The 57,671-nt window shown below is 73.0% G+C and carries 11 protein-coding genes (1 of these 11 running past the window's edge); 1 reads left to right on the top strand and 10 read right to left on the bottom strand.

Annotated elements, in window-relative coordinates:
* On the bottom strand, positions 1-4,628 hold part of the coding region annotated (locus ABZ822_RS31365) for an SDR family NAD(P)-dependent oxidoreductase (protein ID WP_360861641.1) (this coding region is incomplete at its 3' end). The annotated region extends 7,895 nt beyond the left edge of the window; 4,628 of 12,523 annotated nt are visible.
* Between the two features lie 211 nt (positions 4,629-4,839).
* Positions 4,840-6,267, bottom strand: a complete 1,428-nt coding sequence (locus tag ABZ822_RS31360; protein WP_360861639.1) for a cytochrome P450 — start codon at positions 6,265-6,267, stop codon at positions 4,840-4,842.
* 344 nt (positions 6,268-6,611) lie between these two features.
* On the opposite strand from ABZ822_RS31360, the gene ABZ822_RS31355 reads away from it, so the two are divergent.
* Entirely contained in the window at positions 6,612-7,409 is a 798-nt protein-coding gene (locus ABZ822_RS31355) for a VC0807 family protein (RefSeq protein ID WP_360861637.1), read from the top strand.
* A gap of 36 nt (positions 7,410-7,445) precedes the next feature.
* Here ABZ822_RS31355 and ABZ822_RS31350 read toward each other — a convergent pair whose 3' ends face one another.
* The 8 genes from ABZ822_RS31350 to ABZ822_RS31315 form a co-directional block, all read right to left on the bottom strand.
* Positions 7,446-8,675, bottom strand: a complete 1,230-nt coding sequence (locus ABZ822_RS31350) for an FAD-dependent oxidoreductase (RefSeq protein WP_360861635.1) — start codon at positions 8,673-8,675, stop codon at positions 7,446-7,448.
* Positions 8,672-9,685 carry a dTDP-glucose 4,6-dehydratase gene (gene rfbB, locus ABZ822_RS31345; protein WP_360861633.1) on the bottom strand — a complete coding sequence of 338 codons (1,014 nt, stop codon included), beginning with the start codon at positions 9,683-9,685 and terminating at the stop codon, positions 8,672-8,674. The genes ABZ822_RS31350 and rfbB overlap by 4 nt, the downstream gene beginning before the upstream one ends.
* Entirely contained in the window at positions 9,682-10,749 is a 1,068-nt protein-coding gene (locus ABZ822_RS31340; protein WP_360861631.1) for a glucose-1-phosphate thymidylyltransferase, read from the bottom strand. The genes rfbB and ABZ822_RS31340 overlap by 4 nt, the downstream gene beginning before the upstream one ends.
* 42 nt (positions 10,750-10,791) lie before the next feature.
* Positions 10,792-10,986 (bottom strand): ferredoxin, encoded by a 195-nt coding sequence (locus ABZ822_RS31335; protein ID WP_360861629.1) that lies wholly within the window; start codon positions 10,984-10,986, stop codon positions 10,792-10,794.
* A gap of 103 nt (positions 10,987-11,089) precedes the next feature.
* The gene (locus ABZ822_RS31330; protein ID WP_360861627.1) at positions 11,090-12,340 is read right to left on the bottom strand and encodes an activator-dependent family glycosyltransferase; all 1,251 of its coding nucleotides are present in this window, start codon (positions 12,338-12,340) and stop codon (positions 11,090-11,092) included.
* Positions 12,337-23,361 (bottom strand): type I polyketide synthase, encoded by an 11,025-nt coding sequence (locus ABZ822_RS31325; protein ID WP_360861625.1) that lies wholly within the window; start codon positions 23,359-23,361, stop codon positions 12,337-12,339. Before ABZ822_RS31325 ends, ABZ822_RS31330 begins: the two co-directional genes overlap by 4 nt.
* Positions 23,362-23,581: 220 nt before the next feature.
* A complete protein-coding gene (locus ABZ822_RS31320) occupies positions 23,582-39,562 on the bottom strand; it encodes a type I polyketide synthase (protein WP_360861623.1) in 15,981 nt (5,326 codons plus the stop codon).
* A gap of 45 nt (positions 39,563-39,607) precedes the next feature.
* The gene (locus ABZ822_RS31315; protein WP_360861621.1) at positions 39,608-57,646 is read right to left on the bottom strand and encodes a type I polyketide synthase; all 18,039 of its coding nucleotides are present in this window, start codon (positions 57,644-57,646) and stop codon (positions 39,608-39,610) included.
* Positions 57,647-57,671 lie beyond the last annotated feature (25 nt).

The following is a 57,671-nucleotide window of genomic DNA, read 5'->3' as shown; positions in this document are numbered from 1 at the left end:
GCGCTCAGGGACGCGGGGTCCGCGGCGGAGAGCGGCAGCGGTACGGTCCGGCCGTCCGCGCGTACGGAGTCGTCCTCGTCGTCGCGAGCCTCGGGTGGCGGGGCGGGTTCGGTCGCCTGCTGAAGGATGACGTGGGCGTTGGTGCCGCTGATGCCGAACGACGACACACCCGCGCGGCGCGGGCGCCCCGTCTCGGGCCACGTACGCTCCTCGGTCAGCAGCCCGATGTCACCGGCCGACCAGTCGACGTGCGAGGACGGCTCATCGATGTGCAGGGTGCGCGGCAGGATCCCCTGCCGCATCGCCATCACCATCTTGATCACACCGCCGACACCCGCAGCAGCCTGCGTATGACCGACATTCGACTTCAACGAGCCCAACCACAAAGGCTGTTCACGATCCTGGCCGTAGGTGGCCAACAACGCCTGCGCCTCGATCGGATCACCCAGCGGCGTACCCGTACCGTGCGCCTCCACCGCATCCACATCCGCAGGCTTGAGCCCGGCACCGGCCAGGGCCTGGCGGATCACCCGCTGCTGCGACGGACCGTTCGGCGCCGTCAGACCGTTCGACGCACCGTCCTGATTCACCGCCGACCCGGCGACGACCGCCAGCACCCGATGCCCATGACGACGCGCGTCCGACAAACGCTCCACCAGCAGCAGACCCACACCCTCGGCCCACGCCGTACCGTCCGCACCGTCCGAGAACGCCTTGCACCGACCGTCCGACGCCAACCCCCGCTGCCGCGAGAACTCCACGAACATCTCCGGACCCGCCATGACCGTCACACCACCGGCCAACGCCAGATCACACTCACCCGCCCGCAACGCCTGCGCAGCCAGATGCAACGCCACCAACGACGACGAACACGCCGTGTCCACCGTCACAGCAGGACCCTCGAAACCGAACGTGTACGCAATACGACCCGACGCCACGCTCGACGTCGTGCCGGTCAGGACGTAGCCGTCGGACTCTTCGACGCCCTCCCGCAGGCGGGCCCCGTAGCCCTGCTCCACGAGGCCGGCGAAGACGCCGGTACGGCTGCCACGCAGGACCGACAGGTCGATACCCGACCGCTCGAAGACCTCCCACGACGTCTCCAGCAGCAACCGCTGCTGCGGATCCATCGCCAACGCCTCACGCGGCGAGATCCCGAACAACCCCGCGTCGAACAACGCGGCTTCGTGAAGAAAGCCGCCCTCACGCACGTACGTACGGCCGGCCCGGCCGGGCTCCGGGTCGTAGAGCCCCTCCAGGTCCCAGCCACGGTCGGCCGGGAACCCGCCGATCGCATCACCCCCCTCGCTCACCAACCGCCACAGGTCCTCGGGCGACCCGACCCCACCCGGGAACCGGCACGCCATCCCCACGATCACCACCGGATCGTCGGCCTGCCTCGCTCCTGCGGGCAGAGCGGGCGCGGTGTCGGCCTCGGTGCCGAAGAGCCGGGAGGCCAGACAGCCGGCGACGGCGTCGGACGTCGGGTAGTCGAACAGCAGGGAGGACGGCAGGGGCAGTCCGGTCGCGGCCTTGATGCGGTTACGGAGGTCGACGGAGGTGAAGGAGTCGAAGCCGAGGTCCTTGAAGGTGCGCCGGGGCTCGACCTGGTCCCCGGAGTCGTGGTCGAGGATGGCTGCCGCTTGGGTGCGGACCAGGTCCAGCAGTGCGGTGTGCCGTTCGCGGGGTGCGAGGCGGGTGAGGCGGTCGCGCAGGGGTGACGTCGTGTCGCCGTCGTCCTCGGCGTCGGCGCCCGGCCCGTCGTCGGTGGGCGGAGAGGCCGGGGAGGCCACGGCATCGCGGACAGCGATGGGCGACGGGACGCGCCCGGCGGGTTCGGGCAGCCAGTAGCGGCGGCGCTGGAAGGCGTACGTCGGCAGTTCCGTGCGCCGCGCGCGGTGGGCGGCGAACACGGGGGTCCAGTCGACGGGGAGTCCCCGTGTGTGCAGGGCGGCAAGGGCCGTGAGGAACGCGAGCGCCTCGGGGCGGTCCTTGCTGAGGGTGGGGACAGCGAGTCCGTCGTCGGCGCTCAGGCTCTCCTCGGCCAGGACCGTCAGCGTGGCGTCCGGGCCCAGTTCCAGGAAGTGCCGGGCACCCTGCTCCTGAAGTGTCCGGATGCCGTCGGCGAACCGCACGGGGCGACGGACGTGCTGCGTCCAGTAGTCGGGGGACGTCAGTTGTTCCGCCGTTGCGGTACTGCCGGTGACGTCGGAGACGACGGGGATGGTGGGCTGGCTGTAGGTGACGGAGTCGAGTACCGCGCGGAACTCGTCCAGCATCGGCTCCATCAGCGGTGAGTGGAACGCGTGGCTGACGCGCAGAGCCGTGGCCTTGCGGTCCTGGGCACGGAAGTGGGCTGCCACCTCCTCGACGGCCTCGGCCGCACCGGAGACCACGACCGAACGGGGGCCGTTGACGGCGGCGATACCGACCCGGTCGTTCAGCAGGGGCAGCACCTCGTCCTCGGACGCCTGGACCGCGACCATCGCGCCACCCCCGGGCAGCGCCTGCATCAACCGCCCGCGGGCGAGGACCACGCGGCACGCCTCGGCCAGGGACCACACACCGGCGACATGGGCGGCCGCGATCTCGCCCACGGAGTGACCGAAGAGCACGTCGGGGCGTGCACCGAAGGACTCGGCGAGGCGGAAGAGGGCGACTTCCAGGGCGAACAGGGCGGGCTGCGCGTACTCGGTCCGGTTCAGACGCTCCGCGTCGTCACCGAAGACGATCTCCCGCAGGCTGAACGGCAGTTCCGCGTCCACCGCGTCGAAGGCCTCGGTGAAGACCCGGGACGTCCCGTACAACTCGCGTCCCATGCCGAGCCGTTGCGACCCCTGCCCCGCGAAGAGGAACGCGGTGGGGCCCTGTCCGGCCGCGTCCGCGGCGCCGGCCGAGTCGGCCGGGACCTGGTTCACGGAGGGTTCGAAGACTCCGGTGACGACGTCCGGCGAGGGGGTCCCCTCCGCCAGGGCGGTCAGGCCGCGCACCAGGTCCTCGTGGTGGGTGCCGAGCACGACGGCGCGGTGTTCGAAGCGTGTCCTCGTCCGGGCCAGGGAGAAGGCCGTGTCGGCCGGGTCGGGCGCGGAGCCGTTCTGCAGACGGGTGAGCAGCCTGCGGGCCTGGCCCCGAAGGGCCGTGTCGGTACGGGCGGACAGGATCCATGGCAGCGGGACGCGGGAGGCACCGGGCGGAGCGGTGTCCGACACGGTCGTGTGGGGCCATTCCTCCAGCACCACATGGCAGTTGGTGCCGCCCATCCCGAAGGAGCTGACGCCTGCCCGACGCGGCCGGTCCTCGTGCGGCCAGGGCCGGGACTCGGCCGCGACCGCCACATTGAGGTCGTCCAGGGGGATGGCGGGGTTGGGGGTCTCGAAGTTCAGGCTGGCCGGGATCTTCCCGTGGCTGAGGGAGAGAACGGTCTTGAGAAGCCCGGCGACGCCGGCCGCGCCCTCGAGGTGGCCGATGTTGGTCTTGACCGAGCCGACGAGCAGGGGCGTGCCGTTGGTGCGTGCGCGGCCGCAGACCGCTCCGAGGGCTGCCGCCTCGATGGGGTCGCCGAGCCGGGTTCCGGTGCCGTGCAGCTCGACGTACTGGACGTCGGCCGGGTGGACCCGGGCCTGGCGGTACGCGAGGTGGAGCACCTCCTCCTGGGCCTCGCGCAGAGGTGCGGTCAGGCCGTCGCCGCCGCCGTCGTTGTTGGTGGCACTGCCGCGGATCACGCAATGGATGCGGTCGCCGTCGGCGATCGCGCGGGCGAGCGGCTTGAGGAGGACGAGGGCGCCGCCCTCGCCGCGTACGTAGCCGTTGGCGCGCGCGTCGAAGGTGTAGCAGTGGCCGTCGGGGGAGAGCGCGCCGAAGCCGACCGAGGCGAGGGCGCTGTCGGGGGCGAGGGTGAGGTTCACGCCGCCTGCCAGGGCGAGCCGGCTCTCACCGCGCCGCAGGCTCTCGCAGGCCAGGTGCACGGCGACCAGGGAGGAGGACTGTCCGGCGTCGACGGTGAGGCTGGGGCCGCGCAGGCCGAGGACGTAGGAGAGACGGTTGGCGATGATGCCGCGGTTGAGTCCGCTGAGTGTGTGCCGGCCGGCGTCGGTGCCGAGCCGGCGGGCGAGGGCGGCGTAGTCGTCCCAGATGGCGCCGACGAAGACGCCGGTGCGGCTGCCGCGCAGCCCGGCGGGGAGGACGGCTCCTTCTTCCAGCGCCTCCCAGCCGAGTTCGAGGATGAGGCGCTGCTGGGGGTCCATGGCCGCGGCCTCGCGCGGGGAGATCCCGAAGAATCCGGGGTCGAAGCGGTCGACACCGTCGACGTAGCCGCCGCGGCGGACGGTGCCGGGGGCGGCGGGGTCGGCGTCGGGAAGGGATTCCCAGCGGTCCTCGGGGGTTTTGGTGACGGCGCTTTCGCCCTCGATCAGCAGGCGCCAGAATGCAGCCGGATCGGGTGCCTGCGGAAAACGGCAGGAAATTCCGACGACCGCTATCGCATTGTCGGCCGCCGTCGCGCCCTTTTCCCCGGACGGGATACGGGCCGTGTCCCCGGGAAGGGGATGCGGCTGCCCGGGGGATTCCGGTCCCCGAAGGGATGCCGACGCGTTTTCCCGCGCCTGTGCGTCTTCTGGCAACACGGCCACTGCCTCCGCCCTACGGATCCAGCACATTCCCTGGCCGCGCATTCCGGCCGGATCCGACTGCCGCGCGACCGGCGAGACGATCGATGGGTTGCGATGCGATGCGATCGATGGTTACGCCGGTTTTCATACTGGCTGCTGCCTGCTGGCCAGTCGCGCAGGCACCCTGTGATCTAGGGAGACTTCTAAGGTCTTCGGCCCTGGTCAGGGGCCATCAGCGCCTGCGGTGGGCGACCATCTCGAGGCCGCCGCGGGGCTGCAGCGTGAAGTCGCTCGTGACACGGTTGGGCGGTTCGCCGACCGGCTCGAACTCCCAGTGCCGGCTGAGGGTCGCCAGTGCCATGACGCCTTCCATCTGTGCGAAGACATTGCCGATGCACTGCCGTGGTCCGGCACCGAAGGGCAGGTACGCCAACTTGGGGCGGCCGGGAGCCTTGGCCTGGCCGCTGAAGGAGTCGAAGGGATCCTCGAACGACAGGAACCGGGAGGGGATGAACCGTTCCGGCTCGGGCCACCAGGTGGTGTCACGGTGCAGGACGTACGGGCTGACCATGATCACGCTGTTGCGGGGGATGTGGTAGCCGTTCGCCCGGTAGTCCTCCAGCGAGCGCCGGACGAGGACCCAGGCCGGCGGGTACAGGCGCAGCGCCTCGGAGTACACGGCGTCGGTGAACATCAGACGCGGCAGGTCCTCGACCGTGGGCAGCCGGTCCCCGAGAACCCAGTCGATCTCCTTGTGCATCCGCTCGCGGATCTCGGGGTGGGTGCCGAGCAGGTAGTACGCCCAGGTCAGGGAGCCGGAGGAGGTTTCGTGCCCGGCCATCAGCAGAGTGATGGCCTCGTCCCGCAGCTCCAGGTCGGTGAGGTACTCGCCGGTGTCGGCGTCCGTGACCTGGAGCAGCAGCGAGAGCAGGTCCTGACCGTCGCCCTTACCCCTCCGGCGGTCCTCGATCATGCCGTACACGATCTCGTCGACGGCCTGCAGTCCCTGCTTGAACTGACGGTTCGCCGGCAGCGGAAGATGCAGAAGGATCTTCCCGAAGGGGCTCAACTCCCAGCGCAGCGGGCCGCCTTCGCGAGGAAAGGCGGTCCGGATACGGGCGGCGGCCTCGCTCTCCAGGGAGACGTCGAACAGCGTGCGGGTGACCATGCCGAGGGCGAGCTCGTACATCTCCTCGTGGAAGTTGAACCGCTCGCCCTCGGTGAAGTTCGCCGACGCCTCGGCGGCGATGGAGGCGAACGCGGAGCCGTAGCCGGCGATGCGCTGGCGGTGGAAGACGGGCTGGATGAGCCTGCGCTGTCTGCGGTGGTAGGTGCCGACACTGGTCACCAGGCCCTTGCCCAGAACTCGTTCGAGGCTGGAGCCCCAGTCGTCGGGGCCCGGACCGGTCTTCTGGGCGTCCTTGTCGAAGCGGCGGCTGGACGCGATGATGACGTCCTGCACGACGTCGAAGTCGCTGACGAGGAAAGCGTCGGTCTTTCCCATCGGGACGCGCACCACCGGACCGTACTGATCCCGCAGGCCGGACAGATAGCGCGGGACGTTCTTGATGACCTCGCGCATCTCCTTCAGCCCCATGACCTCCGGTGACGGTATGGAATCGGTATGCGCGGACCACTCGCTCGTGTCAACGTCGGTCACAGATTTCTCCAAGGTCAGCGGAGGGTGACAAGCTCGATACGCCGAGACAGCTGTGCAGAGAAATTTCGGTTCCTGCCACCGCGGCGGGAATCGAACCTGTGCAGGGAGGCCCTGGCGGCCGACGCTAGCACCGGGGGTTCGCGGGTCAATGAATCCTCGGGGAGGTCTAGGGAATTCCAAAGGATTGCCCCGATGAGGTGCATCGCCGCGCTCCCGGGGCCGGGGGCGCACGTACGCTGTGCGCGTGGCGGCCGGCCCGGACGCCGACCGGCCCGGGTGCCGAGCGGATGACGTGAGGGCGACCGGGCAACCGTTCCGTACGGCCCCATTCGGACGGAGAACGCATGACCAGCAGCGGCAGCGCCCTACCGGATCAGCCCTCCGACGGGCGTGCCCGTGGCCGGGCGGGCCGCGGACGGGCCGCCCGTGAAGCACCGCCCTCCGATTCCGGGCCGCCCCTGCTGCTGACCGTGGTCGTGGACCTCGGTATCCCGATCGGCCTGTACTACGGGCTGACGGCGGCCGGGGTGAGCGATGTCGTCGCGCTGACGGCGGGTGCGGTGGTCCCCGCGGTCGCCACGCTCGTACGGTTCGCCAGGACACGGCGGCTGGACGTCCTGGGCGTGTTCGTGACGGCCATGCTGGTGCTCAGCATCGTCGTGTCGGTGACCGGCGGCAGTCCGCGGACGCTGCTCGTCCGGGACGGCTGGCTGACCGGTGTGGCCGGGCTGGGGTTCCTGGTGTCGCTGCGCGGCAGGCGGCCCCTGGCCTTCGGGTTCTCGCGGCGGCTGCTGGAACGGAGGACCACGGACAGCCGGACCTGGGACGAGTTGTGGGAACAGGTCCCGCGCTTCCGGCGGATCTGGCGGGTCACCACGGTGATCTGGGGCATCGGACTGCTGGTGGACTCGGGAATCCGCACGCTGATGGCGTACGCGCTTCCGGTGCACGTGGTGCCCGCACTGAACGGCGCCCAGTACGGCGTCTTCACGCTGCTGATGCTGGTGATCGTCAACATCTACCACGCCCGTGCGGGTCTCTGGCCGATCCTGATGCCGGACGTGAACGACCGGGTCCCCGGCCGTTACGACGGCCGGTACGACGCGGGCCCCGGGTACCGCTCCGGCCGCGATCACGGCTGACCGCCCGGCGCGAGCAGGGCGCCGCGGCCTACGTGCTCACGCCCCTGGCGCGCTGCCCGCTGTCGCCTCCGGCGTCTCGGCCGGCCGGCCCGTCCACGGCGCCCCGCTCTCCACCAGCGGGCGGAGTTGCTGGACGGCACGGGGCAGGTTGACGGCGACTGCGCCGCGGACACGGCCACCGGCGCAGTGGACCGCGGCGAACTTCCGCTCGGCTGGGCTGCCTTCGACGATGTGGCACTCCTGGGCACCGCCCAGGTCCCCGAACACCTGGACCTTCAGGTCGTGCTGGTCGGTCCAGAAGTACGGCAGGGGCGCGAAGGGTACGGCTCGGGTGCCGGCGAGGATGTTGCGGGCGACCGTGACGGCCTGTTCCGCGGCGTGCGTGCGGTGTTCCGAACGCCGTAGCCGTCCCGTGCGCGCATCGGGCCTGCGGGCCACGTCTCCCGCGGCCCACACGCCCGGCTCGGCCGCGCCCAGCACGTCGCAGACGACACCGTCGTCGACGCGGACGCCGCTGCCGCGCAGCCATGCGGTGTTGGTGAGCGAACCGGCGGCGACGAGCACCGCGTCCGCGGGCAGTCGTGTTCCGTCGGCAAGCCGTACGCCGGTCACCGCGCTGCCCGCGCCCTCCACGCCTGCCACCTGTCCCTGCTGTACGCGCAGACCGAGTTCACGGTGCACGGCCGAGACCAGTCCGGCCGCCTGCGGGCCCAGGAGGCCGAGGAGCGGTACGGGTCCGGTGCCGACCAGCGTGACGTCGACGCCCAGTCCGCGGGCCGCGACGGCCGCCTCGGTTCCGAGGAGACCGGCCCCGGCCACCACCAGGCGTGGTCCCGCGGCCAGGGCTTCGCGGAGGGCGAGCGCATCGTCGAGGGTGCGCAGCACGTGCACACCGGTCAGACCTTCGGCGCCGGGCAGCCGCCGGGGGCGTACCCCGGTGGCGACGACGACGGCGTCGGCGTGCAGCCGGGTGCCGTCGGCCAGTTCGACCGCGCGGCCCATGCGGTCCAGCCGGGCGGCTGCCGTCCCCAGCCGCAGGTCGATGGCGAGGCGTTCATAGGTGTCGGGCCGGCGCAGCCGGATGCGGTCCGGCTCCCACCGGCCGGAGAGGATCTGCTTGGACAGGGGCGGCCGGTCGTACGGCTGGTGGCGTTCGGCTCCGACGAGCGTGAGGCGGCCGTCGTAGCCCTGGCGCCGCAAGGTCTCGGCCGTGGTGACGCCGGCGGCGCCCGCGCCGACGACGACGATCTCGTCCAGGCCGGTCAACGGGGCTCTCCTGCGGTCTGCTTGAGCGGCTCCCACCAGGCCCGGTTGGCCCGGTACCAGGCGACGGTCTCGGCCAGGCCGGTGGCGAAGTCCTTGCGCGGCCGGTAGCCGAGCTCGTCGCGGATCTTGGTCCAGTCGACGCAGTAGCGGCGGTCGTGGCCCTTGCGGTCCTGGACGTACTCGATGCGGTCAGGGCCGGCGCCGCATGCTTCGAGCAGGAGATCGGTGAGCTCGCGGTTGGTGAGCTCCGTGCCGCCGCCGATGTTGTAGACCTCCCCGGCCCGGCCGCGGGTGCGGACCAACTCGACGCCCTGCACGTGGTCGTCGATGTGCAGCCAGTCGCGGACGTTGCCGCCGTCCCCGTACAGCGGGACCTTCCGGCCGTCGAGGAGGTTGCTCACGAACAGTGGGATGACCTTCTCCGGGTACTGGTGGTGACCGTAGTTGTTGGAGCACCGGGTGACCCGCACGTCCAGACCGTGGGTGCGGTGGTAGGCGAGGGCGAGCAGGTCGGAGGACGCCTTGGAGGCGGAGTAGGGGGAGTTGGGCTGTGGGGGGCAGTCCTCGGTCCAGGCTCCGGAGTCGATGGAGCCGTACACCTCGTCGGTGGAGACCTGCACGAAGGTGCGGATGCCGTGGCGCAGCGCCCCGTCGAGCAGGGTCTGGCTGCCCATGACGTTGGTGCGGACGAACTCGGAGGAGCTGAGGATCGAACGGTCCACGTGCGACTCGGCGGCGAAGTGCACGACGTCGTCGTGGTCGGCCATGAGTGCGTCGACGAGCTCCTGGTCGCAGATGTCGCCCTTGACGAAGGTGAACGCGGGGTGGTCGCGGACCGCGTCCAGATTGGCCGGGTTGCCGGCGTACGTGAGGCTGTCCAGGACGGTGACGGTGACCCCGGCCGGGCCGTCGGGGCCGAGCAGGGTCCTGACGTGGTGGGAGCCGATGAAGCCGGCGCCACCGGTCACCAGGACGCGGGCGGGGGGCGGGGCGGGGTGTCGGCCGTTCATGACGAGATCTGCACCCGGCCGTGGTCGCCGATCACCAGCCGGTGGGTGGCGGGCACCCGGTGGGCGAGGGAGACGTGCACGTTGCGGCCGACGAGCGAGCCCTCCACGCGGCGGATGCTGTCGAAGCCGGACTCCCGCAGAATGATGGAGAATTCGATCTCGCTGTTGCGGATGACGCAGTCCTCGGCGATGGCGGTGGACGGCCCGATGTAGGAGTTCTCGACCACGGTGCCGGGACCGATGATCGCCGGCCCGACGATGCGGGAGCCGCGGATGACGGCTCCGGCGTCGATCTGCACCCGGCCGACGATCTCGCTGTTCTCGTCGACGTCCCCTTCGACGCGGTACTCCAGCAGGTCCAGCAGTCTTCGGTTGACGTCGAGGATGTCCGCGGCGTTCCCGGTGTCCTTCCAGTAACCGGTGATCACCGTGGTGCGCACGTCCCGGTCCCGCTCCAGCAGCCACTGGATGGCGTCGGTGATCTCCAGCTCACCGCGCGCGGAGGGGCCGATGGCGCGCACCGCCTCGTGGATCGACGGGCCGAAGAGATAGACGCCGACCAGGGCCAGGTCGCTCCTGGGATGCTCGGGTTTCTCCTCCAGCCGCAACAGCCGTCCCGCGTCGTCGAGTTCGGCGACACCGAAGGCGGACGGGTTCGGCACCCGGGTCAGCAGGAGCTGGGCGTCCGGGCCCTCCTTGCGGAACTCCTCGACGGTGTCGGTGATGCCGCCGAAGACGAAGTTGTCCCCGAGGAACATCACGAAGTCGTCGTCGCCGAGGAAGTCCCGGGCGATGAGCACGGCGTGGGACAGGCCGCGGGGGGCCTCCTGCCGGAGATAGGTGACGGTGAGACCGAAGTCGGAGCCGTCGCCGACGGCCTGCCGGATCTCGTTCTCGGTGTCGCCGACCACGATCGCCACGTCCGTGATCCCGGCGTCGGCGATCGCCTCCAGCCCGTAGAAGAGGATGGGCTTGTTGGCGACCGGCACCAACTGCTTCGCGGAGGTGTGGGTGATCGGCCGCAGCCGGGTCCCCGCGCCTCCGGAGAGGACAAGAGCCTTCACGGTTCCACCCGCCTAACTGATGTCGTCGGTAAGGGCCGGCCGTCAGGACTGCAGCTCGATGGCGCCGGAGGGGCAGATCATCTCCGCCTCCTCGACGCCGGCCTGAAGGTCCTGGGGCGGCTCGGCCTGGAGCAGTTGTACGAGCCCGTCGTCCAGGCTCTGGTCGAAGACGCCGGCGGCGGCCAGCACGCACTGGCCGGCTCCGACACAGCGGTCGCGGTCCACGGTGATCTTCATGGTGATCTCCTGTTCCTGTGATGGGCTGGTTCGCAGGGTCGGGGGTTCGCGTCCGCCGGCGGATCGTTTCCCGCAGCGGGACGCGGTGGGGGGCGGCGGGTGGTCATCTGACCTCCGCCAGTCGTTCCAGGGCCGGCACCACGTCGTGGGCGCTCGGCATCGCTTCGCAGGCGGCCCGCAGACGCCGGGCCTCCTCGCCGTACTCGGGCTGACCGGTGAGCTGCCGGATGTGGTCGCGCACGGTGTCCGCGGTGGCCTCCCGGTGGTGCAGATGGATGCCGGCGCCCGCCTGCTGGAGCGCCCGGCCGCGCAGTTCATGGTCGGAGACCAGGGTGGAGAGGACCAGTTGGGGCACGCCGTCGGCCATGGCGGTGGCGAAGCTGCCGTAGCCGCCGTGGTGGATGACGGCCGAGCAGCTCGGCAGCAGCGTGTGCAGCGCCACCGAGTCGACGGCCCTGGCGTTGTCGGGGACGGCGGTCAGCTTCTCCCGCTGGGCGGGCAGCAGCGCGGCCACCACCTCCAGGTCCTCGTCGGCGAGGGCGTCCAGGATCTCCTGCACCGAGACGTAGTCGCCGCCGTAGTCCTCGGTGTTGGAGGCCCCCAGGCTGAGACAGACACGCGGCCGCTTGGGTGCCTCGCGCAGCCAGTCCCACACCACCGCGCGACCGTTGTACGGGACGTGGCGCATCGGCAGTTCGGGCGATGCCGTCGGGACCGACAGCGCCGCGGGCAGGGTGCTGATGGTGGCCTGGCCGTGCAGCATCTCCTCGTCGCAGGAGAAGCCGAACGGTTCCGACCGGGCGGCCAGCCACGCGGCGAGCGGATCGACCCGCTCGCTCTCGGGCTGCTCGCGCATCAGCTCCAGGTACGTCCGACGGGTGCGGCCCCACACGTCGGCGCACCACATCAGGCGGGCGTGCGCCGCGCCGCTGATGCGGGCGGCGACCGCCCCCGCGTACGCCAGGGGGTCCCGGACGACCAGGTCGGGCCGCCAGCTCTGCGCGAGGGCCGCCAGGTCCTCGATCATGGAGTCGTTGTAGACGGCGAACGCATAGGGGACGCTCAGCTCGTAGCGCTCCTTCAGCTCCGCCCAGTCCACGTCGGGGCGCTCGCAGCGGCTCCAGTTCGCGGTCCGGTAGTCCTGCGACTCCCGGTAGGCGGCCATGTCGCGGTGGATGCCGTGGTCGCTGCCGACGGGGACGGCGGTGAGCCCGGCGCGGGTGATGGTCTCGGTCGCCATGGGCTGGCTCGCCACCCGGACGTCGTGGCCGGCGGCGGTGAGTGCCCACGCCAGGGGAGCCATGAGGTACACATGGGATTTCTCGGACAGGGTGACGAACAGGACCCGCATCATGCTCCCTCGTTTCGGTCGGCCGGCGGACGATCGGCGGCATGGGGCGGCAGATCTGTGCCGATCCAGGTGGCGAGGGCGCTCGCGGTGGTGGCTGCGTGCGACTCCATCATCGTGAAGTGATTGCCGGGGACGTCGACCACGCTGCCGGCGCCGTCCCAGGAGCTCTGCCAGTCCCCCGGTTCCAGCGGCCCCTCCTGGGCGGCGGTGACCGGTGGTTCGCTGGGGCGCATCAGCACCACGGGCGTGGCCAGTTCACCCGGATCCCACTCGCCGATCATGCTGATGTACCAGCTCATCGCGGACAGCCGGTCGGCGTCCATGTGCGCGAACATCGACTCCCGGTCGAACATCCCGCCCAGCATCTCGGCCGAGAAACGGGTGAACGGCGAGTCGGTGCGCGGCATGTAGGTGTCGAGCAGTGCCACACCCAGGGCGGGCCGGCCGGTCTCCTCCAGATGGCGGGCGGCGGCCAGCGCCAGGATGCCGCCCGAGGAGGAGCCGGTGAGGACGAACGGCCTGTCACCGGCACACCGCAGCACCCACTCGGCCTGCGTCCTGGCCACCACGTCGAGCGAGGCGGGCAGGGGTTCGCCGCGTCCGAAGCCGGGCGTGGGAAGGGCCCATACGTCCCGCCGGCCGCGGAACGCGGAGGCGAACCGCGCGTACTGGTGCACCCCGGCCAGCGCCACGTACGAGCTGAAGCAGATCAGCGCGGCGCCCTCGTCCCCTGCGGCCAGCCGCAGCCCGGAGGCCGGGCCGGTCAGGTCGGCCGGCGACTCGACGACAGGCCGCAGCTCGGCGACCGCCTGGAGCAGGGCGAACCCCTCGTCGATACGGCCCTGTTCGCAGGCCGCGCGGAACAGCGCGCCCACGGTGTCCTCGGACCGGCCGGCGCCCTGTGCCGCCCCGTCGCCGGGCCTGGCCCCCTCCGGGGCGCCGTGTGCGGTGGACGTCGCCGCCGCGAACCGCTCCGCGAGATCGGCGGCGAGTGCCTTTGGCGTGTCGAGGTCGAAGACGAGCGTCGGGGGCAGCCGGAAACCGGTCATGGCCCCGAGCCGGTTGCGCAGTTCCACCGCGGTCAGCGAGTCGAAACCCAGCTCCGCGAAGTGCCGGTCGGGCAGCACCTCGTCGGTCGAGTCGTGGCCGAGTACGGTTGCGACCTGTTCCCGGACGGCATCGAGCAGCACCGCGAGGCGTTCCGCCTCCTCGCGCCCGGCCAGCCGTGCGGCCAGCGACCTCCCGCCGTCGTCCGGTGCACCCGCGGCGACCGCACGGCGTGTACGCGATGCGGGCCGCGCGTCCCGGGCCACGGCGACCACGGCCGCGTCGGGTGCGGCGAGGGCCGTGTCGAACAGCGCGAGGCCCGTGTCGGCCGTCAGCGGCAGCATGCCGCCGCGGGCCATCCGTTCCCGGTCGGTGGCGTCGAGTCCGGCGGTCATGCCGCTCTCGGCCGCCCAGAGCCCCCAGGCGATCGACGTGACCGGCAGTCCTCGCGCCCGGCGGCGCCCGGCCAGTCCGTCGAGGAAGGCGTTGGCCGCGGCGTACGCGCCCTGGCCGGCCGCACCGAACGTGCCCGCCGCCGAGGAGAACAGCACGAAGAACGACAGGTCCTGACCTTCCGTCAACCGGTGCAGATGCCAGGCCGCATCCGCCTTCGGGCGCAGCACGCGGTCGACCTGGGCCTCGGTCAGCGAGGTCAGCGTCGCGTCGTCGACGACTCCGGCGACATGCACGACGCCCGTCAGCGGGTACTGCTCGGGGACGCGGGCAAGGAGGTCCTCGAGGCCGGCGGGATCGCCGACATCGCACGCGACGAGGGTCGTCTCGGCACCATGTGCGGCCAGTTCGGCGATCAGGGCGTCGGCCCCCGGTGCGTCCGCGCCGCGCCGGGAGGCCAGCAGCAGCCGGCGCGCACCGTGTTGGGTGACCAGATGCCGTGCCACCAGGGAGCCGAGAGCACCGGTGGCGCCGGTGACGAGGACGGTCCGGTCGGGATCGACGGGTGAAGCGGGCCCGGAGCCGGACGCCGGCTCCGCGGCCCGTGCGGTGAGGTCCGGCAGCAGCAGCACTCCGTCGCGCACGGCGGACTGCGGCCGTGCGGCGGCGACCGCGGCCGGGACGGCGCGCCGCGCGTCCTCGCCCCCGGCACCGTCCGCCGCGTCGAGGTCGAGGAGGTGCAACCGGTCGGGGTGTTCGAGCTGGACGGACCGGATGAGTCCCCACAGGGCGGCGCCCGCGAGGTCGCTCACGTCCTCCCCTTCACCGGCGGCGACAGCCCCGCGGGTGACGAGGACCAGACGCGAACCGGAGAACCGGTCGTCGACGATCCAGTTCCGTACCAGATCGACGGCTGCGGCCAGCACCTCTCTGGCGGCCACGGGCGCGGGCGCATCGGGAGCCGTGCAGGCGGTGAGGACGACCTCGGGCGCGGCGGTCCCGGTGTCGACGGCCGCAGCGAGCGAGGCGAGGTCGGCGTAGCACTCCAGGTGCACTCCGGAGGCGTCCAGCGCCTCGGCGAGACCGGCGTCGCCCTGTCCGAGGAGTGCCCAGCGCACGGTCTCGGGTGCCGGGGCGGTGGGCTGGGGCTCTGCGGACCGCCAGCGCTGGACGAGGAGGGGCGGCGGGGAGTCCGGCGTGCCGGGCTCGGGGGCTTCGGGGATCTGGCCGGCGGTGACCCGGCGCAGCGCCAGGCTGTCCGCATGCGCCACGGGCCGCCCGTCCGGGGAGGCGACGGACACGGTGTACTCGTCCGGTCGTCCCGTCGGAGCCAGGTGGACGCGCAGCGCGCTCGCTCCCGTGGCGTGCAGAGAGACGCCGCTCCACGCGAACGGCAGGGTCGCCTCGGCTCCCCCGTCGCCTTCGGCCTCCAACGCTTCGACGAGCAGGGTCTGTACGGCGGCGTCCAGCAGGGCGGGGTGCAGTCCGTAGCGGGCGGCCTCGGCGCGATGGCTCTCCGGCAGCGCCACTTCGGCGTACACGTCCTCGTCCCGCCGCCACACGCGGCCCAGTCCCCGGAACGCCGGCCCGTAGGTGAACCCTCCGGCGGCGAACCGCTCGTACCAGCCGTCCTCCCCCGCCATATCGGGCTCGACCGGTTCGGCATCCGGCGGCGGCCAGACCCCGCTCTCCGGCGGCACCGCTCCGGTTTCCTCGGCGAGGAGTCCCTGCGCGTGGCGGGTCCAGGGACGGTCGGCGGCGTCGTCCACGCTCCGCGAGTGCACGCCGAACGGCCGCCGCCCGTCCTTGTCCTGGCCGCCGAGGGTGAGTTGGAGCTGCACGGCGTCGCGTTCGGGGAGCACCAGGGGGGTTTCCAGGGTCAGTTCGGCGACCTGGCCGAGGCCGACCAGATCACCGGCGTGCAGGGCCAGTTCCAGATAGGCGGTCGCAGGGAGGATGGTGCGGCCCAGCACCTGGTGATCGGCGAGCCAGGAATGGCCCCGGGCGGACAGGCGTCCGCTGAGGAGCAGCCCTCCGGTGTCGGCGACGCTCACCGCGGCTGACAGCAGCGGATGCTCGGCCCGTTCCAGCCCGGCGGCGGTCACATCGCCCGGCTGTGCGGAGGCCTCCAGCCAGTAGCGTCGCCGCTGGAAGGCGTAGGTCGGCAGCAACACCGGCGCGGTGTCCGGCAGATGGGGTGTCCAGTCGACGCTCAGGCCGTCGGCGTGCAGCAGGCCCACGGCTCCGAGCAGCGAGGACGGCTCGGCCCTGTCCTTGCGGAGTACGGGGGCGAGGACGGCCGGTCCGTGGTCGTCGAGGACCGTCCGGGCGAGGGCGGTGAGGGTGCCGTCCGGCCCGAGTTCGAGGTAGCGGCCGGTTCCCTGCTCGGCGAGGGTCCCGAGGGCATCGGCGTACCGCACGGTCCTGCGGACGTGCTGCACCCAGTAGTCGGGGGACGTCAGCGCGTCGGCGGGTGCGGTCTCCCCGGTCACGGTGGAGACGAACGGAAGCGTCGGGGGCTCGTACGTCAGACTCTCCGCGACCTTGCGGAAGTCGGCGATCATCGGCTCCATGAGCGGCGAGTGGAACGCATGGCTGACACGGAGGGTCGTGGTCCTGCGGTCCTGGGAACGGAACTGCGCCGCGATCTTCTCGACGGCCCCGGCGTCACCGGCGACGACCACGGCGCGCGGGCCGTTGACGGCGGCGAGCCCGACCCGGTCGCCGAGGAGGGGCCGCACCTCCCCCTCGGACGCCTGGAGTGCCACCATCGCGCCGCCCTCGGGCAGCGCCTGCATCAACCGGCCGCGAGCGGCGACCAGTCGGCAGGCGTCCTCCAAGGACCACACTCCGGCCACGTGGGCGGCGGCGATCTCACCGATCGAATGACCGGCCAGAACGTCCGGCCGCACACCCCACGACTCCAGGAGCCGGAACAACGCCACTTCGAGGGCGAAGAGGGCGGGCTGCGCGAACTCCGTCCGGTTCAGCGGCTCCTCGTCATCGCCGAAGACGATCTCTCGCAGGGAGTACGGCAGTTCGGTGTCCACGGCGTCGAACGCCGCGGCGAAGACGGGGTACGTCTCGTACAACTCCCGGCCCATGTGCAGGCGTTGTGCGCCCTGTCCGGCGAAGAGGAAGGCCGTGCGCGCATCGCGACGGGCCGTGCCGGTCGCTGCGTTGACCGCCTCCGCGCCGGAAGCGACCGCCTCCAGCCCCCGCAGCAACGCGTCGCGGTCGGCGCCCCAGACCACGGCCCGGTGCTCGAACAACGACCGCGACCGCACCAAGGCCCCGCCGACACCGGCGACACCGAGCGCGTCGTCAGCTGCCACGTACTCCGCCAGGCGACCCGCCTGTGCCCGCAGCGCGCCCGCCGTACGCCCCGACACCACCCACGGCACCATGCCGTCGACGGCCGGCACCACCACCGCCCGGGACTCCTCCACCGCGGCCGGCGCCTCCTCCAGCACCACATGCGCGTTGGTCCCGCTGATACCGAACGACGAGACTCCGGCCCGGCGCGTATGCCCTTCGGCCTCCGGCCATGCGGCGCTCTCGCTCAACAGCGCCACGGAGCCGGCCGACCAGTCGACGTGGGAGGAGGGCTGGTCCACGTGCAGGGTGCGGGGCAGTTCTCCCTGGCGCAGGGCGAGCACCATCTTGATGACTCCGGCGATGCCCGCGGCGGCCTGCGTGTGGCCGATGTTCGACTTCACCGACCCCAGCCACAGCGGCCGTTCACGGTCCTGACCATAGGTCGCCAGCAGCGCCTGCGCCTCGATCGGATCACCCAGCGACGTACCCGTCCCGTGCGCCTCCACCGCGTCCACATCGCCCGGCTTCAACCCGGCCGAAGACAACGCCGCACGGATCACCCGCTGCTGCGAAGGACCGTTCGGCGCCGTCAGACCATTGCTCGCACCGTCCTGATTGACCGCACTACCGCGTACGACCGCCAGAACCGGACGCCCGGACGCCTCCGCGTCCGACAGCCGCTCCACCAGTACCAGACCCGCACCCTCGGAGAACCCGGCACCATCCGCCCCGTCCGAGAACGCCTTGCACCGACCGTCCGACGCCAACCCCCGCTGACGACTGAAGTCCAGGAACAACCCCGGCGTCGACATCACCGTCACACCACCGGCCAACGCCCGATCACACTCACCCGCACGCAACGCCTGCACCGCCAGATGCAACGCCACCAGAGCCGACGAACAGGCGGTGTCCACCGTCACCGCGGGCCCCTCCAGACCCAGGGTGTACGACACGCGGCCCGACATCACGCTCGCGGAGTTGCCGGTGCCGAGGTGGCCCGCGACCTCGTCGGCCGTGGCCGGGTCGAGGGGACGGGAGGCGTAGTCCTGGTAGTTGGTGCCGGCGAAAACGCCCGTACGTGAGCCGCGCAGCGACAGCGGGTCGATCCCGGCCCGCTCGAACGCCTCCCACGCCAGCTCCAGCAGCAACCGCTGCTGCGGGTCCATCGCCAAAGCCTCACGCGGGGAGACACCGAAGAAGCCGGGGTCGAACTCGGCCGCGTGGTCGAGGAACCCGCCGCCGCGGCTGCTGGCCCGTCCGGGCACGCCCGGCTCGGGGTCGTAGAGGGCGTCGATGTCCCAGCCGCGGTCGTCGGGCCAGTCGGTGATGGCGTCCTTGCCGTCCGCGAGGAGCTGCCAGAACTCTTCGGGTGTGCTCACCCCGCCGGGGAAGCGGCAGCTCATCGCGGTGATGACGATCGGGTCGCCGTCGGTGGCGCGGGGCGCGGGAAGCAGGGCGGCCGGGGCGGCGGCGCCGGCCGGAGCGAGGGTGCCGCGGAGGTGTTCGGCGAGGTCGGCCGGGGTGGGGTAGTCGAAGACGAGCGTGGCGGGCAGGGGGCGCCCCAGGACCCCGCTGAGTGCGTTGCGGAGTTCCACGGCGATGAGGGAGTCGAAGCCGAGTTCGCGGAAGGAGCGGGTGGGTTCGACGTCCTGCGGTCCGTTGTGGTTGAGGACGACGGCGACATGGGCGCGGACGAGTTCCTCGAGGGCTGCTCGCTGTTCGGGTTCGTCGAGCGCCGCCAACTGCCCGGTGAGGTCACCGCTGTCGGGGGTCTCGGCGTCGGCATGACGGGAGTCGCCATGAGGCGTACGGGCGGCGGCCAGTGCACGCCGCGCCTCGGGCAGGTCGTCGAGGAAGGGGCGGGGGCGCGCCGTGGTGTAGGCGTGGGCGAACAGGTCCCAGTCGATGTCGGTGACGGCGAGGGTGGTGTCGTCGTGGTCGAGGGCCTGCTGCAGGGCACCGAGAGCGAGTTCGGGGTCCATGGGGCGCACGCCGTGCCGCCGGAGGCGTTCGCCGACCGAGCCCTCGGCCATGCCGCCGTCCGCCCAGGGGCCCCAGGCGACGGAGGTGGCGCGCAGGCCCAGGGAGCGCCGCTGCTGGGCGAGGACGTCCAGGAAGGCGTTGCCGGGCGCGTAGTTGGCGTGGCCGGGGGCGCCGATCGTCCCGGCGGTGGAGGAGAAGAGCACGAACGCGGACAGGTCGAGGCCGCGCGTGAGGGCGTCGAGGTTGCGGGCGCCACCGGCCTTGACGCGCAGGACCTCGGCGAGTTGGTCGGGGGTGAGGGTCGTGATGGTCCCGTCGTGCAGGACGGCGGCGGTGTGGAAGACAGCGGTGAGCGGTCGTTCGGCGGGGACGGCGGCCAGCAGCGCGGCGAGTTCGTCGCGGTCGGCGATGTCGCAGGCGGCGATCTCCACGTGTCCGGCGCCGAGTTCGGTGAGTTCGTCGCGGAGTTCGGCCGCGCCGGATGCGTCGGGGCCGGTGCGGCTGACCAGGAGGAGGCCGGGGACGCCCAGGCTCGCGAGCCTGCGGGCGACCTTTCTGCCGAGGGCGCCGGTGCCGCCGGTGACGAGGACGGTGCCGGTGGGGGTCCAGTCGCGGCGTGCGCCCAGGCCGCCCGTTGCCGCACGGGTGAGCCGGCGGGCGAGGAGGCCGGTGTCCCGGAGGGCGAGCTGGTCCTCCTGGCCGACGCCGGCCAGAGCGGCGGCGAGGCGCTCGGCAGCCGTCCGGTCGAGGGTCGCGGGCAGGTCGAGCAAACCGCCCCAGCGCTGGGGTTGTTCGAGGGCGACGACCCGGCCGAAGCCCCAGACGAGGGCCTGATGCGGAGCGTCGACGGTCTCGGCCGCCCCTGTGGCGACGGCGCCACGGGTGGCGAACCATACGGGTGCCTCCTGGCCGAGGTCGTCGAGCGCCTGGACGAGCGCGACGGTCGCGGCGAAGCCGCGGGGGAGGCCGGGCAGGTCGTCGTGGTCCTCCTCGTCGAGGGCGAGCAGGGACAGGACCCCCTGGGGCCGGTCCTGTCCGGTGGCGTCGAGGAGTTCGGCGATGCGGTCGCGGTCGTCGTGCGGGGCGATCTCGACGGTGACCGGGTCGGCGCCTGCGCGGGCGAGGGCGTCCACGACGGCGGTGGCCAGGACGTGGCGGGGGTGAGCCGGGTCCTGGTGTGCGGAGGGCAGCGCGACGAGCCAACTGCCGCGCAGCACGGGGGCCGTGGTGGCGGGCAGGGCCTTCCAGCCGACGCGGTAGCGCCATGCGTCGGCCGTCGCGTTCTCACGGCTGCGCCTGCGGTAGTCGCCCAGGGCAGGCAGGACCGTGGCGAGAGTGTCCTGGTCGAGGTGGAGGGCGGTGGCCAGCGGACCGGCGTCGCCGTTCTCGACGGACTCCCAGAAGCGGGCGTCGAGGTCCGTGCCATCGGCCGCCGCGAGCCCGGTGAGAGGGGAAGGCGAGGGCCAGTAGGTACGGCGCTGGAAGGCGTACGTGGGCAGATCGACGCGGGTGCCTGCTCCGACGAGGGCCGGCCAGTCGACGGTCGAGCCGCCGCGCACGCTCAGTTCGGCAAGGGACGTGAGGAAGCGGCGCGGCCCGCCTTCGCCGCGGCGCAGCGTTCCCGTGACGACCGTGCCCGTGCGGCGGTCCTCGTCGAGGGTGTCGCGGACGGCGGCGGTCAGCACGGGGTGCGGGCTGGACTCGACGAAGGCGCGGAAGTCCTGTGCGGCCAGGGCGCGTACGGCGTCGGCGAAGCGGACGGTGCGGCGCAGATTGTCGAACCAGTAGGAGGCGTCGAGGCGTTCGGTGTCCAGCCAGTCGCAGGTGACGGTGGAGAAGAACGGCACCTCCGCGGTGCGCGGCTCCACGGGGGCGAGGTCGGTGAGGAGGCGTTCCCGTATCTGCTCGACCTGGGAGGAGTGGGAGGCGTAGTCGACGGGGATCTGCCGGGCCTGTGCGCCGGCGGCCGTGAGGTCGGCGACCACCTCGCGTACGGCGTCTGCGTCGCCGGAGACGACCACGGAGGCCGGTCCGTTGACGGCGGCGACGAAGACCCGCCCCTCCCAGCGGGCCAGCCGCTCTTCGACCTCCGCCGCGGGCAGCAGCACGGACGCCATGCCGCCGCTGCCGGCGAGCGCGGTGATGGCCCTGCTGCGCAGCACCACCACGCGGGCCGCGTCGTCCAGGGTGAGGCCCCCGGCCACGCAGGCGGCGGCGATCTCGCCCTGGCTGTGGCCGACGACGGCGTCGGGGCGCACACCGCGGGACTCCCAGAGGCGGGCCAGCGAGACCATCGTCACGAACAGCAGGGGCTGGACGACGTCCACACGGTCGAGCGTGGGGGCGCCGTCCTCACCGCGCAGGACCGCTTCGACGGACCAGTCGACGTACCCCTCGACGGCCGCCGCACAGGTGGTGAAGTGTTCGCGGAACTCCGGGTCGGAGTCGAGGAGTTCGGTGGCCATCCCGGACCACTGGGGGCCCTGGCCGGGGAAGACGAAGACGGTCCGGCCGTCCACGTCGGCCACGCCCTGCACGAGCCCGGCCGCCGGTGCGCCCGCCGCCAGCGACTCCAGTCCGCGCAGGAGTTCCGTACTGTCGTCGGCCGGTGCGAGCAGCACGGCGCGGTGCTCGAAGGCCGAGCGGGTGGCGGCCAGCGACCAGGCGACGTCGTGCGGAGCCGGCGCGTCGTCGGCGCGCAACCGGGCGTGCAGAGCGGCGGCCTGGGAGCGCAGCGCCGCGGCGCTGCGCCCGGAGACGACGTAGGGCAGCGCGACGCGGGCCGGGGGCGAGCCGGGCTGTCCCGCGGACCGGGCTGCGTCGGGGCCGGGCTGTTCGGCGGACTCGGGCCCTACGGAGGTGGGCTGTCCTGCGGACTCGGATGCGGCGGGCTCCGGCCCTTCGGGGGCTGGCTGTTCGAGGATGACGTGAGCGTTGGTTCCGCTGACGCCGAACGAGGAGACACCTGCCACGCGCGGCCGGTCGTCGGCCGTCCAGGGCCGGGCCTCGTCGAGCAGTTCCACACGGCCCGCGGTCCAGTCGACGTGGGTGGTGGGCCGGTCGACGTGGAGGGTGCGGGGCAGCAGGCCGTGCCGCATGGCGAGCACCATCTTCATGACGCCGGCGACGCCGGCGGCGGCCTGGGTGTGCCCGATGTTGGACTTGATCGAGCCGAGCCACAGCGGCCGTTCGCGGTCCTGGCCGTATGTGGCGAGCAGCGCCTGCGCCTCGATGGGATCGCCCAGGGTCGTCCCCGTGCCGTGCGCCTCCACGGCGTCGACGTCGGCGGTGGACAGTTGGGCGTCGGCGAGGGCCTGCCAGATGACGCGCTGCTGGGAGGGACCGTTCGGGGCGGTCAGGCCGTTGGAGGCACCGTCCTGGTTGACCGCGCTGCCACGGACCACAGCGAGCACCGGATGTCCAAGGCGCCGGGCGTCCGCCAGCCGCTCCACCAGCAGCATTCCGGCCCCTTCGGACCAGCCCGTGCCGTCCGCGGCCTCGGCGAACGCCTTGCAGCGGCCGTCGGGGGCGAGTCCCCGCTGCCGGCTGAACTCCAGGAACAGGCCGGGGGTGGACATCACGGTGACGCCGCCGGCGAGCGCCAGGTCGCATTCCCGTGCGCGCAGCGCCCGTACGGCCAGGTGCAGGGCGACCAAGGAGGAGGAACAGGCGGTGTCGATGGTGGCGGCCGGACCCTCCAGACCGAGGGTGTAGGAGATGCGGCCGGAGACGACGCTGGCGGCGTTTCCGGTGCCGACGTGCCCCTCCAGACTCTCCTGCGAGGCCAGCAGGAGCGCCGGATAGTCCTGGCCGTTGGTGCCGGCGAAGACACCGGTCCGGGAGCCGCGCAGCGCCATCGGGTCGATGCCCGCCCGCTCGAACGCCTCCCAGGAGATCTCCAGCAGCAGCCGCTGCTGCGGGTCCATCGCCAGCGCCTCGCGCGGCGAAATCCCGAAGAAGGAGGCGTCGAAGTCGCCGGCGCCGGGGAGGGCGCCGCCGGTGGTGCAGTACGTCCTGCCGGGGCGGCCGGGCTCGGGGTCGTAGTGGTCGGCGAGGTTCCAGCCCCGGTCGGTGGGCCACTCGGTCATGGCGTCGCCACCGGAGCCGAGGAGACGCCACAGCTCCTCGGGCGTGTCGGCGCCGCCGGGGAAACGGCAGCTCATCGCGACGATGGCGACCGGCTCCCGGGAAGCGGACTCCGCCTCGCGCAGCCGCTTGCGGGTCTCGTGGAGATCGCCGGTGACCTTCTTGAGGTAACTGAGGAGCTTCTCCTGCTCGTTCACGCGTACTCACCCGCCCTGAAGGTCGTGCCGGTCACGGCGGTGGTCGTGGGAGTACCGGCCGGCGAGCCCCGGAAGCCGGCGCCGGTCGTGGCCGCGGCGGCACCGGTGGTGGACGCGGCGCGGATGGTGGCCGTGGCGCCGGGGGGCGCGGCCGTTGCGCCGGGGGCCGTCGGGCCGGTCGTCCCCCCGGTCCGGCGTCCCGTGCCCGTCGTCCCGCCGGTCATGACAGATCGAGGTCGTTGTCGATGAGGGCGAAGATCTCCTCCGCGCCGGCGGAGTCGATCCGGTCCTGGAGATCTCCTTCGCCGTCTTCCTTGCCTCGGTCCTGCGGCTCGCTCCGCCCGGACCAGCGGGAGGCGAGCGCCGTCAGCCGGGAGGCGATCCGGGCGCGCTGCGCGTCGTCCTCGCCGAGCCCGGCAAGGGCCGCCTCCAGCCGGTCGAGCGCGTCCAGGGCGGGCGCACCGCCGCCTTCGGTGTCGGTCAACGACCGAAGATGGCGGGCCAGGGCGCGTGGCGTGGGCTGATCGAACAGGAGGGTGGCGGGCAGCTGGAGTCCGGCCGCCACCCCGAGCCGGTTGCGCAGTTCGACCGCCATCAGCGAGTCGAAGCCGAGTTCGGTGAAGGCCCGGTCGGCGTCGACCGCGTCGGCGGAGCCGTGCCCGAGCACGGTGGCGACGTGGCCGCGTACCAGCTGGATCAGCAGCCGTTCCTGCTCGGCCTCGGCGAGCCCGGCCAGCCGGGTCCGCAGCGCACCGCCCTCCGCCTCGGAGCCGCCGTCCCGCTCCGCGGCCTGCCTCAACAGGGCCTGCGCCTCAGGCAGTTCGGCGAGCAGGGGGGCGGGCCGCACTGCGGTGAAGCCCGGCACGAAGCGTTCCCAGGCCATCTCGGCGACGACGATCGCGGCGTCCCCTCCGGCCACCGCCCGCTCCAGCGCGGCGAGTGCCGCGTCCGGTTCGAGCGGGACGACCCCGCCTGCCCGGAGCCGGGCTTCGGCCTCGGGGCCGCCGGCCGCCATGCCGCCGCCGGCCCACGGGCCCCAGGCCACAGCCGTGGCGGGGAGTCCTTCGGCGCGGCGCCGTGCGGCGAGCGCGTCGAGGTAGGCGTTGGCGGCGGCGTAGTTGCCCTGGCCCGCCGAGCCGACGGTGCCGGCGACGGAGGAGAACAGGACGAACGCCGACAGTTCGCGGTCGCGGGTGAGCCGGTCGAGGTTGCGGGCGGCGGCCAGCTTCGGCCGCATGACCGCTTCCAGGCGTTCCGGGGTCAGTGATTCCAGCAGACCGTCGTCCAGGACACCGGCGGCGTGCACCACGGCGTCGACCGGGTGTTCGGCCAGCAGTGCGGCCAGGGCGTCGGGTTCGGCGGCGTCGCAGGCGGCCAGCGTCACCTCGGCACCTGCCGCGACAAGTTCGGCCCGCAGGGCCTCCGCGCCGTCGGCGTCCGGGCCGCGGCGGCCGGCCAGCACCAGGTGCCGTGCGCCGCGCTCGGCGAGCCGGAGGGCGACAACGGCACCGAGCGCACCGGTGCCGCCGGTGATGAGCACCGTCTCGCCCGCGCAGTTCCACTCGGGATCGGTGGCCGGCGCGAACGACCGGGCGTGCACCAGGCGCCGGGCGAAGACCCCGGCAGCCCGTACGGCGACCTGGTCCTCCCCCGTCGTACCGGACAGCAGTCCCGCGAGCCGTTCGGCGGTCCGCCCGTCGAGATCGGCCGGGAGGTCGACGAGGCCGCCCCAGCGCTGCGGTTGCTCGAGCGCGGCGACCCGGCCGACGCCCCAGGCGGCGGCCTGCACCGGCGAGGTCACGCGCTCGCGGTCGGTGGCGGCGACCGCGCCGACCGTGGCGCACCACAGCGGGGCGCCGACCTCCAGGTCCCCGAGCGCCTGCGTCAGGGCGAGCAGGGCGGCGAGACCGGCGGGAGTGGCGGTGCGGTCGGCGGGAACGGCGCTGCGGTCGGCGGGAGTGGCGGTGCGGTCGGCGTCGGCGGTTGCGGGCAGGCCGACGGCCGCGGGCTCCTCGTCCAGCGACAGCAGCGACAGCACGCCTTGCAGGGCGTCCCGTTCGGGCAGCTTGCCCAGGTGCTCCACGAGTCCGTCACGGTCGGCGAGGGAGCAGTCCACCGAGATCGGTACGACGTGCGCACCGTGGGCGGTCAAGCCCTCGGTGAGCGCGTCCGTCCAGGATTCCGCGGCGCGGGACGCGGGCAGTGCCAGCAGCCAGGTGCCGGACAGGAGCGGCGGCGGGCCGTCCGGCACCGGGCGCCAGGCCACTGCGTAGGCGCTTGCGTCGAGCGCGGCGCGCTCGTGGCGACGGCGCCTCCAGGACGACAGGGCCGGCAGGAGTTCGCTGAGCGGGGTGTCGTCGCCGAGGTCGGTGCGCTCGGTCAGCTCGCCGAGGTCGCCGCGCTCGACCGCGGCCCAGAACTCCTCGTCGAGGTCGTCGCCGTCGCTCCGCACATCGGCGGGCTCGGCGGCCTCCAGCCAGTAGCGGCTGCGCTGGAACGCGTACGTCGGCAGCTCCACCGTACGGGCCGGGGCGGTCAGGGCCGTGGGGGTTCCGGCGAGCCCGCGCACGTGCAGGGCCGCGGCGGCCAGGAGTGCTGCGACCGGCTCCGCCCGGCCCCGGCGCAGCAGGGGGACGGCTACGGCCTGATCCGCGGCCTGCTCCGGGCCGTGCTGCCCGGACTGCCCGGGCCGCCCGGACCCGTCAAGGGTGTCGAGCGCCATGGCGGTCAGCGATGCGTCCGGGCCGAGTTCGACGAAGGTGCCGACGCCGTCCTCCCGGAGGCGGCGCACACCGTCGGCGAAGCGCACGGTCTGCCGTACGTGCCGCACCCAGTGCTCGGGCGACGTCAGTTCGGCCTCCGTGGCCCTGCTCCCCGTCACGTTCGAGACGATCGGGATCGCCGGCACGTCGTACCGGACGCCGCGCGCGACCTCTTCGAACTCCGCAAGCATCGCGTCCATATGCGCCGAGTGAAACGCATGGCTGACCCGCAAACGCCTAGTCTTTCGACCCAAGGCAGCGAAATGATCCCTTATGTCCGACACCGCGTCCTCGTTGCCGGAGACCACCACCGAGGCCGGACCGTTGACGGCCGCGAGGGACACCTGCTCCTCGCGCTCCGCCACCAGCGGCGCCACCTCCTCCTCGGACGCCTGCACGGCCGCCATCGCACCGCCCTCGGGCAGCGCCTCCATCAGACGCCCCCGGGCCGCGACCAGCGTGCAGGCGTCCGGCAGCGACAGCACCCCGGAGACGTACGCGGCGGACAGTTCACCGATGGAGTGCCCCATCAGCGCATCGGGTGCCACGCCCCAGGAGCGCACCAGTTCGTACAGCGCGACGTGTACGGCGAACAGCGCGGGCTGGGTGTAGGCGGTACGGTCCAGCAGCCAGGCCCGTTCCGTACCCTCCTCGGCCAGCACCACGTCGGCCAGCGGCACATCCAGGTGCGCGTCGAACGCGTCGCAGACCCGGCGGAAGGCGTCGGCGTACACCGGGAACCGTTCAAGGAGTTCGCTGCCCATGCCGGGGCGCTGCGAGCCCTGGCCGCTGAACAGGAGCGCCGTACGGCCCCGAGGCCCCGACCGGCCCCGCACCACGCAGGCGGTGTCCTCGTCACGTCCGAGGGCGGCCAGTCCGGCGAGGAGGTCGTCCCGGTCCTCGGCGACCACGACGGCCCGGTGCTCGAACACGGCGCGGCCCGCCGCCAGCGAGTGCGCGACATCGCCCGGGGCCGCCTCGGGGCACGCGGTCAGGTGGGCGCGCAGCCTCTCCGCCTGCGCGCGCAGCGCCGCGGCCGACCGTCCGCTGAGGGGCCAGGCGACCGGACCCGCGGTCTCCGGCCCGGTCGCGGCCGGCTCCTCGGCTCCTCCCTCCAGGACGACATGGGCGTTGGTTCCGCTGATGCCGAACGACGACACCGCGGCCCGCCGCGGCCGTCCCGTCTCAGGCCAGGGCTCCGGCCCGGCCAGCAGCTCGATCCGGCCCGCCGTCCAGTCGACGTGGGTCGTCGGCCGGGTCAGGTGCAGGGTCGCCGGCAGCACCCCGTGCCGCATCGCCAGCACCGTCTTGATGACCCCGGCGACACCGGCCGCGGCCTGGGTGTGACCGATGTTGGACTTCACCGACCCCAGCCACAGCGGCCGTTCGCGGTCCTGCCCGTACGTGGCGAGCAGCGCCTGCGCCTCGATCGGATCGCCCAGCTTCGTGCCGGTGCCGTGTGCCTCCACGGCATCGACATCGGCCGGGGTGAGTCCGCCCGCCGTCAGAGCGGCCCGGATGACCCGCTGCTGGGAGGGGCCGTTGGGGGCGGTCAGACCGTTGCTGGCACCGTCGGAGTTGACGGCACTCCCCCGGACGACGGCGAGGACCGGGTGGCCGTTGCGGCGGGCGTCGGAGAGCCGCTCCAGCAGCAGGATGCCTGCGCCTTCGCCCCAGCCGGTTCCGTCGGCGTCGTCCGAGAACGCCTTGCACCGGTGGTCGCCGGCCAGCCCGCCCTGCCGGTCGAACTCGGCGAACGCGCCCGGCGTCGCCATCACCGTCACACCTCCGGCCAGTGCCAGATCGCACTCACCGGACCGCAACGACTGTGCCGCCCAGTGCATCGCCACGAGAGAGGACGAGCAGGCGGTGTCCACGGTGACCGCCGGGCCCTCCAGACCGAGCGCATAGGCGACCCGGCCGGAGGCGACGCTCGCGGCATGGCCGGTCAGCAACTGCCCCTGCGCGTCCTCCGGGACGGCGTGGGCGGCCGATCCGTACCCCTGGTAGTTCGTGCCGACGAAGACGCCCGTACGGGAACCGTGCAGATCGCGCGGGTCGATCGTCGCCCGCTCCAGCGCCTCCCAGGAGATCTCCAGCAGCAGCCGCTGCTGCGGGTCCATCGCCAGCGCCTCGCGCGGCGATATCCCGAAGAAGTCCGCGTCGAAGTCGGCGGCGTCGTAGAGGAATCCGCCCTGGACCCCGTCCGTCCGCCAGCCGCGGTCGGCGGGCGGCGCGCCGATCGCGTCCACCCCGTCGGCCAGCAACCGCCAGAACTCCTCCGGGCCACGGACCCCGCCCGGGAAGCGGCAGCCGATCGCCACGATCGCGATCCGCTCGTCGTCGGCATCGGCCGGTGCCGCGGCGCGAACGGCCGGGACCGCCGGGGCGGTCGCGGGTCCGGCATCGTCGAAGAGCTCACCACCGATGTGCCGCGCGAGCGCCTGTGGTGACGGGTAGTCGAACACCAGGGTCGCCGGCAGGCGCAGCGCGGTCGCGGCGGTGAGGCGGTTGCGCAGTTCCACGGCGGTCAGCGAGTCGATGCCGAGACCACGGAAGTCCTGCGTCGCCTCCACGGTGTCCGGGCTCGCGTGTCCCAGCACCATCGCCGTCTGGGCGCGTACGAGGTCCAGGACGGCCGTCGCCCGCTCGGCGTGCGGAAGCGCGGACAGCCGGGTGCGGAAGGTCTCCCCCGCATCGCTCCCGTCCGCCACGGACGCGGCGCGCCGCGCGGGGGCGGCGGCAAGGCCCCGCAGCATGGCGGGCAGGGCCGCAACGGCCTGACGGTCCCGCAGCACCCGGCGGTCCAGGGCGATGGGTACGAGGGCGGGTTCGCTGCGCCGCATCGCCACGTCCAGGGCGCCGAGGCCCTGTTCGGGGGTGAGGGGCTGCATCCCGCCGCGCGCCATACGGCGCAGATCGGCCTCGGTCAGCTCGGCGGTCATGCCCGTACCGGGAGCCCACGGGCCCCAGGCCAGGGAGGTCGCGGGCAGCCCGGAGGAACGGCGGCCCGCGGCAAAGGCATCCAGGAAGGCGTTGGCAGCCGCGTAATTGGCCTGCCCCGCGCCGCCGAATGTACCGGCGACAGAGGAGAAGAGGACGAACGCCGACAGGTCGGCATCACGGGTCAACTCGTGCAGATGGACGGCCGCATCCGCCTTCGGCCGCATGACGAGTGCCAGCCGCTCGGGGGTGAGAGAAGCCACCACACCGTCGTCCAGGACACCGGCCGTATGCACCACAGCAGTCAGCGCATGGTCCGCGGAGATGGCGTGAAGCGCTGCGGCGAGATCGTCCCGATCGGCGACATCCACAGCCGCCACCTCGACCGACGCTCCCAAGTCGGCCAGATCCGCCACAAGTTCACGAGCACCGGGGGCCTCCAGGCCACGACGGCTCACCAACAACAGATGCCGGATACGGTGTTCGGCGACCAGATGCCGGGCCACCAACGCGCCCAGACCACCCGTACCACCGGTGACCAGTACCGTGCCGGCGGGATCCAGCGGCGCGGGAACGGTGAGAACGACCTTGCCCACATGCCGAGCCTGGGAGAGGTACCGGAACGCCTCCGGAGCCCGCCGTACGTCCCAGCACGTCACCGGAAGCGGTGCCAGCACCCCCTCCTCGAAGAGAGCGACCAGCTCGGACAGCATCTGCCCGATCCGCTCCGGCCCCGCGTCCCACAGATCGAACGCCCGATATGCCACACCCGCATGCTCGGTGGCGACGGTCACCGCATCGCGGATGTCGGTCTTGCCCATCTCCAGGAAACGACCACCACGCGGCAACAGCCGAAGCGACGCGTCCACGAACTCCCCCGCGAGGGAGTCCAGCACCACATCCACACCACCACCACCGGTCGCAGCAAGGAACGCCGCCTCGAAGTCCGTGTCCCGCGACGAAGCGATGTGCACGTCATCCAAACCGAGGCCGCGCAGCGTGTCCCACTTCCCCACACTCGCCGTACCGAACACCTCAGCACCCAGATGACGCGCCAACTGCGTCGCAGCCATACCCACACCACCGGCAGCCGCATGCACCAGCACCGACTCCCCCGACCGCACACCCCCCAGATCCCTCAACGCGTAGAACGCCGTCAGAAACACGATCGGCACCGACGCAGCCTCCGCGAACGACCACCCCGCCGGAACCCGCACCACCGTCCGCGCATCCGCCACCGCAACCGGACCGAACGCACCCGAGAAAAGGCCCATCACGCGGTCACCCACGGCCAGTTCCGCCACACCCGGGCCGACCTCGGTCACCACACCGGCGCCCTCAAGGCCGAAGTCCTCCGCATCACCGGGATACATTCCGAGGGCGTTGAGCACATCGCGGAAGTTGACACCCGCCGCCCGCACCCCGATACGGACCTGGCCAGGCGCCAACTCCGCTTCGGCTTCGGGGAAGGGGGTCAGGGCCAGGCCCTCAAGGGTGCCCTTGTCGACAGCGTCCAGCCGCCAGGCGGCATCCGCCGACTGCTGTACCGGGGCGATGAGTTCACCACCCGAGGCGGCTGCTGCCAGACGCGGGATGGAGGCGACACCACGACGGACGGCCAGCTCCGCCTCTTCGGAGGCGAGCGCGGCCGTGGCGACGGTCCACGACTCCTCCGCACCGTCCACATCCAGCAGCGCGAACCGCCCCGGATTCTCCGCCCGGGCCGCCCGCACCAGACCCCACACCGCGGCCAGCGCCGGATCCGGGACCTCGTCGTCGACCGCGACAGCCCCGTCCGTGACGATCACCAGACGCGCGCCCTCGAACCGCTCCTCCGCCAGCCATCCGCGTACCAGCGCGAGCACGCTCGCCGTAGCCGTGTCCGCCGCGCCGTCGGCCGGGGGCCCGACACGCACCAGCGCATCGGCGCCCGCGTCAACTCCGTTGCCCGGAAGCGATGTCGGCAGGTCCGCCGCAGCCGCATACGCCGGTCCGTCGCCCGCCCCGTCGATCCGGAGCGGTGTCCAGTCGACGCGGTGCAGCAGTTCGGCGTGGCCGGTCGCCACCGAGGTGGCGGGCAGCGCCGTCAAGGCGCGCAGGGTGAGGGACCGGACGGTGGCAACCGGTGCGCCGGAGGGGTCGGTGAGGTCGACGGCGACCGAGCCGGAGCCGGTCACGTGCAGGCGCGCGGCGAGCCGGGGAGCGCCTGTGGCGTGGAGGGTCACGCCGGTCCACGAGAAGGGCAGTCCTGGACCGGACGCGGGGCCGGAGCTGTCGGAACCGGACGCCGGGACAGCGCCCAAGGCATGCAGCACCGAGTCGAGGAGGGCCGGATGGACACCGTACCGGCGGGCATCCGCCGCGGCCTCGTCGGGAAGGGCCGCCTCGACGAACAGGTCGTCGCCTCGCTGCCGTACGGAGTTCAGCCCGCGGAACAGGGGCCCGTAGGCCAGGCCGCTGCCCGCCAACTGGTCGTAGAGCGGCTGCGCCGGGATGTCGGTGGCGTCGGCGGGCGGCCGGAGAGACGCTTCGGGCGCCGGCTCGGCGGCCTCGGGCAGCAGGGTTCCGACCGCGTGACAGGTCCACGGCTCGCCGTCGGAATCGTCCGCGCCCGTTCCCTCGTCGGGGCGCGAGTGGACGCCGATCTCGCGGCGGCCGTCGCCGTCCGGGCCGCTGACGGCGACCTGGAGACGGACGGCTCCGCGTTCGGGAAGCACCAGGGGTGTCTGCAGGGTGAGTTCCTCGACCTGGTCGCATCCGACGCGGTCCGCGGCGTGCAGAGCGAGCTCCAGGAAGGCGGTACCGGGCAGCAGGACCGAGCCTGCCACGACGTGTTCGGCCAGCCACGGCTGGAGCTGTGCGGAGAGCCGACCGGTGAAGACGGCGGCCCCGCTGTCGGCGAGGGTGACGGTGGCGCCGAGCAGTGGATGTCCGGCGGCGGACAGGCCCGCTGAGCGAAGGTCGCCCACGTGGGTGCCCGTGCGCGGCCAGTAACGGCGGTGCTGGAACGCGTAGGTGGGCAGCTCGACGGGGCGCGCCTCGGGGAAGAACGCCGACCAGCCGACCTCGGCGCCCTGCACGAACAGGGACGCGGTCGCCCCCAGCACGGTCCGTGCCTCGGGGCGATCCGGGCGCAGCGACGGGACCGCCAACGGTTCGGCCTCGGTGAGGGAGGCGTGGGCGAGTGCAGCGAGTGTGCCGTCCGGGCCGAGTTCCAGGAAGCGGTTGACGCCTTCCCCGTCCAGAGCCCGTACGGCGTCGGCGAAGCGGACCGTCCGGCGGACGTGTTCCACCCAGTACTCCGGCGAGGACACCTCCTCCGCGGTCGCGGCTTCACCGGTCACCGTGGACACCATCGGCAGGCGCGGCCGCTCGTACGACAGCCCCTCCGCAACCTCCCGGAACTCCGCCAGCATCGGCTCCATCAACGGCGAATGGAACGCATGACTCACCCGCAACACCGTCGACTTCCGGCCCTGCCCGCGGAAACGCTCCGCGACCTCCTCCACCGCATCCCGGTCACCCGACACCACCACCGACCGCGGCCCGTTCACCGCAGCGAGACCCACCCGGTCGCTCAGCAGCGGCTCGACCTCGTCCTCGGACGCCTCCACCGCCACCATCGCCCCACCCTCGGGCAACGCCTGCATCAACCGACCCCGCGCCACCACGAGTCGGCAGGCGTCGGCCAGCGACCACACACCCGCCACATGCGCCGCCGCCAACTCACCGATCGAATGACCCGCGAGCACATCCGGCCGCACACCCCACGACTCCAGCAACCGGAACAACGCCACCTCGAGCGCGAACAACGCAGGCTGCGCGAACTCCGTACGATTTAGCAGCTCGACATCGTCACCGAAGACCACCTCCCGCAAAGAGAACGGCAGTTCCGCGTCCACGTGAACGCACACGGCGTCGAAGGCGTCGGCGAAGGCGGGGAACGTCTCGTACAACTCCCGGCCCATGCCGAGGCGTTGCGCACCCTGACCCGCGAACAGGAACGCCGTCCGACCCTCCGCACCCGCACGGCCGGTGACGAGGCCCGGGGCGGGCTCGTCCATGGCCAGGGATGCGAGAGCGGACAGCAGCTCCTCCCGATCGGCGCCGAGCACGACAGCGCGGTGCTCGAACGGCGTACGAGTGGCGGCCAGGGACAGGCCGACGTCGGCGGCGGAGAGATCGGGCCGGGCGTCGGCGTGGGCGAGGAGTCGTTCGGCCTGATCACGGAGGGCCTTCTCGGACGTAGCGGAGATCACCCACGGCAGCGGGCGTTCCGCGTCCGCGCCGTCGCCATCCGAGCCGGACGAAGGGGCCAGTCCGGTGTTCTGCGTCTGCCCGTCGTCGTTCTGCGACGGCTCCGCCGTCCGGGAGTTCTCCGCGTCCTGCGGCTGTTCGACGATGACGTGCGCGTTGGTGCCGGACACACCGAACGCGGAGATCCCGGCTCGGCGCAGGCGGTCCCCGGACGGCCATGCCCTGCTCTCGGCCAGAAGGCGCACCGCGCCGGCCGACCAGTCGACGTGTGTGCTGGGGACGTCGGCGTGCAGGGTGCGGGGCAGGACGCCATGCCGCAGGGCGAGCACCATCTTGATGACACCGGCGACGCCGGCGGCCGCCTGGGTGTGCCCGATGTTGGACTTCAACGAGCCGAGCCACAGGGGCTGTTCGCGGTCCCGCCCGTACGTGGCGAGTAGCGCCTGCGCCTCGATCGGATCGCCCAGCGATGTACCGGTGCCGTGCGCCTCCACGGCGTCCACGTCGGCAGGGGCGAGTCCGGCGTCGGTCAGTGCGGCCCGGATGACGCGCTGCTGCGAGGGCCCGTTGGGCGCGGTCAGGCCGTTGCTCGCACCGTCCTGATTGACCGCCGAACCCGCCACCACCGCCAGCACCGGATGCCCGTTGCGACGCGCATCCGAAAGCCGCTCCACGACGAGCACACCCACACCCTCGGCCCAGCCCGTCCCGTCCGCATCATCGGAGAACGCCTTGCACCGGCCGTCGGCCGCCAGACCGCGCTGGCGGCTGAACTCGATGAACGCGCCAGGGGTCGACATGACCGTGACACCGCCGGTCAGGGCGAGGTCGCACTCGCCCGCGCGCAGCGCCTGCGCGGCGAGGTGGAGGGCGACGAGCGACGACGAGCAGGCGGTGTCGACGGTGAGGGTCGGTCCTTCGAGGCCGAGGACGTAGGCGATACGGCCGGAGACGACGGCCGCGGCGTTGCCGGTGCCGAGGTAGCCGTCGCCGGCGTCGGGCGTGCTGAGCAGAAGCGCGGGATAGTCCTGGCCGTTGGAGCCCATGAACACACCGGTCCGGCTGCCGCGAAGGCTGCCGGGTGCGATGGCGGCACGCTCCAGCGCCTCCCAGGAGGTCTCCAGCAGCAGCCGCTGCTGCGGGTCCATGGCGACGGCCTCGCGGGGCGAGATGCCGAAGAACGCCGGGTCGAAGTCACCGGCTCCGGTGAGGAATCCGCCGTGCCGGGCGTAGCTGGTGCCGGGGTGGCCGGGCTCTGGATGGTGCAGGGCGTCGAGGTCCCAGCCTCGGTCGGTGGGGAAGGGGGCGATGGCGTCCTGACCATCGGCCACGAGCTTCCACAGCTCGTCGGGGCCGGATACGTCACCGGGAAGGCGGCAGCCCATGCCGACGATGACGACGGGGTCGTCGGACATGCGGCCCGTACGACCGGTGCCGGAGCCGGTGCTCGAGGGACTGCCGTGGGCCGCGTCTCCGTCGCCGAACAACTCGCCGTGCACGAAGGCGGCGAGGTCGACGGGTGTGGGCTGGTCGAAGACCAGCGTGGCGGGCAGCGCGAGGCCGGTCTCGGCCGTGAGGCGGTTGCGCAGTTCGACGGCGGTGAGCGAGTCGAACCCCGAGTCGCGGAAGGCGCGCCGGGTCTCCAGCAGCCCCGCGTCGGCATGGCCCAGGACGGCAGCGGCGTGGGTGCGGATCAACTCCAGCAGGGCGCGGGTGCGTTCTGTGACGGGGAGATCCGCGAGGCGTTCGCGCAGCGCCGCGCCTGCCCCGTCCTCGTACGCGGCGGCCTGCCCCTCGCGCAGGGCGTCCTGTGCCTCGGGCACGCCGGAGAGGAGCGGGCTCGGGCGGGTGCTGGTGAAGCCGGGGGCGAACCGGGACCAGTCGACGTCGGCGACGACCTGCCCTGTGACGTCCTGCTGCAGGATGCGGCGCAGCGCGGCCAGTGCGGTGTCGGGGTCGAGGGTGGCGAGGCCGCGTCGGCGCAGGTACTCCTCGGCCCCGTCCTCGGCAGCCATTCCGCCGTGGCCCCACGGTCCCCAGGCGACGGAGGTGGCGGTGGCGCCGCGGGCGCGCCGCCGTTCGGCCAGGCCGTCGAGGTACGCGTTGGCGGCGGCGTAGGCGTGCTGGCCTCCGCTGCCCCACACGCCGGCGATGGAGGAGAACAGCACGAACGCGTCGAGCGGCCGGTCGCCCTGGGCGCGCAGTACGGCGTCGAGGTGGGCGGCGCCGTGCGCCTTGGCGGCGAACACCGCCCCGAAGCGGTCGGCGTCGAGGTCGGACACCGGAAGCGTGTCGGTCACGCCCGCCGCGTGGACCACGGCGTCGACGGTGTGACGGGACAGGAGGTGTTCGACGGCCGAGCGGTCGGCGACGTCGCAGGCTTCGACGGTCACGCGGGCACCGAGCGCGGTGAGCCGGTCCGCCAGGTCGGTCGCTCCGGGGGCTTCGGGACCGCGGCGGCTCGTCAGGACGAGGTGGTCCGCGCCCTGCTCCGCTGCCCAGCGGGCGACCCGGGCACCGAGGGCGCCGGTGCCGCCGGTGATGAGCACGGTGCCGCGCGGCTGCCAGCCCCCGCCGGTGTTCATCGGCGCGGACCGGTCCTGGGCGTGGAGCAGGCGACGCGCGAAGACGCCGGAGGCCCGCACCGCGACCTGGTCCTCGTACCCGCCGCCGACGGTCTCGGTCCCCGCTCCGGTGCCGGTTCGGGTCAGCACGGCGGCGAGTCGTCCCGCCGCACGCCTGTCGACGGTCTCCGGCAGGTCGACGAGGCCGCCCCAACGGTCGGACAGCTCCAGCGCGGCCACCCGCCCAAGGCCCCAGAGCGCGGCCTGCGCAGGGGCGGGGGCGGTGTCCGAGCGTGCCGTGGCCACCGCGCCCCGGGTGGCCAGCCACAACGGAGCGGTCACCTGTGCGTCGCCGAGCGCCTGTACGAGCCGTACGGTCCGGAAGAGGACGTCTCCCGGGGTCACTTCGCCGCCGTCGCCGTACCCACCGTCCTGTCCGTCCGTCCCGTCGACGGCGGTGAGGGCGAGCACGCCCGCGAGATCTCCCGTGTCGGCGAGCCGGGTGGCCAGCGCGGTGCGCTCCTCGTCGGGCGCGCACTCCCACAGCACCGGCTCGGCGCCGTTCGCCGCCAGTGCCTGCGTCACCGTACGGACCCGCGCGCGGTCGCCCGCGCCCGCGGTGACGACGACGAGCCAGCGGCCGGAGAGCGCCGTGCCGGGGGCCGGGTCGAGTGGGTGCCAGCCGATCCGGTAGCGCAGCCGGTCCGCCCGGTTGAGTTCGCGCCGCCCGCGCCACCACGACGACAGGGCCGGTACGAGAGGACGGACGAGCCCCTCGTCGACCTCCAGGGTCTCCGCGAGGAGGGCGATGTCCTCGTCCTCGACGGCCGTCCAGAAGCCCGCGTCCCCGCCGCCGGTCTCACCGGTTTCCGTGGTGGCGGCGGAGCCGGGCGGGGTCGGCTCCAGCCAGTACCGCTCGCGGCGGAAGGCGTACGTGGGCAGTTCCACGTCCCGTGCGCCGGTGCCCGCGAAGACGGACGGCCAGTCCACGGGCGTGCCGTGGGCGAAGACGGTGGCGACCGCGGACATCAGGGCGGTGGGCTCGGGCCGGTCCGTGCGCAGGACGGGGACGGCCACCGGCCCGTCGCCGTCCAGGCAGTCCTGGGCGAGCGCCGTGAGGGTGCCGTCCGGGCCCAGTTCGACGAACCGGGCGACGCGCCGCCGGGCGAGCAGATGCACCCCGTCGGCGAACCGGACCGGCTCGCGGACGTGCCGGACCCAGTAGTCGGGCGAGCACAGGTCGGCAGGGGCGGCGGTCTCGCCGGTCATGTCGGAGACGATCGTCAGCCGCGGGGTGTGGTAGGTGACGCTCTCGGCGACCGCGCGGAACTCCTGGAGCATGGGCTCCATGAGCGGGGAGTGGAACGCGTGGCTGACGCGCAGAGCCGTGGCCTTACGCCCCTGGGTACGGAAGTGTGCGGCCACCTCATCGACGGCCTCGGCCGCACCGGAGACCACGACCGAACGGGGGCCGTTGACGGCGGCGATGCCGACCCGGTCGTTCAGCAGGGGCAGCACCTCGTCCTCGGTCCCCTGGACCGCGACCATCGCGCCACCCCCGGGCAGCGCCTGCATCAACCGCCCGCGCGCGGCGACCAGCCGGCAGGCGTCGGCCAGGGACCACACACCGGCGACATGGGCGGCGGCCAGCTCGCCGACGGAGTGGCCCAGCAGGAACTTCGGGGTCACCCCCCAGGACTCGAGCAGCCGGTGGAGGGCGACTTCGAGGGCGAACAGGGCGGGCTGCGCGTATTCGGTCCGGTTCAGACGCTCCGCGTCGTCACCGAACACGATCTCCCGGAGCGAGAACGGCAGTTCCGCGTCCACCGCGTCGAACGCCTCGGCGAAGACGCGGTACGTCCCGTACAACTCGCGTCCCATGCCGAGCCGTTGCGAGCCCTGACCTGCGAACAGGAAGGCGGTGGCGCCGCGTACGGTGCGGCCGCGGACAGTCGCGGCTCCGGGGGTGCCCTCGGCGAGCGCGGCGAGTTCGCGTACGGCGGTCTCGTGATCCGGAGCCAGGACGATCGCGCGGTGCTCCAGCGCCGCTCGGGTCGTGGCGAGCGCATGACCGACATCCAGCGGACGCGGGGGCTCGGCCTCCTCCCGCAGCCGGGCCAGCAGCCGGGCCGCCTGAGCGCGCAGCGCCTCCTCGCTGCGCGCGGACACCGGCCACGGCACGACGGGCAGCGCCTGCGGCTCGTCGGCAGGCCCTCCGGAGTCCGCGTCCTGATCCGTACCGGAACTCGCGGCGGGGTCGGACGGGTCGGCGGGCGCGGGCGGCACCGGGGCCTGTTCGATGACGGTGTGGGCATTGGTGCCGCTGATGCCGAACGAGGACACACCGGCGCGGCGCGGGCGCTCTGTCTCGGGCCAGGCGGTCGGCTCGGTGAGGAGCCGTACCGCTCCCGCCGACCAGTCGACATGCCGGGACGGCTCCGAGACATGCAGGGTGCGCGGCAGTGTTCCGCGCCGCATCGCCTCGACCATCTTGATGATGCTGCCGACGCCCGCCGCGGACTGGGTGTGGCCGATGTTGGACTTCAACGAGCCCAGCCACAGCGGATGTTCGCGGTCCTGGCCGTAGGTGGCGAGCAGGGCCTGCGCCTCGATCGGGTCGCCGAGCGACGTACCCGTGCCGTGCCCGTCGACGGCGTCCACGTCGACGGCGGCCAGACCCGCGTCGGCGAGGGCCGCGCGGATCACCCGCTGCTGGGAGGGGCCGTTGGGGGCGGTCAGGCCGTTGGAGGCACCGTCGGAGTTGATCGCCGTGCCGCGCACCACGGCCAGCACCTTGTGCCCGAGACGGCGGGCGTCGGAGAGACGTTCCACCAGCAGCATGCCCGCGCCTTCGGCCCAGCCGGTGCCGTCGGCGTCCTCGGAGAACGCCTTGCACCGGCCGTCGGCGGCCAGCCCGCGCTGCCGGCTGAACTCGTAGAACATCGCCGGAGTGGCCATGACCGCGACTCCGCCCGCGAGCGCCATGTCGCACTCGCCGCGGCGCAGCGCCCGGCAGGCCCAGTGCAGGGCGACGAGCGAGGAGGAACAGGCCGTGTCGACGGTGACGGTGGGGCCTTCCAGACCGAGCGTGTAGGCGATGCGGCCGGAGGCGACCGAGGTGGCGTTGCCCGCCAGGAGCAGGCCCTGCACGCCCTCAGGGAACTCGCTCACCCCGACGCCGTAGCCGGAGGTCGCGGCACCGACGAAGACGCCGGTGCTGCTGCCCCGCACGGAGCCCGGGTCGATCCCGGCGCGCTCGAACGCCTCCCAGGAGATCTCCAGCAGCAGCCGCTGCTGCGGGTCCATCGCCAGCGCCTCGCGCGGCGATATCCCGAAGAAGTCCGCGTCGAACCTGGATGCCTCGTGCAGGAAACCGCCGCCGAGGGCGTAGAAGGTGCCGGGGTTGTCGGGGTCGGGGTCGTAGCCCGCCTCGACGTCCCAGCCGCGGTCGGCGGGGAACCCCGAAATGGCGTCCCCGCCCTCGTCGACGAGCCGCCACAGCGCCTCCGGGCTGTCCACGCCGCCCGGATAGCGGCAGCTCATCGCGACGATCGCGACCGGCTCCCGATCCCGGGCCTCCACATCGCGCAGCTGCCGGCGGGTCTGCCGCAGCTCGGCGGTCAGCCGCTTCAGGTACTCGACGTACTTGCCGTCCATCTTGTCGTCCTCAGCCACCAACGCCACATCCCTGAGCCGATGCCGACGGTTCCCCGCGGCTGATCACGACTGCCCCAGTTCTTTGTCGATCAGGTCGAACAACTCGTCCGCCGTCTCCACGGAGTCGAGTTCTCCGTCGTCGGCGTCCGAGGGTGATGCTCCGGAATCCCCGGCACCGGAGGCGGAGGCGGGACCGGTTCCGTTGCCCGTACCGGTGTCGTTGCCGCGTCCGGGACCGCCGTTCTTCGCTGCCATCTCCTGCCACTTCGCCGTCAGCAACTGCAGCCGGGAAGTGATGGTCGCCGGGTCGTCCCCACCGCCCGCCGCGGCGGCGAGCACGGACTCCAGACGGTCGAGCTCGGCCAGCAGCGGCACCGCCGTCACGGCCCCGCCGGAGCCCTCACCACCACCCGGGCCGGACGCCTCCGGCACGGGGATCTCCTCCAGCAGATGACCGGCCAGCACCGACGGTGTCGGATGGTCGAAGACCAGCGTGGCCGGAAGCCGCAGCCTGGTGGCGGCGTTGAGACGGTTCCGCAGTTCCACGGCGGTGAGCGAGTCGAAGCCCAACTCCTTGAACGCCTGGTCCGGTTCGATCTCGTCCGCCGAGGCGTGGCCGAGGGTCGCTGCGGCCTGCGCACACACCAGGTCGACCAGATACTGCTCGCGGTCGGCCGGGGCGAGCGCCGCGAGCACGGACCCGAGGTCCTGCTGCGCGGCCGCACCGGCCGCCGCTGTCTCCGCGGCACGCCGCGCCGGAGCCCGTACCAGCCCGCGCAGCAGCGGTGGTACGGCTTCGGCGTGCGCCCGCAGCGTCCGAAGGTCGAGGTGCACCGGTAGCAGCAGCGCTCGGTGCGCGGGGGCAGCCCCGGCCACGAGCCCTGCGGTGTCGAGCAGTTCGAGGCCCTGTTCGGGGGTGAGGGGCTGCATACCGCCGCGCGCCATACGGCGCAGATCGGCCTCGGTCAGCTCGGCGGTCATGCCCGTACCGGGAGCCCACGGGCCCCAGGCCAGGGAGGTCGCGGGCAGCCCGGAGGAACGGCGGCCCGCGGCAAAGGCGTCCAAGAAGGCGTTGGCAGCCGCGTAGTTGGCCTGCCCGGCGCCGCCGAATGTACCGGCGACGGAGGAGAAGAGGACGAACGCCGACAGGTCGGCATCACGGGTCAGCTCGTGCAGATGGACAGCCGCATCCGCCTTCGGCCGCATGACGAGTGCCAGCCGCTCGGGGGTGAGAGAAGCCACCACACCGTCGTCCAGGACACCGGCCGTATGCACCACAGCGGTCAGCGGACGGTCCGCGGAGATGGCGTGAAGCGCTGCGGCGAGATCGTCCCGATCGGCGACATCCACAGCCGCCACCTCGACCGACGCTCCCAAATCGGCCAGATCCGCCACGAGTTCGCCCGCCCCGGGGGCCTCCAGGCCACGACGGCTCACCAACAACAGATGCCGGATACGGTGTTCGGCGACCAGATGCCGGGCCACCAACGCGCCCAGACCACCCGTACCACCGGTGACCAGCACCGTGCCGGCGGGATCCAGCGGCGCGGGAACGGTGAGAACAACCTTGCCCACATGCCGAGCCTGGGAGAGATACCGGAACGCCTCCGGAGCACGCCGCACATCCCAGCACGTCACCGGAAGCGGCCGCAGAACTCCCGCCTCGAACAGGGTGACCAGCTCGGACAGCATCTGCCCGATCCGCTCCGCCCCCGCGTCCCACAGATCGAACGCCCGATACCTCACCCCGGAATGCCCGGCAGCAACCTCAACGGCATCCCGGACATCGGTCTTTCCCATCTCCAGGAAACGGCCACCACGCGGCAACAGCCGCAGCGACGCGTCCACGAACTCCCCCGCGAGAGAGTCCAGCACCACATCCACACCACGACCACCGGTCGCAGCGAGAAAAGCCTGCTCGAAATCCGTGTCCCGCGACGAAGCGATGTGCGCATCATCCAAACCGAGGCCGCGCAGCGTGTCCCACTTCCCCACGCTCGCCGTACCGAACACCTCAGCACCCAGATGACGCGCCAACTGCGTCGCAGCCATACCCACACCACCGGCCGCCGCATGCACCAGCACCGACTCCCCCGACCGCACACCCCCCAGATCCCTCAACGCGTAGAGCGCCGTCAGAAACACGATCGGCACCGACGCAGCCTCCGCGAACGACCACCCCGCCGGAACCCGCACCACCGTCCGCGCATCCGCCACCACAACCGGACCGAAAGAGCCGGGGAACATGCCGAACACCCGGTCACCCACGACCAAATCCGCCACACCCGGACCGACCTCGGTCACCACACCGGCGCCTTCGCCGCCGAGCAGGCCCGCCTCGCCCGGGTACATTCCGAGGGCGTTGAGCACATCGCGGAAGTTGACACCCGCCGCCCGCACCCCGATACGGACCTGCCCCTCCTCCAACCCGGCCTCGGCCTCCGGGAAGGGAGTCAGGGCGAGGGTGTCCAGGGTGCCCTTCTCCCGGCTGTCCAAGTGCCAGGCCGACTCGTCCGCCGGAAGCGGGAGTTGGCCACCTGCCGGGACTCGGCCGAGGCGCGGTGCGTGCGTCACGCCGTCCCGGAGCGCGATCTCCGGTTCGCCCGACGCCAGGGCCCGGTCGAGCGCGGCGCGGGACGCGTCCGTGCCGTCCGTGTCGACCAGCGCGAACCGGTCCGGCGCCTCGGCACGCGCCGCCCGCACCAGTCCCCAGACCGCGGCCAGGGCAGGGTCCGGAGCCGTCTCGTCGAGCGTGACCGCCCCCTCCGTGACGATCACCAGACGGGACTCCTCGAACCGTTCGTCGGCCAGCCAGGCCTGTACGGCCTCCAGGACGCGACCGGTGACCGCGCGGGCGGCCTCCGGTACGTCACCGCCCTCACCGCTCAGGCCGGGTCCCGCCCCGAACAGGACACGCGCGGGGACCACGGAAGGCAGCTCGGCCAGAGCCGGGTACGTCGGGACGCCGGGCAGTAGATCCCTGTCACCGACGACCGCCGACGCACCGTCCCCGGAAGCTTCCTGCTCGAGCGGGGACACCTTCGTCCAGTCCACCTGGAAGAGGCCGTCCCGGTGTCCTTCGGCCTCGGCGCCGGCGGCAAGGTCGCCGGAGACCTGGCGCAGCAGCAGCGACTCGACGGACGCGACCGGGCCGCCCGTCGGGTCGGCGAGGTGCAGGGCGACCGCTTCCGGACCGGACTGCACCATCCGTACGCGCAGCGCCCGCGCACCGGACGCGCGCAGCGACACTCCGCTCCAGGAGAACGGCAGCCGCCCCTGCCCGGCGTCGGCCAGTGACACGAACATCATCGCGTGCAGGGCCGAGTCCAGCAGTGCCGGGTGGACGCCGAAGTCACCGGCCAGCCGTTCGTGGTCGTCGGGCAGGCCGACCTCGGCGAACACCTCGTCGCCGCGCCGCCAGACCGCGCGCAGCCCCTGGAAGACGGGCCCGTAGGCGAATCCGGCCTCGGCGAACCGGTCGTAGAAGCCCTCCATGGGGACGGCCTCGGCGTTCGGCGGTGGCCATGCGGACAGGTCGGGGGCCGCGGTGTCGCCGGCCGGCGGGCCGGAGACGAGCGAGCCGCTTGCGTTGAGCGTCCACGGATCGGTGTCGAGGGCGTCCTCGGCGCGGGAGTACACCTCCACCGTGCGCGTGTCCGTCTCGTCGGGTGCACCCGCCCGGACCTGCACCAGCCGCCCGGTGCGCTCGGGCACGACCAGCGGGGCTGCGATGGTCAGTTCCTCGACGCGGTCGTAGCCGAGCTGTCCGGCGGCGCACAGGGCGAGTTCGAGGAATCCGGTGCCCGGGAAAAGGACCGTGCCGGTCACGGCGTGGTCGCGCAGCCAGGGGTGCGTCCTGAGCGAGAGGCGTCCGGTGAACAGGGCCTCGTCGCTGCCGGCCACCCGCACGGCGGCGCCCAGCAGCGGGTGCCCGGCCGAGCCGACACCCGCCGAGCCGAGGTCGCCGAGGGTGACACCGGTCAGGTTCGGCCAGTACCGGCGGCGCTGGAAGGCGTACGTGGGCAGGTTCACGGACGTGCTCGGGTTCCCGGACCTGGTCGGGTCGCTGCCGTCGATGGTCCGACGCCAGTCGGTGTCGGCGCCGTGGACGAACAGCGCGGCGAGCGCCGCGAGGACGCTCGTCCCCTCGGGCCGGTCCTTGCGGAGCGCGGGGACGAGTACCGCTGCCCCGGCGTCCTCCAGGGCGGTCTGTGCGAGGGCGGTGAGGGTTCCGTCGGGGCCGAGTTCGAGGAAGCGGCCCACGCCGTGGTCGGCGAGGGCGCCGATGGCATCGGCGTACCGGACGGTGCGGCGGACGTGCTCCACCCAGTGGTCCGGTGACATCAACGCGTCCTCGGTGGCGGTCTCTCCGGTGAGCGTGGACACGAGAGGCAGCTTCGGCCGCTCGTAGGACAGGCTCTCCGCCACCTCGCGGAAGTCCGCGAGCATCGGCTCCATCAGGGGCGAGTGGAAGGCGTGGCTCACCCGCAGGGCCGTGGCCTTGCGGTCCTGGGCCCGGAACTGTGCGGCGAGTTCCTCGACGGCATCGGCGGAGCCGGCGACCACAACCGCCTGCGGGCCGTTGACGGCGGCGAGACCGAGTCGGTCGTTCAGCAGGGGCAGCACCTCGTCCTCGGAGGCCTGGACCGCGACCATCGCGCCGCCCTCGGGCAGCGCCTGCATCAACCGGCCCCGGGCCGCGACCAACCGGCAGGCATCGGCCAGCGACCACACACCCGCCACATGGGCTGCCGCGATCTCGCCGATGGAGTGCCCCGCGAGCACGTCGGGCCGCACACCCCACGACTCCAGCAGCCGGAACAGCGCCACTTCCAGCGCGAACAGCGCGGGCTGCGCGAACTCCGTACGGTTCAGCAGCTCGCCGTCGTCGCCGAACACCACCTCGCGGAGGGAGAGCGGAAGTTCGGTGTCGAGATGGGCGCAGGCCGCGTCGAAGGCATCCGCGAAGGCGGGGCGGGTGTCGTACAACTCCCGGCCCATGTGCAGGCGTTGTGCGCCTTGCCCGGCGAAGAGGAACGCCGTTCGCACATCACGCCGGGCCGTGCCGGTCGCCGCGTTGACCGCCTCCGTACCGGATGCGACCGCCTCCAGTCCCCGCAGCACATCGTCGCGGTCGGCGCCCCAGACCACGGCCCGGTGCTCGAACAACGACCGCGACCGCACCAGAGACCCGGCGACCTCCACGACGCCCGGCGCCGCATCGCCGGTCGTGAACTCCGCGAGCCGCGCCGCCTGCGCCCGCAACGCTGCAGCCGAACGACCCGACACCACCCACGGCACCGCACCGCGCACGACCGGCGAACACGGAACCGCCGACTCCTCCGGGACCACCGGCTCCAGGACCGGGGGCTCTTCCAGCACCACGTGCGCGTTCGTCCCACTGAGACCGAACGACGACACACCAGCGCGGCGCGTCCGTCCCTCGGCGCGCGGCCAGTCGGCGCCGTCCGTCAACAGGTCGACCGCGCCGGCGGACCAGTCGACGTGGGACGACGGCTCGTCCGCGTGCAGGGTCCGCGGCAGCCTGCCCTGCTGCAGGGCGAGCACCATCTTGATGACTCCGGCGATGCCCGCGGCGGCCTGCGTGTGGCCGATGTTCGACTTCACCGCCCCCAGCCACAGCGGCCGTTCACGGTCCTGCCCATAGGTCGCCAGCAGCGCCTGCGCCTCGATCGGATCACCCAGCGACGTACCCGTGCCATGCGCCTCCACCGCGTCCACATCGCCCGGCTTCAACCCGGCCGAAGACAACGCCGCACGGATCACCCGCTGCTGCGAAGGACCGTTCGGCGCCGTCAGACCATTGCTCGCACCGTCCTGATTGACCGCACTACCGCGTACAACCGCCAGAACCGGACGCCCGGACGCCTCCGCGTCCGACAGCCGCTCCACCAGCACCAGACCCGCACCCTCGGAGAACCCGGCACCATCCGCCCCGTCCGAGAACGCCTTGCACCGACCGTCCGACGCCAACCCCCGCTGACGACTGAAGTCCAGGAACAACCCCGGCGTCGACATCACCGTCACACCACCGGCCAACGCCCGATCACACTCACCCGCACGCAACGCCTGCACCGCCAGATGCAACGCCACCAGGGCGGCCGAACACGCCGTGTCCACCGTCACCGCGGGCCCCTCCAGACCCAGGGCGTACGACACACGGCCGGAGACGATGCTCGCCGCGTTGCCGGTCCCGAGGTGGCCGCCGACGTCCTCGCCGGATGCGACGAGGAGCGGGGTGTAGTCGTTGCCGTTGGTGCCGGCGAAGACTCCGGTACGGGAGCCGCGCAGCGACATCGGGTCGATCCCGGCCCGCTCGAACGCCTCCCACGCCAGCTCCAGCAGCAACCGCTGCTGCGGATCCATCGCCAAAGCCTCACGCGGGGAGACACCGAAGAAGGCGGGGTCGAACTCGGCCATGTCCCGCAGGAATCCGCCTTCGCGGGCGGTGCAGGTCCCAGGGTTGTCGGGGTCGGGGTGGTAGAGGTTGTCGACGTCCCAGCCGCGGTCGGCAGGGAACGGGCCGATGGCGTCGGCGCCGTCGGCGAGCAGACGCCAGTAGGCCTCGGGGGTATCCGCCCCTCCGGGGAAGCGGCAGCTCATCGCGGTGATGACGATCGGGTCGTCGGTCACGGGTGCGGACGCGGAAGTGGTCCCCGCCATGGCGGGCAGGCCGTCGTCGGCGTCGGACACGTCGCCCAGTTCGCCGAGGAGCATCCGGGCCAGCTCGGCGCAGTTGGGGTAGTCGAAGACCAGGGTCGCCGGGAGACGCAGCCCAGTGATCTTGTTCATGCCGTTGCGGAGTTCGACGGCGCTCAGCGAGTCGAAGCCGAGGTCGCTGAAGGCACTGGTCGGCTCGACGGCCTGCGGTCCGGGGTAGCCGAGGACTGTGGCCACGTAGCCGCGTACGACCTCGAGGACGGCGTCGGACCGTTCGGCGCCGGCGAGGCCGGCCAGGTGGCGGCGGAGCGCGGGCGTGTCGCCCTCCGCGGCGTCACCGCCGAAGACGTCGCCGCTGGTCCCGGCGGAGGCCGTTCCGTGCGCCGGGTCGAGGACACGCCGCGCGTCGGGCAGGTCCCGCAGCAGGGCGCTGGGACGGGAGCCGGTGAAGGCGGGCGCGAAGCGATCCCAGCCGATGTCGGTCACGGCGAGATAGGTCTCCCCGTGGTCGAGTGCCTGCTGGAGGGCCTGGCAGGCCAGTTCGGGCGGCATGTCGTAGACGCCGTAGCGGCGCAGGCGTTCGCCGACCGCGCCGTCGCCCATGCCGCCGTCCGCCCAGTGGCCCCAGGCGACGGAGGTGGCGGGCAGGCCCAGGGAGCGCCGCTGCTGGGCGAGGGCGTCCAGGAAGGCGTTGCCGGGCGCGTAGTTGCCGAGGCCGGGGCCGCTGATGGTGCCGGAGGTCGAGGAGAAGAGCACGAAAGCGGACAGGTCGAGGCCGGCCGTCAGTTCGTGCAGGTTCACGGCGGCGGTGGCTTTGGTGGCCAGCACCGGGTCCATACGGCCGGGTTCGAGACCGTCGATGACGCCGTCGTCGAGCGTTCCTGCGATGTGCAGGACGGCGTCGAGCGGCTGCTCCTCGGGGACGGAGCCGAGGAGTTCGCGCAGGGCGTCGCGGTCGGCGACGTCGCACGCGGCGAGGGTGACGCGCCCGGCACCCAACTCGGTCAACTCGGCCGTCAGTTCGGCCGCGCCTGGCGCGTCGGCCCCCCGGCGGCTGGTGAGCAGCAGATGTTCGGCGCCGAGGGACGCGAGCCAGCGGGATATGTGCCCGCCGACAGCGCCGGTTCCGCCGGTGATCAGGACGGTTCCGCGCGGACGCCAGCTCTCGTCGGGCGGGGTCGCGCCGGCGAGCGGGGCGCGCTGCAGACGGCGACCGTAGGTGCCGGACGCGCGTACGGCGGTCTGGTCCTCTCCGTCGGGCCGGGCGAGCAGGGCGCACAGCCGGTCGCCCGCCCGCCGGTCGAGGACGGCGGGCAGATCGACGAGGCCGCCCCAGCGGTCGGAGTGCTCCAGGGCGACGACCCGGCCCAGACCCCAGACGAGGGCCTGAGGAGCGCTGAGGACGGTCTCCGAGCCGGTGACGGCGACGGCACCGCGGGTGGCGCACCAGAGGGGTGCGGTGACGCCGAGGTCCCCGAGTGCCTGGAGGAGGGTGAGGGTGCCGGCGAGCCCGGAGGGGACCGACGAGTGGTCGGGGTGCGGGCTCTCGTCGAGGGCGAGGAACGACAGGACGCCGCCGAGGTCGCCGGGTTCGAGGGCGGGAGGTGTTCCGGTGTCCGGGCCGGCGTCCCCGTCGGTGGCCGTTCCGGTACCGCTGGTGTCCGTGCCGGTCGTGTCCGTGCCGGTGGTGGTGTCCGTGCCCGTACTGGTACCCCTGCCGGTGGTGGTGCCCGGGCCGGCGAGCGCGGCGGTAAGCAGCGCGGCCAGGCCCTCGCGGTCGGTCTCGGGGCTGCCGCCGTCGACGGGTACGACCCGGAAGGGAACGCCGTGAGCGCCGAGGGCCTGCCGGGTGGCGTCCGCCAGAGCGTGTCCCGCGGCGGGGACGACGAGGAGCCAGGTCCCGGCCGGGGGCGCGGCAGCGGTGTCCTGGGTGAGCGGGGTCCAGCCGACGGTGTAGCGCCAGCCGTCGACGGTGGACTGCTCCTTGCTGCTGCGCCGCCACGCGGAGAGCGCGGGCAGCACGTCGCGCAGAGGAGTGTCGCCACCGAGGTCGAGGGCGGCGGTGAGACTGTCGAGGTCCTCGTCCTCCACGGACCGCCAGAACCGGCCCTCCACCTCGTCGGTGACGGCGGCGCCGTCCTCGGGTCCGGCATCCGCGTCCCGCAACTCCGGCCAGAACGGCAGCCGTTGGAAGGCGTACGTGGGCAGGTCGACCCGCTGGGCGCCGGTGCCGGCGAAGACGCTCCGCCAGTCGACGGCAACGCCCTGGGCGTGGGCCTCGGCGAGGGAGGTCAGGAAGCGGTCCAGTCCGCCCTGGTCGCGCCGGAGGGTGCCGAGCACGGCGGCGTCGGCAGCGGCGTCCTCGATGGTCTCGCGGAGCCCGAACGCGACGACGGGGTGCGGTCCGACCTCGATGAAGGCGCGGTGGCCGTCGGCGAGCAGGCCGCGGACCGCGTCCTCGAAGCGGACGGTCTCCCGCAGGTTGGTGTACCAGTAGGTGGCGTCGGGGACGGTGTCGTCGTCCAGCCAGTCGCCGGTCACCGAGGAACGGAAGGGGATCTCGGGGGGCAGCGGCCGGAGTTCGGCGAGCGAGTCGAGGACCTGTTCGCGGATGGGTTCGACGTGGTTGGAGTGGCTGCCGTAGTCCACGGCGACCTTCCGGGCCTGGACGCCGTCGCCGGTCAGTTCGGTGAACAGCCGGTCCAGGTCGTCGGCGGCGCCGGAGACGACGGACGACGCGGGGCCGTTGACGGCGGCGACGGCGAGCCGGTCGCCGTACGGCTCCAGGCGGGCGCGCACCTCGTCGGCCGGGAGCGGGACCGACATCATGCCGCCGTCACCCGCGATGGCGGTGATGGCCCGGGAGCGCAGGGCGGCGACGCGGGCGCCGTCCTCGATCGACAGGGCACCGGCGACGACGGCCGCGGCGATCTCGCCCTGGCTGTGGCCGACGACGGCGGCGGGCTCGACGCCGTACGAACGCCACAGATGGGCGAGGGAGACCATCACGGCCCACAGGACGGGCTGGACGACGTCCACCCGATCGAGGTCGGGGGCATCCGGTCCACCGCGGAGGGCGGCGGTCAGCGACCAGTCCACGTATGGTTCGAGCGCCTGCTCGCACTCGGCGATGCGGCGGGCGAACTCCGGTGCGGTGTCGAGGAGTTCGCGGCCCATTCCGGCCCACTGCGCACCCTGGCCGGGGAACACCAGCACGGGTCCGGTGCCGCGCCGGTCGACGCCGCGGACGACGTCGCTGACCGGGGTGTCGTCGGCTATGTCGCGGAGCCCCCGCTCCAGACCGTCGCGGTCGGCGGCGAGCACCACGGCCCGCTGCTCGAACGCCGTACGGGTGGTGGCCAGGGACAACCCCAGGTCGGTGATTCCGGCCTCGGGACGGGCACGGAGGTGGGCGAGCAGCCGACCGGCCTGGGCGCGCAGTCCCTCGGAGGTGCGGGCCGACAGGGCGGCGGGCACCAACGGCAGCGCGGGGCGGGCGTCGGACTCGTCGTGGCGGTCCCGTCGGTCGTGCTGGTCCTGCTGGTCCTGCTGGTCCTGCCGGCCCTGCTGTCCGCGCCCGTCGTCCTGGGCGGAGCGCGTGTCCCGCGGTGCGGCGGCGCCGTCGTGAGACGCGGTGTCGTCCGGGGCCTGCTCGATGATGACGTGCGCGTTGGTGCCGCTCATGCCGAACGAGGAGACGCCGGCGCGGCGCGGACGGCCGGACTCGGGCCATGTCACAGGCTCGTTGAGCAGTCGCACGGTGCCGGCGGACCAGTCGACCTCGTCGGTGGGGTTCTCTGCGTGCAGGGTGGGCGGGAGTTCCCCGTTGCGGAGGGCCATGACCATCTTGATGACCCCGCCGACACCGGCTGCCGCCTGGGAATGGCCGATGTTGGACTTCAGCGATCCCAGCCACAGGGGCCGGTCCTCCGGACGGTCCTGACCGTAGACCGCGATCAGGGCCTGCGCCTCGATCGGATCGCCCAGCGTCGTACCGGTGCCGTGCGCCTCGACGGCGTCGACGTCCGCGGGGGTCAGTCCGCCCCCGGCCAGCGCCGCGCGGATGACCCGCTGCTGCGAGGGGCCGTTGGGGGCGGTCAGTCCGTTGGAGGCGCCGTCCTGGTTGAGGGCGCTGCCCTGGACGACCGCGAGGACGGGACGGCCGTTGCGCCGCGCGTCGGACAGCCGTTCCAGAACGACCATGCCGACGCCCTCGGCCCAGCTCGCTCCGTCGGCGTCCGCGGAGAACGGCTTGCAGCGCCCGTCCTCGGCGAGCGCCCGCTGCCGGCTGAACTCGATGAGGGAGCCCGGAGTCGACATGACGGTGACACCACCGGCCAGCGCCAGGTCGCACTCACCCTGCCGCAGCGCCTGCACCCCGAGGTGCAGCGCGACGAGCGAGGACGAGCAGGCGGTGTCGACGGACAGGGCCGGACCCTCCAGCCCCAGGGCGTAGGCGATGCGGCCGGACAGGACGCTGGGCGAGTTGCCGGTGCCGATGTAGCCCTCGAAGTCGTCCTTGGCGGCGCCGAGGATGCCGACGTAGTCCTGGTAGGTGACGCCGGCGAAGACACCGGTGAGGCTGCCGCGCTGGGACACCGGGTCGATGCCGGCCCGCTCGAGCGCCTCCCACGAGGTCTCCAGCAGCAGCCGCTGCTGCGGGTCCATGGCGACGGCTTCGCGCGGGGAGATGCCGAAGAAGCCGGGGTCGAAGTGGCCGGCGTTGTGCAGGAATCCGCCCTCGCGGGCGTAGCAGGTGCCCGGGTGGTCCGGGTCGGGGTCGTAGAGTCCCGCGAGGTCCCAGCCGCGGTCGGCGGGGAACGAGGAGATGCCGTCGCCCCGGTTCGCCACCAGGTCCCACAGTTCTTCGGGGCTGGTGATGCCGCCCGGGTAGCGGCAGGCCATGCCGACCACGACGATCGGATCGTCGTCGAGGCGGGCCCGGGAGGCGGTCGGCACCGCGGAGTCGGGCCGTGCTCCGAAGAGTTCCTCGTCGAGATGCGCGGCGAGCGCGAGCGGCGTCGGGTGGTCGAAGACCAGGGTGGCGGGCAGCAGGACGCCGATGTCGGCGCTGAGCCGGTTGCGCAGCTCTACGGCGGTGATGGAGGCGAAGCCCAGATCCTTGAAGACGCGGGAGGGCTCCACCTCTTCGACATCGACGTAGTCCAGGACCGCGGCCACCTTGCGGCGGACGAGGTCGAGCAACACGCGATGCCGTTCGGCCGCGGACCGGCCGGCGAGCCGCCCCAGCAGTCCCTCTCCGTCGGCCGCGCCGGCCGCATCGGCGGCGCGACGGCGCACCGGCCGCGGTGGGGCGGCGGGACGAGCGGGCCCCGTGGAGTGCTCGGCTTCAGGGGCGGTGTCCGTACGGGGCGAGGCGGGCGTGGTGTCCGTACGGTCCGTCGCGGGCGCGGTGTCCGTCACGGGCGCGGTGTCCGTCACGGCGGTGTCCGTCACGGGCGCGGTGTCCGCACGGCTCTCAGCGTGCACGGCTCCTGACGCCGGTGCCTGTCCGCCCGAGGCGGGGCGCAGCCGCAGCGACTCGACGACGAGGACCGGTTGCCCGGAGGCGTCGGCCGCCCGGAGCGTCACCGCGTCCTCCGCGCACCGTGTCAGCCGGACGCGCAGCGTGCCGGCGCCCTCGGCGAGGAGCGTGGCGCGCTGCCAGGCGAACAGCAGGTGCCCCTCGCCCAGCCCCTCCGGCAGGCCGAGTCCCAGCGGGTGCAGCGCCGCGTCCAGCAGTGCCGGGTGCATGCCGAACCGCCGCGCCTGCTCGCGCGTCTCCTCACCGAGCGCGACCTCGGCGTAGACGTCGCCGCCGCGCCGCCAGACTCCGGTCAGCGCCTGGAACGCGGGGCCGTACGCCAGGCCTGCGTCGGCCGCCAGCCGTTCGTACAGGTCGCCGATCTCGACCGGTTCGGCGCCGGTCGGCGGCCAGACGGCGAAGTCGGCGTCCTGCTCCGCGTCGGCCCCCGGTCGCCCGTCCGTGGCGCCGCCGGGCACGAGCAGGCCACCGGCGTGACGGGTCCACGGGGCATCGGCGGAGCGCACCTCGCCGGCCTGCGGGCCGCCGGAGCCCGCATCGTCGGGGCGGGAGTACACGGCCAGAGCGCGGGTGCCGCGGGCATCCGGTTCCTCGATCCGGACCTGGAGCCGTACCGCGCCCTGCTCGGGCACCGTCAGCGGCGCCTCCAGGGTGAGTTCGCGTACCTCGCCGCAGCCCACCTGGTCGCCCGCGTGGACCGCGACCTCCAGGAGCGCGGTGCTGGGTACGACGGCGGCCCCCGCGAGCCGGTGGTCCGCCAGCCACGGGTGCGAGCGCAGCGACAGCCGGCCGGTCAGCACGACGGTGCCGCTGCCTGCGACGGGCAGGGCCGCGGCGAGGAGCGGATGGCCGGTGGGGGCGAGGCCCAGGGCGGTGGCGTCGCCGGTTCCCGCGGGGACCTCGAGCCAGTAGCGCCTGCGCTGGAAGGCGTACGTGGGCAGGGCGATCCTCTTCGCGCGGAGCAGCGACGGCAGGGCCGCCGCCCAGTCCACGTCGACGCCCCGCGCGAAGAGAGCGGACACGGCCGACAGCACGGTCCGCGCTTCGGGACGGTCGTCCCGCAGCACGGGCACCTGCAGCCCGTCCACCGTGGACAGGCACGACTGGGCGAGTGCCGTCAGCGTGCTGTCTGGACCCAGCTCCAGGAAGCGGGTGACGTTCAGGTCGGCCAGGGTGCGGACGCCGTCGGCGAAGCGGACCGCGTCCCGGACGTGCCGCACCCAGAACTCGGGCGAGGCCAGCTCCTCGGCGGTGGCGGCGGCTCCGGTGGCGTCGGAGACGACGGGAACGCGCGGCGTCGCGTACGCGACGCTCTCGGCGACGGCACGGAAGTCGGCGAGCATCGGCTCCATCAGCGGGGAGTGGAACGCATGGCTGACCCGCAGCCTCCGGGTCCGCCTGCCCATCGTCTCGGCCGCGGCGGCGATCTCGCTCACCGCGTCCTCGGTGCCGGAGACGACGACGGACAGCGGTCCGTTGACGGCTGCGATGCCGGCCTCGGCCTCCCGTCCCTCCAGCAGCGGCAGGACGTCCTCCTCCGAAGCCTGGAGCGAAACCATCGCCCCGCCCTCGGGCAACGCCTGCATCAACCGGCCGCGTGCCGCCACCAGTCGGCAGGCGTCCGCCAGGGACCACACACCCGCGACATGCGCCGCCGCCAACGCGCCGATGGAATGCCCGATCAGCACATCCGGCCGCACACCCCAGCTCTCCAGCAGCCGGAACAACGCCACTTCGAGCGCGAACAACGCGGGCTGCGCGTACTCCGTACGGTTCAGCAGATCGGCGTCCTCGCCGAAGACCACCTCCCGCAGCGGACGCGGAAGTTCGGCATCCACGTGGGCGCACACGGCATCGAAGGCATCCGCGAAGACCGCGTACGCCTCGTACAACTGTCGCCCCATGCCCAGGCGTTGTGATCCCTGGCCCGCGAAGAGGAACGCCGTACGGCCGTCGTCGAGCGCGGAGCCGATGACGGCCCCGTCGGTCTCCTCACCGGCCGCGACCGCATGGAGCGTGGACAGCAACTCCTCGCGGTCGGCGCCCCACACCACGGCCCGGTGCTCGAAGACCGAGCGGGAGCCGAGGAGGGACGCGGCGACCTCGGGCGCCGTGGCATCGGGACGGCCCGCGACGAAGGCCGCCAGCCGCTCGGCCTGGGCACACAGCGCGGCACGGCTGCGGCCGGAGACAACCCAGGGCAGTAGCACGGGCTCTGGGCCGCCGTCGTTCCGGGCACCGGCCTCGGATGCGGCCGGGGACTCGCCGGACGGCGGCTCCCCGGGGACAGGCGTTTCCGCGGAGGGCTGTCCCGGGGCCGACGCCTCCGGCGCGGACGGGTCCGGCGCGGACGGGTCCGGGAGTGCCTGTTCCAGGACGACGTGAGCGTTGGTCCCGGACACGCCGAACGCCGACACGCCGGCCCGGCGCGGACGCCCTTCGACCCGGGGCCACTCGGTGTTGTCCGTCAGGAGCCCGATGTCCCCGGCCGACCAGTCGACGTGGGACGACGGCCGCTCCACGTGCAGGGTGCGCGGCAGCAGGCCGTGGTTCATGGCCAGCACCATCTTGATGACACCGGCGACGCCGGCGGCCGCCTGAGTGTGCCCGATGTTGGACTTCAACGAGCCGAGCAGCAGGGGCCGTTCGCGGTCCTGGCCGTAGGTGTCCAGGAGGGCCTGCGCCTCGATCGGATCGCCCAGCGTCGTGCCGGTGCCGTGTCCCTCCACGGCGTCCACGTCGGCCGGGGCGAGTCCCGCCCCGGCGAGGGCCTGCCGGATGACGCGCTGCTGCGAGGGCCCGTTGGGCGCGGTCAGGCCGTTGCTCGCACCGTCCTGATTGACCGCCGAACCCGCCACCACCGCCAGCACCGGATGCCCGTTGCGACGCGCATCCGAAAGCCGCTCCACGACGAGCACACCCACACCCTCGGCCCAGCCCGTCCCGTCCGCATCATCGGAGAACGCCTTGCACCGGCCATCGGCCGCCAGACCGCCCTGCGAGCTGAACTCGACGAACGCGCCCGGGTCGGCCAGCACGGTCACGCCGCCGACCAGTGCCAGGTCGCACTCGGCCGACCGCAGGGCCTGCCCGGCCAGGTGCAGGGCCACCAAGGAGGACGAGCAGGCGGTGTCCACGGTCACCGCGGGCCCCTCGAAGCCGAAGGTGTACGCGACACGGCCGGAGACGACGCTGCCCGCGACACCGGTCAACAGCTGGCCGCCGAGCCCCTCGGGCACTTCGCGCAGCCCGGCGCCGTATCCGGAGCTGCCGGCACCGACGAACACGCCCGTACGGCTCCCCTGCAGTGAGTCCGGCCTGATCGCCGCGTGTTCCAGGGCCTCCCAGGAGGTCTCCAGCAGCAGCCGCTGCTGCGGATCGACGGCGAGGGCCTCGCGGGGCGAGATGCCGAAGAAGGCGGGGTCGAACTGGGCGGCGTCGTAGAGGAAGCCCCCCGCGCGGGTGTGGCTGCGGCCGCCCCGGCCGTCCGCGTCCGCGGAACCGTGGAGGGCGTCGAGGTCCCAGCCCCGGTCGGTGGGGAAGTCGGAGATGGCGTCGGTGCCTTCGGTGACCAGTCGCCACAGGTCGTCGGGACCGGCGACGCGACCGGGCAGGCGGCAGGCCATGCCGACGATGACGATCGGGTCGTCCGTCGTGGACGTCGGGTACGGGACGGGCAGCAGGGCGTCCGTTCCGCGGTCGGTGTCCTCGGCGAACAGCTTCGCGCGCAACAGCCGCGCGAGAGCCGAGGGCGTGGGGTGGTCGAAGACGAGGGTGCTGGGCAGCTTGAGGCCGGTCTCGGCGGTGAGCCGGTTGCGCAGCTCGACGGCCGTGAGGGAGTCGAAGCCGAGATCGCGGAAGGACCTCGCGGCCTCCACCGAGCCGCCGCTCGCATGGCCGAGGACCTGAGCGGCACGGCCCGATACCAGCTCCAGCAGCGCCCGTTGGCGCTCGGCGGCGGACAAGGGGCCCAGCCGGTCGCGCAGTTCCGAACCGGCCGCGTCGCCGGCGATCGACTCCGTTGTCGTGGTGGTGAGGGCGGTGCGTGCTTCGGGAAGGTCGGCCAGCAGCGCGCTGGGACGGACACTGGTGTACGCGGGGGCGAACCGTTCCCAGTCGACATCGGCCACGACCTGCACCGCATCCCCGCCGGGTACGACCCGGGCCAGCGCGCCGACCGCCCGGCCCGGCTCCAACGCCACCAGACCACGCCGCCGCAACGCCTCCGCCGCCACCGCACCGGCGGCCATACCACCCTCCGCCCACGGACCCCAGGCCACCGACGTCCCCGCCAGCCCACGCCCACGACGCGCCACCACCAGAGCGTCCAGGAACGCATTGGCCGCCGCGTAGCCCGCCTGGCCCCCACTGCCCCACACACCAGCAATGGACGAAAACGTCACAAACGCATCAACCGGGCGCTCTCCCAGAACCGCATCCAGATGCGCAGCCCCCAGCACCTTCGCCGCCCAGACCGCCTCCAGATCCTCCGACGACACCTCACCCAGCGGCACATTCACCACAGCACCCGCCGCATGCACCACCGCATCCACCGGATACTCCGCCAGCAGCCCCTCCACAGCCGCACGATCAGCCACATCACAGGCGACAACGGTCACGTCCGCACCCGAGGCGGCCAGGTCATCCCGCAACGCGGCAACACCCGGAGCATCAGGGCCCCGGCGACTGGCCAGCACCAGATGACCGGCGCCCTCCGCGGCCGCCCACCGGGCCACATGAGCGCCCAACGCACCCGTACCACCCGTGATCAACACCGTCCCCCGAGGACGCCAACCCGCGTCGCCCTCATCGACGGCGGGGACGCGCTCCAGCCGACGGCCGAACACACCCGAAGCCCGCACCGCCACCTGATCCTCATCACCGACCCCGCCCAGAACAGCGGCCAGCCGCCCGGACGTACGGCGATCGATCGACGGAGGCAGGTCGACGAGACCACCCCATCGGTCGGGGTCTTCGAGGGCGGCCACGCGGCCCAGGCCCCACACGGCTCCTTGCACAGCGTCGACCGGACCGTCCGAACGACCCACCGGCACCGCACCCCGCGTCACCACCCACAACGGAGCCGCCACACCGGCATCACCCAGCGCCTGCACCAGACCCACCGACCCCGACACAGCCAGCGGCAGCCCACCCCCGCCCGAACCCTCCGTCAGCGCCAGCAGCGACACCACACCCGCAACCGGACCGACATCCTCCAGGCAAGCGGCCCATTCGGCTCGGCCCATGCCGGCCTCGCACACCACTCGCTCCACCTCGGCGCCGCAGGCTGCGAGACCGTCGAGCACTGAATCCGTCCACGCGTCCGTGGTGAGTCCCGGGTGCTCGACCGCCAGCCAGCGTCCGGAGAGGACTGCCGAGCCGGGGACTCCGGTCAGCGGCCGCCAGTCGACGCGGTAGCGCAGGTGGTCCACGGCGGCCTGCTCCACGCTCTGTCGCCGCCAGGAGGTCAGAGCGGGCAGAACAGCTCCGACGACCTCCTCGTCGAGATCCAGCGTCCCGGCAAGCCCCTCCAGATCCTCGCGCTCGACCGCCTCCCAGAAACGAGCATCGATCTCGCCACCGGGCTGGGTTACGGGTTGAGGGCCGGAGGCCGTCGGCCAGTAGGTCGCGTGCTGGAATGCGTAGGTCGGCAGCTCCACCCACGGCACGGCGGGCAGGAGCTTCGACCAGTCCGCGTCGGTACCCCGCGTGAAGGCCGCGGCCACGGCAGCGACGACCGTCCCGGCCTCCCGCCGGTCCTTGCCCAACGCCGGGACGAACAGCCGGTCTTCGTCCGTCCCGGATTCCTGGGCGAGGGCGGTCAGGGTGCCGTCGGGGCCGAGTTCGAGGAACCGGCGGACGCCCTGGCCGTCCATGCTGCGTACGGCATCGGCGAAGCGC

The sequence above is a fragment of the Streptomyces sp. NPDC047108 genome (assembly GCF_040643575.1).
Classification (GTDB): domain Bacteria; phylum Actinomycetota; class Actinomycetes; order Streptomycetales; family Streptomycetaceae; genus Streptomyces.
The sequence above is the reverse complement of the archived record's forward strand: the minus strand, read 5'-3'. Positions and strand labels throughout refer to the sequence as shown.

Coding starts and splice junctions, on each gene's coding strand:
- ABZ822_RS31355 (WP_360861637.1), top strand. CDS start 6,612: ATGACCAGCAGCGGCAGCGCCCTACCGGATCAGCCCTCCGACGGGCGT.
- rfbB (WP_360861633.1), bottom strand. CDS start 9,685: ATGAACGGCCGACACCCCGCCCCGCCCCCCGCCCGCGTCCTGGTGACC.
- ABZ822_RS31335 (WP_360861629.1), bottom strand. CDS start 10,986: ATGAAGATCACCGTGGACCGCGACCGCTGTGTCGGAGCCGGCCAGTGC.
- ABZ822_RS31330 (WP_360861627.1), bottom strand. CDS start 12,340: ATGATGCGGGTCCTGTTCGTCACCCTGTCCGAGAAATCCCATGTGTAC.
- ABZ822_RS31315 (WP_360861621.1), bottom strand. CDS start 57,646: ATGGACGGCCAGGGCGTCCGCCGGTTCCTCGAACTCGGCCCCGACGGC.